The 57286-nt window shown below is 63.5% G+C and carries 52 protein-coding genes and 2 tRNA genes (2 of these 54 only partly in view); 28 read left to right on the forward strand and 26 right to left on the reverse strand.

Annotation, left to right across the window (positions count from 1 at the left end; all coding sequences use genetic code 11):
* The 12 genes from ACE3OO_RS01440 to ACE3OO_RS01495 all read left to right on the forward strand — a co-directional run.
* Positions 1-168 carry the 3' portion of a CvpA family protein gene (locus tag ACE3OO_RS01440; protein ID WP_374298987.1) on the forward strand. 513 nt of this gene lie to the left of the window's left edge, so 168 of the gene's 681 nt are visible here — the last part of the coding sequence; its start codon lies beyond the left edge, outside the window; the stop codon is at positions 166-168.
* Positions 169-223: 55 nt separating this feature from the next.
* Complete coding sequence (gene purF / locus ACE3OO_RS01445) at positions 224-1681, forward strand: amidophosphoribosyltransferase (RefSeq protein ID WP_374298989.1); 1458 nt, start codon at positions 224-226, stop codon at positions 1679-1681.
* A gap of 61 nt (positions 1682-1742) precedes the next feature.
* Entirely contained in the window at positions 1743-2873 is a 1131-nt protein-coding gene (locus tag ACE3OO_RS01450) for an alcohol dehydrogenase catalytic domain-containing protein (RefSeq protein ID WP_374298991.1), read from the forward strand.
* A 92-nt stretch (positions 2874-2965) separates the two neighbouring features.
* A complete protein-coding gene (locus ACE3OO_RS01455) occupies positions 2966-3688 on the forward strand; it encodes an SDR family NAD(P)-dependent oxidoreductase (RefSeq protein ID WP_374298993.1) in 723 nt (240 codons plus the stop codon).
* Between the two features lie 3 nt (positions 3689-3691).
* Entirely contained in the window at positions 3692-4444 is a 753-nt protein-coding gene (locus ACE3OO_RS01460; RefSeq protein WP_374298995.1) for a hypothetical protein, read from the forward strand.
* Between the two features lie 144 nt (positions 4445-4588).
* On the forward strand, positions 4589-5488 hold the full coding sequence (locus tag ACE3OO_RS01465) for a DMT family transporter (protein ID WP_374304644.1): 900 nt from the start codon (positions 4589-4591) through the stop codon (positions 5486-5488).
* Between the two features lie 98 nt (positions 5489-5586).
* Entirely contained in the window at positions 5587-5904 is a 318-nt protein-coding gene (locus ACE3OO_RS01470) for a cytochrome c (RefSeq protein ID WP_374298997.1), read from the forward strand.
* 17 nt (positions 5905-5921) lie between these two features.
* Complete coding sequence (locus ACE3OO_RS01475) at positions 5922-7199, forward strand: FCSD flavin-binding domain-containing protein (RefSeq protein WP_374298999.1); 1278 nt, start codon at positions 5922-5924, stop codon at positions 7197-7199.
* A 256-nt stretch (positions 7200-7455) separates the two neighbouring features.
* On the forward strand, positions 7456-8847 hold the full coding sequence (gene hemN, locus ACE3OO_RS01480; protein ID WP_374299001.1) for an oxygen-independent coproporphyrinogen III oxidase: 1392 nt from the start codon (positions 7456-7458) through the stop codon (positions 8845-8847).
* 118 nt (positions 8848-8965) lie between these two features.
* Positions 8966-10051, forward strand: a complete 1086-nt coding sequence (locus ACE3OO_RS01485; RefSeq protein WP_374299003.1) for an alkene reductase — start codon at positions 8966-8968, stop codon at positions 10049-10051.
* 137 nt (positions 10052-10188) lie between these two features.
* Positions 10189-11241: a type III polyketide synthase gene (locus ACE3OO_RS01490; protein WP_374299005.1), complete on the forward strand. Its 1053-nt coding sequence runs from the start codon at positions 10189-10191 to the stop codon at positions 11239-11241.
* On the forward strand, positions 11238-11741 hold the full coding sequence (locus ACE3OO_RS01495; protein WP_374299007.1) for an isoprenylcysteine carboxyl methyltransferase family protein: 504 nt from the start codon (positions 11238-11240) through the stop codon (positions 11739-11741). The genes ACE3OO_RS01490 and ACE3OO_RS01495 overlap by 4 nt, the downstream gene beginning before the upstream one ends.
* Here ACE3OO_RS01495 and ACE3OO_RS01500 read toward each other — a convergent pair whose 3' ends face one another.
* The gene (locus tag ACE3OO_RS01500) at positions 11742-13625 is read right to left on the reverse strand and encodes a potassium transporter Kup (protein WP_374299009.1); all 1884 of its coding nucleotides are present in this window, start codon (positions 13623-13625) and stop codon (positions 11742-11744) included.
* A 180-nt stretch (positions 13626-13805) separates the two neighbouring features.
* The gene (gene ggt / locus ACE3OO_RS01505) at positions 13806-15410 is read right to left on the reverse strand and encodes a gamma-glutamyltransferase (protein ID WP_374299011.1); all 1605 of its coding nucleotides are present in this window, start codon (positions 15408-15410) and stop codon (positions 13806-13808) included.
* A 335-nt stretch (positions 15411-15745) separates the two neighbouring features.
* Here ggt and ACE3OO_RS01510 point away from each other — a divergent pair, with 335 nt between their 5' ends.
* Positions 15746-16468: a Crp/Fnr family transcriptional regulator gene (locus tag ACE3OO_RS01510; protein WP_374299013.1), complete on the forward strand. Its 723-nt coding sequence runs from the start codon at positions 15746-15748 to the stop codon at positions 16466-16468.
* A gap of 159 nt (positions 16469-16627) precedes the next feature.
* Here ACE3OO_RS01510 and ACE3OO_RS01515 read toward each other — a convergent pair whose 3' ends face one another.
* The 3 genes from ACE3OO_RS01515 to ACE3OO_RS01525 all read right to left on the reverse strand — a co-directional run bounded on the left by ACE3OO_RS01515 (position 16628) and on the right by ACE3OO_RS01525 (position 19047).
* Positions 16628-17005, reverse strand: a complete 378-nt coding sequence (locus tag ACE3OO_RS01515) for a response regulator transcription factor (protein ID WP_374299015.1) — start codon at positions 17003-17005, stop codon at positions 16628-16630.
* 87 nt (positions 17006-17092) lie between these two features.
* Positions 17093-17710: a response regulator transcription factor gene (locus ACE3OO_RS01520; RefSeq protein ID WP_374299017.1), complete on the reverse strand. Its 618-nt coding sequence runs from the start codon at positions 17708-17710 to the stop codon at positions 17093-17095.
* Complete coding sequence (locus tag ACE3OO_RS01525; protein WP_374299019.1) at positions 17707-19047, reverse strand: nitrogen regulation protein NR(II); 1341 nt, start codon at positions 19045-19047, stop codon at positions 17707-17709. Before ACE3OO_RS01525 ends, ACE3OO_RS01520 begins: the two co-directional genes overlap by 4 nt.
* Before the next feature lie 313 nt (positions 19048-19360).
* On the opposite strand from ACE3OO_RS01525, the gene ACE3OO_RS01530 reads away from it, so the two are divergent.
* The 4 genes from ACE3OO_RS01530 to ACE3OO_RS01545 all read left to right on the forward strand — a co-directional run bounded on the left by ACE3OO_RS01530 (position 19361) and on the right by ACE3OO_RS01545 (position 23261).
* Positions 19361-20068, forward strand: a complete 708-nt coding sequence (locus ACE3OO_RS01530) for a flagellar hook assembly protein FlgD (protein WP_374299021.1) — start codon at positions 19361-19363, stop codon at positions 20066-20068.
* 7 nt (positions 20069-20075) lie between these two features.
* A complete protein-coding gene (locus tag ACE3OO_RS01535; protein ID WP_374299023.1) occupies positions 20076-20828 on the forward strand; it encodes a hypothetical protein in 753 nt (250 codons plus the stop codon).
* A 159-nt stretch (positions 20829-20987) separates the two neighbouring features.
* Positions 20988-21713, forward strand: a complete 726-nt coding sequence (locus ACE3OO_RS01540; RefSeq protein ID WP_374299025.1) for a response regulator — start codon at positions 20988-20990, stop codon at positions 21711-21713.
* Entirely contained in the window at positions 21714-23261 is a 1548-nt protein-coding gene (locus ACE3OO_RS01545; protein ID WP_374299026.1) for a sensor histidine kinase, read from the forward strand.
* 23 nt (positions 23262-23284) lie between these two features.
* Here ACE3OO_RS01545 and ACE3OO_RS01550 read toward each other — a convergent pair whose 3' ends face one another.
* A complete protein-coding gene (locus tag ACE3OO_RS01550; protein ID WP_374299028.1) occupies positions 23285-24142 on the reverse strand; it encodes a flagellar hook basal-body protein in 858 nt (285 codons plus the stop codon).
* A gap of 511 nt (positions 24143-24653) precedes the next feature.
* On the opposite strand from ACE3OO_RS01550, the gene flgE reads away from it, so the two are divergent.
* The 4 genes from flgE to ACE3OO_RS01570 are packed head-to-tail and all read left to right on the forward strand — an operon-like array spanning position 24654 to position 29058.
* Positions 24654-25991 (forward strand): flagellar hook protein FlgE, encoded by a 1338-nt coding sequence (flgE, locus tag ACE3OO_RS01555; protein ID WP_374299030.1) that lies wholly within the window; start codon positions 24654-24656, stop codon positions 25989-25991.
* Between the two features lie 34 nt (positions 25992-26025).
* A complete protein-coding gene (flgK, locus tag ACE3OO_RS01560; RefSeq protein ID WP_374299032.1) occupies positions 26026-27435 on the forward strand; it encodes a flagellar hook-associated protein FlgK in 1410 nt (469 codons plus the stop codon).
* Positions 27436-27437: 2 nt separating this feature from the next.
* The gene (locus tag ACE3OO_RS01565; RefSeq protein WP_374299034.1) at positions 27438-28466 is read left to right on the forward strand and encodes a flagellin; all 1029 of its coding nucleotides are present in this window, start codon (positions 27438-27440) and stop codon (positions 28464-28466) included.
* A 40-nt stretch (positions 28467-28506) separates the two neighbouring features.
* Positions 28507-29058, forward strand: coding sequence for a hypothetical protein (locus ACE3OO_RS01570; protein ID WP_374299036.1), 552 nt, complete (start codon positions 28507-28509; stop codon positions 29056-29058).
* 2 nt (positions 29059-29060) lie between these two features.
* On the opposite strand, the gene ACE3OO_RS01575 is transcribed toward ACE3OO_RS01570, so the two are convergent.
* The gene (locus ACE3OO_RS01575; protein WP_374299038.1) at positions 29061-30476 is read right to left on the reverse strand and encodes a DUF1217 domain-containing protein; all 1416 of its coding nucleotides are present in this window, start codon (positions 30474-30476) and stop codon (positions 29061-29063) included.
* Between the two features lie 140 nt (positions 30477-30616).
* Positions 30617-31336, reverse strand: coding sequence for an aspartate/glutamate racemase family protein (locus ACE3OO_RS01580; RefSeq protein ID WP_374299040.1), 720 nt, complete (start codon positions 31334-31336; stop codon positions 30617-30619).
* Between the two features lie 148 nt (positions 31337-31484).
* Between ACE3OO_RS01580 and ACE3OO_RS01585 the strand changes: the two genes are divergently transcribed.
* Positions 31485-31946 carry an Lrp/AsnC family transcriptional regulator gene (locus ACE3OO_RS01585; protein ID WP_374299042.1) on the forward strand — a complete coding sequence of 154 codons (462 nt, stop codon included), beginning with the start codon at positions 31485-31487 and terminating at the stop codon, positions 31944-31946.
* 38 nt (positions 31947-31984) lie between these two features.
* On the opposite strand, the gene ACE3OO_RS01590 is transcribed toward ACE3OO_RS01585, so the two are convergent.
* From ACE3OO_RS01590 to ACE3OO_RS01615, 6 genes are all read right to left on the reverse strand, one after another.
* Complete coding sequence (locus ACE3OO_RS01590) at positions 31985-33187, reverse strand: hypothetical protein (protein WP_374299044.1); 1203 nt, start codon at positions 33185-33187, stop codon at positions 31985-31987.
* A 111-nt stretch (positions 33188-33298) separates the two neighbouring features.
* Positions 33299-33682, reverse strand: coding sequence for a RidA family protein (locus ACE3OO_RS01595; RefSeq protein WP_374299046.1), 384 nt, complete (start codon positions 33680-33682; stop codon positions 33299-33301).
* The gene (locus ACE3OO_RS01600) at positions 33679-34674 is read right to left on the reverse strand and encodes a Bug family tripartite tricarboxylate transporter substrate binding protein (RefSeq protein WP_374299048.1); all 996 of its coding nucleotides are present in this window, start codon (positions 34672-34674) and stop codon (positions 33679-33681) included. The genes ACE3OO_RS01595 and ACE3OO_RS01600 overlap by 4 nt, the downstream gene beginning before the upstream one ends.
* Before the next feature lie 23 nt (positions 34675-34697).
* On the reverse strand, positions 34698-36290 hold the full coding sequence (locus tag ACE3OO_RS01605; protein ID WP_374304645.1) for a hydantoinase B/oxoprolinase family protein: 1593 nt from the start codon (positions 36288-36290) through the stop codon (positions 34698-34700).
* Positions 36290-38263, reverse strand: a complete 1974-nt coding sequence (locus tag ACE3OO_RS01610; protein ID WP_374299050.1) for a hydantoinase/oxoprolinase family protein — start codon at positions 38261-38263, stop codon at positions 36290-36292. Before ACE3OO_RS01610 ends, ACE3OO_RS01605 begins: the two co-directional genes overlap by 1 nt.
* A 12-nt stretch (positions 38264-38275) precedes the next feature.
* Positions 38276-39514, reverse strand: coding sequence for an NAD(P)/FAD-dependent oxidoreductase (locus ACE3OO_RS01615; protein WP_374299052.1), 1239 nt, complete (start codon positions 39512-39514; stop codon positions 38276-38278).
* A 110-nt stretch (positions 39515-39624) separates the two neighbouring features.
* Between ACE3OO_RS01615 and ACE3OO_RS01620 the strand changes: the two genes are divergently transcribed.
* Positions 39625-40509 (forward strand): LysR family transcriptional regulator, encoded by an 885-nt coding sequence (locus tag ACE3OO_RS01620; RefSeq protein WP_374299054.1) that lies wholly within the window; start codon positions 39625-39627, stop codon positions 40507-40509.
* A 48-nt stretch (positions 40510-40557) separates the two neighbouring features.
* Here ACE3OO_RS01620 and ACE3OO_RS01625 read toward each other — a convergent pair.
* The 3 genes from ACE3OO_RS01625 to lon all read right to left on the reverse strand — a co-directional run bounded on the left by ACE3OO_RS01625 (position 40558) and on the right by lon (position 43452).
* Positions 40558-40632: transfer RNA gene (locus ACE3OO_RS01625), tRNA-Val, on the reverse strand.
* A gap of 105 nt (positions 40633-40737) precedes the next feature.
* Complete coding sequence (locus ACE3OO_RS01630; RefSeq protein ID WP_300302560.1) at positions 40738-41010, reverse strand: HU family DNA-binding protein; 273 nt, start codon at positions 41008-41010, stop codon at positions 40738-40740.
* Between the two features lie 27 nt (positions 41011-41037).
* Complete coding sequence (gene lon, locus ACE3OO_RS01635) at positions 41038-43452, reverse strand: endopeptidase La (RefSeq protein ID WP_374299057.1); 2415 nt, start codon at positions 43450-43452, stop codon at positions 41038-41040.
* A gap of 130 nt (positions 43453-43582) precedes the next feature.
* On the opposite strand from lon, the gene ACE3OO_RS01640 reads away from it, so the two are divergent.
* Positions 43583-43915 carry an antibiotic biosynthesis monooxygenase gene (locus ACE3OO_RS01640; protein WP_374299058.1) on the forward strand — a complete coding sequence of 111 codons (333 nt, stop codon included), beginning with the start codon at positions 43583-43585 and terminating at the stop codon, positions 43913-43915.
* Positions 43916-43954: 39 nt separating this feature from the next.
* Here ACE3OO_RS01640 and clpX read toward each other — a convergent pair whose 3' ends face one another.
* Both clpX and clpP read right to left on the reverse strand, forming a co-directional pair.
* Positions 43955-45217: an ATP-dependent Clp protease ATP-binding subunit ClpX gene (clpX, locus tag ACE3OO_RS01645; RefSeq protein ID WP_374299060.1), complete on the reverse strand. Its 1263-nt coding sequence runs from the start codon at positions 45215-45217 to the stop codon at positions 43955-43957.
* A gap of 276 nt (positions 45218-45493) precedes the next feature.
* On the reverse strand, positions 45494-46117 hold the full coding sequence (gene clpP / locus ACE3OO_RS01650) for an ATP-dependent Clp endopeptidase proteolytic subunit ClpP (protein ID WP_374304646.1): 624 nt from the start codon (positions 46115-46117) through the stop codon (positions 45494-45496).
* Between the two features lie 139 nt (positions 46118-46256).
* Here clpP and ACE3OO_RS01655 point away from each other — a divergent pair, with 139 nt between their 5' ends.
* The gene (locus ACE3OO_RS01655; RefSeq protein ID WP_374299062.1) at positions 46257-46817 is read left to right on the forward strand and encodes a putative glycolipid-binding domain-containing protein; all 561 of its coding nucleotides are present in this window, start codon (positions 46257-46259) and stop codon (positions 46815-46817) included.
* 71 nt (positions 46818-46888) lie between these two features.
* On the opposite strand, the gene tig is transcribed toward ACE3OO_RS01655, so the two are convergent.
* The 3 genes from tig to ACE3OO_RS01670 form a co-directional block, all read right to left on the reverse strand.
* On the reverse strand, positions 46889-48211 hold the full coding sequence (gene tig / locus ACE3OO_RS01660; RefSeq protein ID WP_374299064.1) for a trigger factor: 1323 nt from the start codon (positions 48209-48211) through the stop codon (positions 46889-46891).
* A gap of 101 nt (positions 48212-48312) precedes the next feature.
* A tRNA-Leu gene (locus ACE3OO_RS01665) sits at positions 48313-48397 on the reverse strand.
* A 100-nt stretch (positions 48398-48497) separates the two neighbouring features.
* Complete coding sequence (locus ACE3OO_RS01670; protein WP_374299066.1) at positions 48498-49202, reverse strand: glycosyltransferase; 705 nt, start codon at positions 49200-49202, stop codon at positions 48498-48500.
* Positions 49203-49404: 202 nt separating this feature from the next.
* On the opposite strand from ACE3OO_RS01670, the gene ACE3OO_RS01675 reads away from it, so the two are divergent.
* Both ACE3OO_RS01675 and ACE3OO_RS01680 read left to right on the forward strand, forming a co-directional pair.
* On the forward strand, positions 49405-49671 hold the full coding sequence (locus tag ACE3OO_RS01675; protein WP_374299068.1) for a helix-turn-helix domain-containing protein: 267 nt from the start codon (positions 49405-49407) through the stop codon (positions 49669-49671).
* Between the two features lie 3 nt (positions 49672-49674).
* Positions 49675-51411, forward strand: coding sequence for a SulP family inorganic anion transporter (locus ACE3OO_RS01680; RefSeq protein ID WP_374299070.1), 1737 nt, complete (start codon positions 49675-49677; stop codon positions 51409-51411).
* On the opposite strand, the gene ACE3OO_RS01685 is transcribed toward ACE3OO_RS01680, so the two are convergent.
* Genes ACE3OO_RS01685 through ACE3OO_RS01700 form a run of 4 tightly spaced genes read right to left on the reverse strand, consistent with a single transcriptional unit; the run spans position 51371 to position 56415 of the window.
* Entirely contained in the window at positions 51371-52840 is a 1470-nt protein-coding gene (locus ACE3OO_RS01685; protein ID WP_374299071.1) for an NAD(P)H-hydrate dehydratase, read from the reverse strand. The genes ACE3OO_RS01680 and ACE3OO_RS01685 overlap by 41 nt on opposite strands.
* Positions 52840-54240 (reverse strand): amidase, encoded by a 1401-nt coding sequence (locus ACE3OO_RS01690; protein ID WP_374299073.1) that lies wholly within the window; start codon positions 54238-54240, stop codon positions 52840-52842. Before ACE3OO_RS01690 ends, ACE3OO_RS01685 begins: the two co-directional genes overlap by 1 nt.
* Positions 54241-54255: 15 nt before the next feature.
* Positions 54256-55641: a cytochrome P450 gene (locus ACE3OO_RS01695; RefSeq protein ID WP_374299075.1), complete on the reverse strand. Its 1386-nt coding sequence runs from the start codon at positions 55639-55641 to the stop codon at positions 54256-54258.
* A 9-nt stretch (positions 55642-55650) separates the two neighbouring features.
* The gene (locus ACE3OO_RS01700; protein WP_374299077.1) at positions 55651-56415 is read right to left on the reverse strand and encodes an SDR family oxidoreductase; all 765 of its coding nucleotides are present in this window, start codon (positions 56413-56415) and stop codon (positions 55651-55653) included.
* Positions 56416-56512: 97 nt separating this feature from the next.
* Here ACE3OO_RS01700 and ACE3OO_RS01705 point away from each other — a divergent pair, with 97 nt between their 5' ends.
* Positions 56513-57286, forward strand: the 5' portion of a protein-coding gene (locus ACE3OO_RS01705) for an alcohol dehydrogenase (RefSeq protein WP_374299079.1). It continues 288 nt past the right edge of the window; the window shows 774 of its 1062 coding nt (coding positions 1-774); its start codon is at positions 56513-56515; its stop codon lies off the right edge, out of view.

The raw sequence follows: 57286 nt of genomic DNA on the forward strand, positions 1-57286 counted from the left end.
CAGGTACAACCCGGCCCGACATCGACCTTGACCCCGACCCCGGTGCCGACGCACCAGACCCAGGGTGTCCAAAACCAGTCCGGCAGCGCTGACTCGCGCAGCCAAACCGGCTATAAGACCGAGGAACGCCAGGGCATCGAGAGCCTTATCCGGCAGGACAAGCCTTGAAGCCGCCGCGAGCCTGCCCCATGTCTACCGCTCGCGGGCGACGGAGCCGCTGACCATGCAGACCAATCCCTTCGACGACGACAAGCTGCGTGAGGAATGCGGCATCTTCGGTATTTTCGGCCATCCCGACTCGGCCGCCAATACCGTGCTTGGCCTGCATGCCCTGCAGCATCGTGGCCAGGAGGCGGCCGGCATCGTCGCCTTCCACGAGGGCCGCTTCAACAGCCACCGGGCGCTGGGCCATGTGGCTCCCAACTTCTCGTCGGAAAAAGTGATCCGCGACCTCCAGGGCAACAGCGCCATCGGCCATGTGCGCTATTCCACCTCGGGCGCGACGCTCCTGCGCAACGTGCAGCCGATCTATGCCGACCTGGAACTGGGCGGTATCGCGCTGGCCCATAACGGCAACCTGACCAACGCGCGCATGATCCGCGACGACCTGGTGGCCAAGGGCAGCATCTTCCAGTCCACCATGGATACGGAAGTGATCACCCATCTGGTGGCACTCAGCCGGAAAGCCAATGTGGTCGACCGTATCGTCGACGCGCTGAAGCAGATCGAGGGCGCCTATGCCCTGGTGGCGCTGACGCCGAAGAAGCTGATCGGGGTGCGCGATCCCTGGGGCGTGCGGCCGCTGGTGCTGGGCAACCTGAAAGGCGTGGCGATCCTGGCTTCCGAGACCTGCGCGCTCGATATCCTGGGCGCGGACTTCGTGCGCGACATCGAACCGGGCGAACTGGTGGTGATCGACGCCGAGGGCATCCATTCGCACCGCCCCTTCCCGCCGGTGCAACGCCGCTTCTGCATCTTCGAATACATCTATTTCGCCCGTCCGGACTCGCAGGTGGAAGGCCTGAGCGTCTATGAGGCGCGCAAACAGATCGGCGCCCAGCTCGCCCGCGAAAACCCGATCGAGGCCGATGTGGTGATCCCGGTGCCGGATTCCGGCGTGCCGGCGGCCATCGGTTATGCCGCCGAGAGCGGCATCCCCTTCGAACTGGGCATCATCCGCAATCATTATGTCGGCCGCACCTTCATCGAACCGACCGACCAGATCCGCCATCTGGGCGTGAAGCTGAAACACAACGCCAACCGCGCCTATATCGAGGGCAAGCGGGTGATCCTGGTGGACGATTCCATCGTGCGCGGCACTACCTCGACCAAGATCGTCGAGATGGTGCGCGAGGCCGGCGCCAAGGAAGTGCACATGCGCATCGCCTCGCCGCCGACGACGCATAGCTGCTTCTACGGCGTGGATACGCCGGAACGTTCCAAGCTGCTGGCGGCGACGCACAGCGTCGAGGAAATGACCAAGTTCATCAAGGCCGACAGCCTCGCCTTCCTGTCGATGGACGGGCTCTATCGCGCCATGGGCCGCCCGGCCCGTGATGCCGCCAAGCCGGCTTTCTGCGATGCCTGCTTCTCCGGCGATTATCCGATCGGCCTGGCCGACGAGGCGGATCGCAACACCCGCGGGCCGCGCCAGCTCACCCTGCTGGCTGAAACCGGCTAGGCCACGCGACTGCTGGGCTAAGGGCGGCGCCAGACCGCCCGGCCATTCCGGGGGAAGGTGCATGTCCATTCACTTCAAAGCCGCTGTGCTGCGCGAGGCCGGTCTGCCCGCGCCCTATGCGCAGTCGCGGCCGCTGCGGATCGAGGATGTCTCCATTGCGGACTCACGCGAGGGCGAAGTGCTGGTGCGCATCGCCGCCGCCAGCCTTTGTCGCTCCGATCTTTCGGTGGTGAACGGCCGGCGCGCCTGGCCGATGCCCATCGTGCCCGGCCACGAGGCCAGCGGCATCGTGGAAGAAACCGGGCCGGGCGTGCGGCGGGTGAAGCGCGGCGATGCCGTGGTGCTGGTGTTCCAGCCGCAATGCGGCGCCTGCCCGGATTGCGTGGCGGGCGATGCCCATCTGTGCGGGCCGGGCCTGCAGGCCAATCGCGCCGGCGGCCTGCTGGGCGGCGGCACGCGGCTGCGCCTGGGCGGTCAGGCCGTGCATCATCACATGGGTCTGTCTGCCTTTGCCGAATATGCGGTGGTGTCCGAAGCCTCGGTGGTGCCGGCGGCCGAAGGCATTCCACTGGATATCGCCGCCCTGTTCGGCTGCGCGGTGATGTGCGGCGCCGGCACGGTGCTGAACACCGCCAATGTGCGCCCGGGCGACAGCGTGACCATCGTTGGCCTGGGCGGCGTGGGCTCCAGCGCGTTGCTGGGCGCCAGGCTGGCGGGCGCGGCACGCATCATCGCGGTCGATACCGATCCCGCGCGACTGGACTCCGCCCGCCGGCTCGGCGCCACCGATGTCGTGCTGGACGAGAACGGCAGCGGCGCTGCCCAGGTGCTGGATCTGAGTCGCGGCGGCACCGATCACGCCTTCGAGACGGCCGGCACCCTGGGCGCCTTCCAGACTGCCTATCAATCCGTGCGGCGCGGCGGCCAGGTGGTGACGGTGGGGCTGGTCGATCCGAAAACGCCCTTCAGCCTCGATATTGCCGGCCTGGTGACCGGCGCCAAGACGGTGAAGGGCAGCTATATCGGCAGCTGCAACCCGCAGCGCGACATCCCGAAATACATGGACCTGTTCCGGCGCGGCCTGCTGCCGGTGGACCGCCTGATCAGCCACCGCCTGCCGCTGGCCGAGGTCAACACGGCGCTGGACCGCATGGCCGGCAACACGGCCCTGCGGCAAATCATCCAGCCCTGAGGCGGGCCCGGCGCTTCTCCGGGCGCGCCATTTGGGCTATTTAGCCCCCTCGATGCCAGCCGGTGCGCCGGCCCAACCACACGGGAGTATCCATGCGCCTGAAGGACCGCATCGCGCTGATCACCGGCGCCAGCCGCGGCATCGGTGCCGCCATCGCCAAACGCTATGCCGCCGAGGGCGCGCATGTGATCTGCGTGGCCCGCACCACCGGTGCGCTGGAGGAACTGGACGACGAGATCAAGGCACAGGGCGGCAGCGCAACGCTGGTGCCGCTGGATCTGGAAAAGACCGAACTGATCGACGGCCTGGCCGCGCCGCTGTATGAGCGTTTCGGCCGCATCGACATCCTGGTGGGCAATGCCGGCATCTTCGGCCGCATGACGCCGCTGCACCAGTTCCCGCCCGACCTGTGGGAGAAGGTGTTCAAGGTCAATGTGCATGCCAACCAGCGCCTGATCCGCGCCGTGCATCCGCTGCTGAATGCCTCGCCGGCCGGCCGCGCGATCTTCGTCACCTCAACCGTGGCGCGGGAAATCCGCGCTTACTGGGGTGCCTACGCCGCCTCGAAAGCCGCGCTGGAAGCCATGGTGCTGGGCTATGCCAAGGAATGCGCGCAGAGCAACATCCGCGTGAACCTGGTCAATCCCGGCGGCACGCGCACCAACATGCGCGCCGAAGCCTTCCCCGGTGAGGATCCGAAGACCCTGCCGGCGGCCGAGGACATCATGGAAGTGTTCGTCGCGCTGGCCGAGGCAAGCTGCATGCGCAACGGCGAATGCATTTCCGCTCGCGAATTCTGCGGGATCGGCAAGTAAGCGATGCATGGCAGCGCCATCGCCGGCCTGCTTGCCGCACGCGGCGGTGGACCGCTTTTCACGCCGGATTACCCGCTTGAGAGCCTGAACGATGTGTGGGCCATCCAGTCGGGCGCGATGGCCGCACTCGGTCCGGTCGGCGGCTGGAAGGTCGGCCGCTGGGATGCGGGCCAGCCGCTGATCCATGCGCCGATCCGGGCCGCCACGATCAAGCCTTCTCCCGCCCTGCTGTCGCCGGCAGACAGCCGCCTGCGCGGCCTGGAACTGGAAGTGGGTTTCCGCATCGATGCCGCCCTGCCGGCCGCCGACGATCCCGATTTTCTGCACAAGCTGGCTGCCTGCGTCACCCCCATGCCCGTCTTCGAAGTGGTCGATAGCCGGCTGGCCGATCCGCAGAATGCCTCGCCATTGTGGCGGCTGGCCGATTTCCAGCTCAATGCCGGGCTGATCTACGGCGCGCCGCTAGCTGCCGGTTGGAATCCCAGCGACTTCGATCATCCGCATGTGCATCTGACCGCCGATGGCACGGATGTCTGCAACGGCCCCGCGACACTGAATACCGGTACGCCATTCAGCATGCTGGCCGACCTGGTGCGCCAATTGAGCACCCCGGGCGGCGATCATTGCGGCGGCGTGCAGCCGGGCCAGATCGTCACCACCGGTTCCTTCACCGGCCTGCGCTTCTTCGCCAAGGGCACCAAGCTCACCGGCCGCATTGCCGGCCTGGCTCCGATCAGCGCGACATTTGCGGCATAAGAAGGTAAGACGCGCTTATAGGATAGCGTCATGGCCGGGCTTGACCCGGCCATCCACGTCCATTCATCTAGAAAACACACGTGGATGCCCGGGCCAAGAAGGTTTCCTGGGCCCGGGCATGACAAGGCTGGTGTTGGTATCGTGATGTCCCCGCCCCGCTCTCCTCTCGCCGGCATGGCGCTGGTCGCGTTCGGCGCCATCGGCTTCGGCCTGATGCCGTTGTTTGCCCGCATCGCTTATGCCGAAGGTCTGCCGCCGCTGTCGCTCTTGAGCTGGCGCTTCGGCATTGCCACGCTCTGCCTGTTGCCTTTCCTGGGCAGCATGATTGCGGCAAAGCGCGAGATGCTGGTCGCGACGCTGAGCGGCGCCGGCTATATGGGCATCAACCTGTTTTACTTCCTGGCGCTGGAGCGGCTGACCGTCGGTTTGACGGTGCTGATCCTGTTCACCTATCCGCTCTTCACCATCCTGATCGGGTGGCTCGGCTTCAAAGAGAGGCTCACCTGGCAGAATGCCCTGGCCGCCCTGCTGGTTCTGGCAGCCGCCATCCTGATTCTCTCGCCCGCCGGCTTTGGCGATGGCACGCTGGACTGGGTCGGCATCGGCATGGCCTTCGTACCGCCGGCCGCCTATGCCCTGTTCGTGCATGTCGCCGCCAAGCGACTGAGCCGCATGGCCATCCCGGTTCGTCTGGGCGGCGTATTCCTCGGCGGTCTGATCGCGATGCTGGTGCTGGGCATGATTATGGATGGCGGCATCCGCAATCCGGCTTCCATGGCCGGCTGGGGCGCCGTGGTGGCGCTCGCGCTTCTGAGCACCGTCGTGGCGCTGGGCCTGCTGCTGATCGGCGCACCGGCCGCAGGTGCCGAACGCACGGCCATTGCCGGAGCCAGCGAGCTGGTGACCGCCCTGATGGTGGGTGCAATCGCTTTTGGCGAACGTATGGATATCCGCATGATCGGTGGCACGATACTGATCCTGGTGGCGATCCTCCTTGCCGCCCAAAGTCCTGCGGCGACGCACAACCAGCCGCATGCGAATTAAAACACATAAAAACTGTTTATTAGAATTATCAACAAACCAAATTGCTAAAACCTGCAGCTGCGCCTATCCTGCCCTCACGGATTTGCAGGGAGGGAAACATGCACCGTTTTGTCTCGCCATGGCTGCTGGCTGCCGCCATCGGGCTGGCCGGCGTGGGGCCGGCTGTTGCCCAGCAGCGCAATAACGGCATCAGCGACATCACGCTGGCCGCGCAGACCTGCAATGTCTGCCATGGCAGCGCCTCATACATCTCGCCCACCATGCCGGCGATCCACGGCCACGATGCCAATGCGCTGTATACCGCGCTGGTCGAGTTCAAGACCGACAAACGCCCCTACACCATCATGGGCCGCATCGCCCGTGGCTATTCCGACGAGCAGCTCAAGGCGCTCGCCGATTACCTGGCCAAGAACTGAAGCGGGGAGACACCATCATGACCAACTTTTCTCGCCGCCATCTGCTGGCCACCGGCGCCGCAGCAGCGACTGCCTTTGGCCTGCCCTCCATCGTCCGCGCGCAGAGCGCCGGCCGCGTCGTCGTGATCGGCGGCGGTTTCGGTGGGGCCACGGCCGCGCGTTACATCAAGCTGTTCTCGCCCAACACGGAAGTGACGCTGATCGAACGCGATCCCAGTTATGTCACCTGCCCCTTCTCGAACTATGTGCTGGGCGGCATCAAGCAGATCGACGACATCACCCACCGCCGCGACCCGCTGCAGCAGCGTTATGGCGTGAAGATCGTGCGCGGCGAAGCCACTGCCGTCGACACCAACGCCAAGCGCGTGCGCCTGAAGGATGGCGCGCAGATCAACTACGACCGCCTGGTGGTGGCGCCCGGTATCGAGCTGAATTATGCCGGCGTGCCGGGCTGGAGCGAGCAGGCCGCCAATAGCGTGATGCCGCATGCCTGGAAAGCCGGCCCGCAGACCCTGCTGCTGCGCAAGCAGCTCGAAAGCATGGCCGATGGCGGCACGGTGATTATCGCCCCGCCGGCCAATCCGTTCCGCTGCCCGCCCGGCCCTTACGAGCGCGTCAGCATGATCGCCTGGTACCTGAAGACCCATAAGCCGAAATCCAAGATCCTGATCCTGGATGCCAAGGATGCCTTCTCGAAACAGGGCCTGTTCGTCTCGGGCTGGGAAAGCCAGTATCCGGGCACGATCACCTGGATCGCCGGCAAGGATGGCGGCAAGGTCGAAAGCGTCGACCCCAAGGACATGACGGTGACGGCCGGCTTCGGCAAGGAGAAAGGCGCAGTGATCAACATCATCCCGCCGCAGACCGCCGGCAGGATCGCCATCGATGCCGGCCTGGCGGAAGCCAATGGCTGGTGCGCCGTCGACCCGGCCAACTTCGCATCCAAGAAGGCGCGCGATGTGTATGTGCTGGGCGATGCCTCGATTGCCGGCGCGATGCCGAAATCGGGCACCGCCGCCAACAGCCAGGCCAAGGTGGTGGCGGCCAATGTGGTTTCCAGCCTGCGCGGCACCACGCCGCCGGCCGCAGTGTTCCACAATACCTGCTACAGCCTGGTGACGCCGGACTACGGCATCTCGGTCACCGGCACTTACCGCCCCGGCCCGCAGGGCGTGGCGGAAGTACCGAATTCCGGCGGCGTCTCGCCCATGCAGGCCAACGCGGCCCAGCGCAAGGCGGAAGCCGACCATACCGCCGGCTGGTATGCAGGCATCATTGCCGACACCTTTGGATGAGAGCCTGGCGGCTGATCTGCCCAGACAGCAAAAAACCCCCGGAGCACGAGGCTCCGGGGGCTCAGTTGGGGAACACGAGGGTCATCCCTCGACGCTGACCCGGCATTTATCCCATGACGGAGCATCTCAAGGCTGTGACCACGGTCACAGGCCATAGAGCGCCGCAAAACTGTCATTCATCAAATATTTAGCCCTGTAACCGCTCCGGTTGCGCTAGGTCAAAGCGGGCCGGCCGGCACCATGCTTCAGTGGCGCCATGACCGACTCCGCCACTCCCCTGTCCACGCCGCTGCTGGCCGCGCTTGCCGCCCAGATCGGACCGGTGCCGCGCTATACCTCCTACCCTACCGCACCGCATTTCCAGACAGTGGATAACGACCGCGCCTGGCGCGGCTGGCTGGGCGAATTGCCCGATGACAGCGCCTTCAATCTCTATGTGCATGTGCCCTTCTGCCGGCAGATGTGCTGGTATTGCGGCTGCCATACGCAGGTGGTGAAGAACGACGACACGCTGGAGCGTTTCCTGCAGCTGCTGCTGCGCGAGATCGAATTGACCCTGCCGTATCTGCCTTCGCGGCCGCGCCTGACCGGCCTGCATTTCGGCGGCGGCACGCCCAGCATCCTGGGTGGCGACGGACTGCAGCGCGTGGCCGAGAAGCTGTATCATCATTTCACACCCGAACCCGGCGCCGAGATCGCCATTGAGCTGGATCCGCGCCGCTTCGATGCCAGCCTGATCCCCGGCCTGAAGGCACTGGGCATCAACCGCACCAGCCTGGGCGTGCAGAGCCTGGACGAAAGCGTGCAGGCGGCAATCAACCGGCGCCAACCGCTCGACATGGTGGCGCGCACCGTGGGCATGCTGCGCGAGGCCGGCATCACCTCGCTGAATCTCGACCTGATCTACGGCCTGCCGCGTCAGACCGTGGAGAACGTGGTCAGCACCGTGCAGCAGAGCATGATGCTGAACCCTGACCGCGTGGCTTTGTTCGGCTATGCCCATGTGCCGTGGATGAAGGCGCACCAGGCCCGCATCGACACGGCCAGCCTGCCCGATACCGCGGCCCGCTTCGCGCAGGAAGCCGCCGCCGCGCAAACCCTGGTGGAGAACGGCTTCTGCCGCGTCGGGCTCGATCATTTCGCCCGCCCCGACGACAGGCTGGCCCAGCATGCCGTGAATGGCGAGCTGCATCGCAACTTCCAGGGCTATACCACGGCGGTCGGCGAAGTGCTGCTCGGTTTCGGCCCCTCGGCGATCAGCACTTTGCCGCAGGGCTACGCGCAGAATATCCCATCGGTCGCATCGTGGCGGCAGGCCGTGCATAACGGCGACCTGCCGGTGGCACGCATGCGCGGACTGAGCCAGGAAGACATCCTGCGCCGCGCAGTGATCGAAGAGTTGATGTGCCATCTGAAAGTCGATCTGGCCGAGATGGCGGTCCGGTATGGCACGGCACCGGGCATTTTCGATGCCGACCTGCCACGACTGGCCCTGCTGGAGCGCCATGGCGTGGTGCAGCGCGATGGTTACCGCGTGGTGATCGAGGAAGCCGGCCGTCCCCTGGTGCGTCAGGTCTGCGCCAGCTTCGACAGCTATTTGCTGAAACAGACAGCGGGTTCCGTTCAGCCGCGTCACGCCGCCGCCTGATTGCGGCGGCGTATCGTGGTGACGGCGGCCACACCGGGCAGTCTTGTTTTTTGGCCGTCGCCCCCTTTCTGTATGGGGCGGATAATTCTTCCGCTCCTCCCAGCCAACGGATTTTCACATGACCGGTCTGTTTGATTCCCATCGCATGGGCCAGCTCACGCTGGCCAACCGCATCGTCATGGCCCCGCTGACGCGCAACCGCGCCGGCGCCGGCAACGTGCCCACCGCGCTCACTGCCGAATATTATGCCCAGCGCGCGGGCGCCGGCCTGATCGTGGCCGAGGCCAGCCAGGTCTGCCCCGAAGGCCAGGGTTATCAGGATACGCCCGGCATTCACAGCGACGCTCAGGTGGCGGCGTGGAAACAGGTGACCGATGCCGTGCATGCGCGCGGCGGCAAGATCTTCCTGCAGCTCTGGCATGTCGGCCGCATCAGCCATGTCTCGCTGCAGCCCAACGGCCAGGCCCCGGTGGCGCCGTCAGCGATCCGCGCCAACTCCAAGACCTTCGTGAATGGCGGCTTCACCGATGTTTCCGAGCCACGCGCCTTGCGACTGGACGAGTTGCCCGGCATCGTCGCCGCCTATCGCAAGGGCGCGGCGAATGCGATCAGGGCCGGTTTCGACGGCGTCGAGATCCACGGCGCCAACGGTTATCTGCTTGATCAGTTCCTGCGTGACGGCAGCAACAAACGCACGGATGAATACGGCGGCAGCATCGAGAACCGCGCCCGCCTGATGCTGGAAGTGGCGGCCGCCATCGTGGCCGAGATCGGCGCCGAACGCACCGGCATCCGCCTGTCGCCCGTTACGCCGGCGAACGATGCCAGCGACAGCAATCCGCAGCCGGTGTTCAACCATGTGGTCGAACAGCTCGACAAGCTGAATCTCGTTTATATCCACGTGATCGAGGGTGCCACCGGCGGCGACCGCAATTTCGGCGCCGGCTTCGACTACGAGGCCCTGCGCAAGCGATTCCGCAATACCTGGATCGTCAATAACGGTTACACGCTGGAAACCGCGCAGCAGGTGCTGGCCGAGAAGCGCGCCGATCTCGTCGCCTTTGGCCGGCCTTTCATCAGCAACCCCGATCTGGTGGAACGCCTGCGCCGCAACGCGCCGCTCAGCCCGCTGGATCGCGCCACGCTCTATGGCGGCGGCGCCAAGGGTTATACCGATTATCCGGTACTGGAAGCCGCCGAGTAATCGTCAGGCTGACGTAAGCGAAAGCCGGCCGGAGCGATTCCGGCCGGCTTTTCATTTCACCGTGATCGAACCGGGATCGGTGGAGAAAACTGCCCGCCGTCGCGTTACGCTGGGATGATCTATCTCCGAGGTCCACGATGCTTCTGCCCCACCTGGTTGCCCTTTCCGGTGCCGTGCCGCGTTTCGACCTGGACCAGGACGAGGTGGCCAGCCGCGCCGGCGCGATCTTCGCGCCGATGGTGAGCGACTTCCAGCGGCTGGCGCCGGTCTATCGCAATGCCGAGATCGAACACAGGCATTCCTGCGTGCCGATCGACTGGTACACCGATCATCACAGTTTCGCCGAACGCAACGAACTGTTCCTTGAGCATGCCACCGCCCTGCTGGCCGAGGCCGCGCGGAAGGCCCTGGATCAGGCCGGATTGCAGCCCCGCGACATCGACATGCTGATCACGGTCTGCTCGTCCGGCATCGCCACGCCCAGCCTGGATGCCCGCGTGATGCAGCGGCTGGAATTCCGCTCCGACGTGCAGCGCCTGCCGATCTTTGGGCTGGGTTGCGCCGGCGGCGTGCTGGGGCTCTCGCGCGCCGCGGCGCTGGCCCGCGCCATGCCGGACTCGCGCGTGATGCTGCTGGCTGTCGAACTCTGCGGCCTGACCTTCCGCCAGCAGGACCGTTCAAAGAGCAACATCATCGCCACCGCCCTGTTTGGCGACGGCGCGGCGGCGGCCATCGTCAGTTGCCGGCCCGAGCATGCCGGCGGCCCAGCCATCGGTGCCGCCGCCGAGCACACCTGGCCCCACAGCCTGGGCGTGATGGGCTGGGACGTGCTGGATGACGGGCTGAAGGTGGTGTTCTCGGGCAGCATTCCCGATCTGGTGCGCAACGACCTGCGGCCGGTGGTGGACGGTTTTCTCGCGCGCCAGGGCCTGGGACCGGGCGATATCGCAGGTTATGTCTGCCATCCCGGCGGTGCCAAGGTGATCGACGCCCTGGAATACTGTTTCGACCTGCCGCCGCGCAGCATGAAGGCTGCACGCGACATTCTGCGGCGGCATGGCAACATGTCGTCGGTGACAGTGCTGTTCGTGTTGCAGGAAACCCTCGCACAGGGTGCCCATGGCCGGCATCTGCTGACCGCGCTTGGCCCCGGCTTCACCGCCGCCATGCTGCTGATGGACCTGCCATGACCGTGCTGTATTGGGTGCTGGCCTTCGTGGTGCTGCAAAGGCTGGCCGAGCTGGCCTGGGCGGCGCGCAATACCAGACGGCTGCTGGCGCGCGGCGGCCGCGAAGTAGGCGCGAGGCATTATCCATTGTTCGTGTTGCTGCATGCCTCCTGGCTGGTCGCCATCGCCCTGACCATACCGGCCGATACCGTGCCGCACTGGCCGCTGCTGGGGCTGTTTGCGCTGCTGCAGCTTGGCCGCATCTGGGTGATCGCCACGCTGGGCTCCTACTGGACGACGCGCATCATCACGCTGGATGACGCGCCGCTGGTGCGGCGCGGTCCGTTCCGTTTCCTGCGCCATCCGAATTACTGGGTGGTCGCCGGCGAGATCGCCGTGCTGCCGCTGGCCTTCGGCGCCTGGCCGGTGGCACTGATCTGGAGTCTGCTCAACGCGCTGCTGCTGCGTCACCGCATCCGCATCGAGGAGAGCACCCTGCAACCCCGCGCCGGGCTGTCCTGATCAGATCTCGATCTGGCAGCCAACCTCGACCACACGGTCGGTGGGCAGGTTGAAGAACTCCATCGCCGTGTTGGCGTTGCGCGACATCCAGGCGAACAGCACCTCGCGCCACAGCATCATGCCCGGCCGCGCGCTGGTCGGCACGATGGTTTCACGGCTGAGGAAGTACGACGTCTCGAACGGAACGAATGGCAGGCCGTGCTTCTCGCCCAGCCGGAGCGCCGCCGGCACATCGGGATGTTCCATGAAGCCGTAATGGATGAAAACACGCCAGAAACCCTGCCCAAGGTCGCGCACCTCCAGCCGTTCCTTGCGCGACACAAATGGACGATCGGCGATGGCCACGGTGAGCAGCACGTTACGGGCATGCAGCACCTTGTTGTGTTTCATGTTGTGCATCATCGCATGCGGAATGCCGTCGCTGGTGCCGGTCATGTAGACCGCCGTGCCGGGCACACGATGAGCCGATTTGGCGCCTGACTTCAGGAACAGATCAACCGGCAAGGCCTCGCTGCGCAGGCGGCCGAACAGCAGGCCACGACCGCGTTTCCAGGTGACCAGCATGGTGAAGATGAACAGCCCCACCACCAGCGGGAACCAGCCGCCATGGGGAATCTTCACGGCATTGGCCAGGAAATACACAAGGTCGACAAACAGGAATACCGCCACCAGCGCACCCATCAGCAGCCGGTTTCCCTGCCACTGCTTGAACATCAGGATGGCAAACATCAGCGTCACGATCAGCATCGTGCCGGTAACGGCGATGCCATAGGCCGAGGCCAGGTTGCTGGACGAATGGAAACCCAGCACCAGCAGGGCCACGAAAAAGGCCAGCGACCAGTTGATGAAGGGCATGTAGATCTGCCCCCGCTCATCCGATGAGGTGTGCAGCACGCGCAGGCGTGGCAGGAAACCCAACAGGATGGCCTGCTGCGTCACCGAGAAGGCGCCGGTGATCACGGCCTGCGACGCGATCACGGTGGCCAGCGTCGCCAGCACGATCAGCGGCAGCAATGCCCAGCCGGGCGCGAGGGCGAAGAAGGGATTGTCGACCGAGCCGCTTTCGAGCAGCAGCGCGCCCTGGCCGAAATAATTCAGCAGCAGAGCGGGCAGCACGAAGCCGAACCAGGCGAGCCGGATCGGCCGACGACCGAAATGCCCCATATCGGCATACAGTGCCTCGGCGCCGGTGACGGCCAGAACGACCGAACCGAGAGCGAGGAAAGCCGTCCAGCCATCCAGCAGGAAGAACTGCAACGCATAATAGGGATTGAGCGCGAGCAGCACGGTGGGCTGACGTGCGATCCCCATGATGCCCATGGCGGCCAATGACAGGAACCACAGGACCATGATCGGACCGAACAGCATGCCGACGCGGGCGGTACCGCGGCGCTGGAACATGAACAGGGCCAGCAGAATAGCCAGTGTGATCGGTTCCACCGCGTGAGAGAGATGGGGTGTTGCCAGCTCCAGGCCCTCCACCGCACTGAGCACGGAAATCGCCGGCGTGATCATGCTGTCGCCATAGAACAAGGCAGCGGCAAAGATGCCCAGGATGGCGACCACGCCCGACAGGCGCGTCCCCTGGGTGACACGATCGACCAGCGCCAGCAGTGCCAGGCTGCCACCCTCCCCCTTGTTGTCAGCCCGCAGGATAAAGATCACGTACTTGATCGAGACGACCAGCATCACCGACCAGAAAACCAGCGAGAGGATGCCGAAGACATGCGCCTGATCGGTGGCCAGCGGATGCGGCCCAAAGAAGCTTTCCTTCATGGCGTAAAGCGGACTGGTGCCGATATCGCCGTAAACCACGCCGATGGCACCAAGCGTGAGCCTGGCCAGCGACGAACCCGCAGGGGTGCCGGTGGAAGATGGTGTCATGATGGGATCGGTGTCTGTCTGTCAGCGCCCGGCGTTACGCTTGGCAACGCGCTTTCGGCGACTCCTGTGTCAAAGACGCCGGCAGGCTGGTACGATTTCGGCAAAAGCGCAAGTGACAATTGCCCTGCATCAGCCACATTACTGGCATGCCGGATAGGAATTATATGGCATTTTAATACGTTAACGACCGATAGCGACTCCTTCCCGTCGCGGATCGGCACCCCCGACCAGCTTGTCGGGCCATACTTCGATACCCTGCAAACCGCTGCCCAGCTCGCCGACGCTCACCTTGTGGCCAAGCTGGCGCATCGTGTCGGCCATGGTCGCCAGCGGCGTATCTGCTTCCAGTTCCAGGCCGGCATTGCGATCGATGAAATGCGGCTGGGCAACGGCCTGCTGGATATCCATCTGCCAGTCCAGCACGCCGATCACGGTCTGCATCACATAGCCGATGATGCGGCTGCCGCCCGGCGAGCCGACCACCAGTCGCAACGAACCATCGCCATTGAAAGCCACCACCGGCGCCATCGAACTGCGCGGCCGCTTGCCGGGTTCAATGCGGTTGGCGACCGGCTGACCATTGCTGGCCGCATCGGCGGAGAAATCGGTGAGCTGGTTGTTGAGCAGGAAACCACGCACCATCTGGCGTGAGCCGAACACATTTTCGATGGTGACGGTCATCGACACGGCGTTGCGCTGGCTGTCGACGATCGAGACATGGCTGGTGGACGGCAGTTCAATCGCGGTGTCACGGCCGTAGAGCAGGCCCTGCTTCTGCGGCGGCTCGCCGGCCGCTGCCGGTTGCGGCGAAATCTGGCCCGGTCGGATCAGTGCAGCGCGGTCACGCAGATAGCCCTTGTCGAGCAGGCCCGCCAGCGGCAGGCGTACATGATCGGGATCGCCGATATAGAAATCGCGGTCCGCATAAGCCAGGCGGCTGGCCTGGGCGATGATATCGATAGCCTCGGCCCCATCGGGCTGCAACCTGGCCAGATCGAACTGCGCCAGCATGCCCAGCATCTGCAACATCGCGATGCTGGAGGATGGCGGCGGCATGGTGCAAACGTGATACACACGATAAGCGATGCAGGAAGGGTCGCGTTCGACAGCGCGATAAGTGGCAAGGTCGGCCATACTGATGGCACCAGGATTGGACGCGTTGCGCACAGCCGCCACGATATCGGCCGCAATCTCGCCTGCATAAAAAGCCAACGTGCCTTCTCTCGCAACGCGGCGCAGCGTATCGGCCAATGGCTGGTTCACCAGCAAGCTGCCGACCGGCTTCGGGCTGCCATCGGCCTGATAGAACAATTCGCGCGCGGCGGCATTTTCACGCAGGCGACGGTCCTGCGCCAGCAAGGCATGCAGTCGTGGCGAAATGGGGAACCCGCGTTCGGCCATGCGGATGGCGGGATCGAACAGTCGCGCCCAGGGCAGGCGGCCGTATTCCCCATGCACCAGCTCAAACATGCGCAGCAAGCCCGGCACGCCGACCGACGCACCGCCGACCACCGCATCAAGGAACGGCTTCTTCTTCCCGGCGGCATCATAGAACAGGTTGCGGTCGACTCCGGCCGGCGCCGTCTCGCGGCCATCGAAGGCGCGCAACCGTTTCGCAGCGGCATCCCAGACCAGCATGAAACCGCCGCCGCCGATCCCCGAGGATTGCGGCTCGACCAGGTTCAGCACCAGCGACGTGGCGATGGCCGCATCCACGGCCGAGCCTCCCTCCGCCATGATCTGCGCACCAGCCTGGGCTGCCAACGGATTGGCCGCCGCAGCCATGTAGTGGCTGGTTTGGTTTGCGGATTTCTCGACCCGGCCGGTCTGCGCCTCGGGTGCAATATTTTCGTATGCAGGGGGCGCGGCAGGCTGCGGCTGAGCTGCTGTGCGCTGCACAAAAACAGGGAGCAGAATTGCTGCGGTCAGGACCGCGATTCCGTGCTTTAATATTTTCCGCGTACCCATTCCGCTCACCCGGCCGATAACAATTCCGTAATGATAGAGCCATCCCGGCATCAGGAATAGGTAGTTCCCCTTAGGTAGAAGACCGGGATTATCCGAAGGCCGCGATTCCGGTAGGTCTCTTGCGTCAACGCAAACAGGCGGGGGATATCACGATGGCCATAGCACACGCAGTCCAGCAGCACAGCGACCTGCCTCGTGTCCGGCCGGCCATGCCGCTGCCACGCAAGGCCGACACAGGTGTCGTCCCTCTCCTGCCCGGCATCGCCACCGAGCTGCACCGGATCGGCACCCCTGTGGCTGCGACACGCGGCGAAGAGGTCTGTGCCGCCGGCTCGCCAGCCGATTATGTTTACAAAGTGGTGGATGGCACGCTGCGGGTTTCGCGGCTGCTGCCCGATGGCCGCCGCCATATCGCCAGTTTCCTGATGAAGGGCGACTTCTTCGGTTTTGCCGATTTGGGCGATTACAGCTATTCCCTTGAAGCCCTGAGCGACTGCGCCCTGATCCGCTACCCGCGCCGCCGTTTCGATGCGGTGCTGGAAGCCGACCCCCAGGCCGGTCGGCAGATGTTCCGCCTGCTCTGCCGGCAGTTCAATGCCGCCAACGAACTGCTGATGACGCTCAGCCGCAAGACCGCCGCCGAGCGCCTGGCCACCTTCCTGCTCACCATGATCGGCCGCCAGGGCGGGACCGACAGCCGCCACGTAATGCTGGCCATGCCGCGCGTCGACATTGCCGACCACCTGGGCCTGACCATTGAAACGGTCAGCCGCGTGGTGACCCAGCTGCGGCGGCAGCGCCTGATCGACCTGCGCGGCAGCAATGAAGTGGCGATCCTGAATCCCGATGGCCTGGAAGACCTGGCGGGCGACTGATCCCCCTCCCCAGTCCCCGCTTCCATCCAGGTTCCTGCGGCAGCGCCCGGCGCTGCCGCATTTTTTTGTACCCAGGTCTTTGTGGCCGGCCCGGCCGGGCGACAAAAAAGGCCGCGACCGGATCGGGCGCAGCCTTGAAGAAAACGGCCAACCGGTCGGTTAATGCGGAGCGAGGGCCTGTTCGATTGTCTGGAACAGCGTGGCATGGGACAGCGGCTTGTCGAGCAGCGCCAAAGCCCCCAACTCGGAGGCCTGATTCTGCAGGGCGGCGTCGCGCTTGCCCGTGATCAGGATCGTGGCCGCTTCCTTGCCGCGCTCGCGCATGGCCTGCATCAACTGGATCCCGGTCATGTTGGGCATGTGGACATCCAGGATCAGGCAGCAGCGCGACAAATCGGGATCGGCAGCCAGGAACTGCTCGCCAGACCCGAAATCCCGCACGGCATAGCGTCGCACCTGCAACAACGCCTTCAGCGAGTCGCGGACGACGTCGTCATCGTCGATGACATAGATGAGGGTTTCGGGCTGGTTTGCCATGATGATCAGAAGATACCGGCCCGCCTCAGCATTACAATTAAGGAACTCTACCTAAGGCGCTCAGGATGCATTCCCCGCACCGCCGCCCTAGTCCGTGCCGGAAAAGCCGGCTGCCAAAGCCATCCGGATCAGATGCGACAGACTGTCGGCATTCATTTTCTTCATCAGATTGGCACGGTGGATTTCTACCGTACGCGGACTGATGCTCAACTGAAAGGCGATCACCTTGTTGGGGTTGCCGATGATCAACTGCTGCAGGATATCGCGCTCACGGCCCGTGAGGCTGGCGATACGGCTGCGGGCATCGGCCACATCCATATCGGGCAGCATCCCCGCCGGGGCGGCCTGAAGCGTTTTGGCCACCGCGTCCAGGATGGCCGTGTTGGTATAGGGTTTCTCGATGAAATCGGCAGCGCCGGCCTTCATCGCACGCACTGCCAACGGCACATCGCCATGGCCGGTCACCACGATCACCGGCAGGGTGATATTGCGGTTCCGCAGGTGCTCCAGCAGGGTCAGGCCGTCCATGCCGGGCATGCGCATGTCGATAATGGCGCAGCCGCTGGCCACCGGACGGTAGCCCAACAGGAAAGCTTCGGCTGAGGCAAAGGGCACCGCTTCCATGCCCTTTGCAAGCAGTAGAGCGGCCAGGGAATCGCGGACGAACTCGTCGTCGTCGACAATGAAAACCGTAGGCTGCGTCATGACGTCGGGGCCTCGGGCGTCACCGGCAGACGGAAGCGAAAGATCGTGCCGCCTTCGGGATTGGCCTCGGTCCAGAGCCGGCCGCCATGCGAATCGATGATCGACTGACAGATCGACAGGCCAATGCCCATGCCATCCTTCTTGCTGGTGACGAAAGGCTTGAAGAGTTTCGCGGCTATCACGGGATCGATGCCGGGACCGCTATCGACAACCTCGACCTCCTGGTAATCCCCATCATCGCGCGTGCGGATCGTCAGGTCGCGGCGTTCGGCATCGCGCAGCGCCTCGACGGCATTGCGCACCAGGTTCACCACCACCTGCTGGATCTGGATCTTATCGATCCGCACCGGCCCGAGATCATCATCGAGATCGAACCGCACCTGGATGGCGTCGATCCGGGCGCCGATGGTAGCCAGATTGCTGGCTTCGATAACCAGACGGTTCAAATCTTCCGGATTGCGCTCGACCGGGCCTTTTTCGACGAAACTGCGCAGGCGGCGGATGATCTGTCCGGCGCGTTCGGCCTGGCCTACAGCCTTGGCGATGAATTCGGGCACCTGCGGCGGCACGTCGCTGCCGGCGGTTTCCATCATCTGCCGTGCGGCCTCGGCATAGTTCATGATCGCGGTGAGCGGCTGATTGAGTTCGTGCGCCAGTGACGATGAAAGCTGGCCCATCGCGCTGAGCCGCGAGATATGCACCAGTTCGGCCGTCAAGTCGCGCACCCGTCTCTCCGTCTGCTGCCGCTCGGTAATATCGCGGATTACCCCGATGAAACCGCTGCTGCCATTCGGACCGCGCATCTCGCCGATCGACAGGTCGATGGGAAATACCGTGCCGTTCTTGTGCTGGGCCTGCACTTCGCGACCGGTGCCGATGATCTTGGCCTTGCCGGTGGAGCGATAATTGTTCAGATAACCATCGTGTTCGCGGCGATAGGGCTGCGGCATCAGGATATTGACGTTCTGCCCGGTCACCTCGACGGCGCGATAGCCGAAAATGCGTTCCGCCGCACGGTTGAACACTTCGATACGGCCTTCCGGCGTGATGGCGATGATGGCGTCATGGGCGCTGTCGATCAGGGCGCGGAAGCGTTCCGCGGCCTGCTGTTCACCTGCTTCCGGCTGTTTGCGTCCGGCGATCTCGCTGCCCGGTTCACGGCTTGGCGCAGCCGCATTCTGCCGGGCGACCATCGTCATCTGGCGCTGCAACCAGGCAAAGGCAGCGAGCAGCATGACGGTAAGGCCAAGGCCCAGCATCGGCCAGCGCCAGTTCCCACTCGTCTCCCGATAGGCGACGTAAGACAGGATCAGGCCGGTGACCGCAATAGCGGCCATAATCAGGGGGATCTGCAAACGGGGCATACTGAAATGGCTGGCTTTTCGAATCTGCGGGTCCGGTGATCGATTTGCGGTCTGCATTTTGCGTTTGTATTCACTCGATATCAACCGGCAAGGCCATTGATCCACCGGCTTTTTCCAGCTTCGGACCCGCCACCGGCCCGGCGCGCACCGTAAGCCCTGCAACAATCGCGCACTTTGTTGCGTGCGAATACTTTGTTACGCGCTGTTGCGCCGGCGTTGTTAACCTTTAATGCCCGGCCCGTGACATGAGAGCGAAAGGCGGACGATCCAGACAGGAGACTTCGCCATGGTCACATCGGTCAGTTCCACCACCGGCACGACAACCACGACCAGCAGCAGCGCATCGACCGCGCTGGCCAGCGATTTCGACACGTTCCTCACCCTGCTCACCACGCAGTTGCAGAACCAGGATCCGACCGATCCGATGGATGCCAACGAATTCACCGAGCAACTGGTGCAGTTCAGCCAGGTCGAGCAGCAGATCAACATGAACAGCAACCTGGAAACCATCATCGCCCTGCTGCAAACCCAGCAGACCAGCACCAACCTGGGCTATATCGGCAAGGTGGTGGACGTGAACAGCACCGAAGCCGAGCTGGCCGAGGGCGGCACGGTGTTCTGGTCCTACGAATTGCCCGAGGGCACGACCAGCGCGCAGTACAGCATCCTGGATGAAGACGGCAACGTGGTGCGCACTGTCAGCGCCGCCTCAGGCGATGACGGCTTCGTCACCGGCAGCCGGATCGAGATTTCCTGGGACGGCACCGATGCCAGCGGCAATGCCCTGGAGGCTGGTACCTATACTCTGCAGGTGACGGCGAAGGATTCGAGCGGTGCGGTGCTTGAAGGCACCAAGGTCTATGCCCGCGGCTATGTCGAGGCGCTTGAAACCATCGATGGCGAGCAATTCCTGATCGTTTCCGGCATGCAGGTGTCGCCCAGCGATGTGGTGGCGGTTTTCGCCACTTCTGACACCAGCAGCAGCGAAAGCTGATCCTCACATGGCACGGCCTCTGATCTTCATCGCCACCCCCTGCTATGGCGGGCAGGTGCATCAATTCTACATGCAGTCGGTGATTCAATTGATGCAGCATGCGCGCGGCAGCATGTTCGATACCACGCTGGCCTTGCTGGGCAACGACTCGCTGATCACCCGTAGCCGCAATACCCTGGTATCGGCGTTCCTGGAAATGCCGCAGGCCAGCCACCTGATGTTCATCGACGCCGACATCTCCTTCGAGCCGGCGCAGGTGGAGCGCATGCTGAAGCTGGGCGAGGATGTGGTGGCCGGCATCTACCCGTTGAAGGTGCTGGACTGGCAGAATGCCCTGCCCCTGCCCGGCCGCGCGATCATCCATGAAGAAATGGCGCTACGGTATTGCGGCGAAGCCTGCCGCGGCGAAGACGCCGAGCGGCGCGGCGAGTTCATCAGCGGCACCTATGCGGGCACCGGCTTCATGCTGATCGCCCGCGCCGCGCTGGAACGGATGATCGCAGCCTATCCTGAATTGCGTTATGGCGGCGTACATGTCTATCCGCCGACCCGGTCGAACCGGCCGCAATATGCCCTGTTCGACTGCATGATCGATCCGGATAGCGGCACGTATTTAAGCGAGGACTATGCCTTCTGTCGGCGCTGGCGCCAGATCGGCGGCAAAATCTGGCTCGACACCAAAGGCCGCCTCACTCATTCGGGCATGCACGATTTTCACGGCAACCCGGCGCCACGTTTTGCCACACCGGCGATGGCGTGATCGCCATCACCAATCCTGCACCGCGAATACCGATACAAAATTGTGGTAAATGAAATTTAACTACGGATTGCAACACAGCGTTACAAAACCGCACTTTCGCCCGGTTGCATCGGCTGGCATCATGCAGCCATAAACGGCAGCAAACGATTCCTTCCTCAGATGTCGCGTATTCCTCATATCCTCATCGTTGATGACGACCGCGAGATCCGCAATCTGCTGATGCGGTTCCTCACCGAGCATGGCTTTCGCGTCACACCGGCAGCCGATGGTCGCGGCATGCAGTCGGCGCTCAAGAATGGTCGTTTCGACCTGATCGTGCTCGATCTGATGCTGCCGGGCGAAGACGGGTTGCAGCTTTGCCGCAAGATTCGGCAGGATATGTCGATTCCCATCCTGATGCTGACCGCGCTCTCGGGCGAAGCAGACCGCATCCTGGGCCTGGAGATTGGCGCCGACGACTACCTGACCAAGCCGTTCAGCCCGCGCGAACTGGTTGCCCGCATCAAGGCGATCCTGCGTCGTGCGGCCAGTGCGAGCGATCAGGATAGCGACCGGCCACAAGCCTACAGTTTCGGCGGCTGGATTCTGGAGATCGGCAAACGGCATCTGCGTTCGCCCGATGGCGCGCTGCTGCCGCTCACTTCGGGTGAATTCGACCTGCTGATCGCCTTTGCCGAGCATCCGCAACGGGTGCTGAGCCGCGACCAATTGCTCGACCTGACCCGAGGACGCTCCACGGTCCTCTTCGACCGCAGTATCGACGTGCAGGTCAGCCGCCTGCGCAAAAAGATCGAGCTTGATCCGAATATGCCCGATCTGATCAAGACAGTGCGCAGCGGAGGCTATATCTTTACGCCAGAGGTCAAGGCCCTGCAGGCGGCATAAATGCGTCCATTCCGGCAAGCGCTGCGGCGGATCGGCAGCGATCGCATTATCTGGCGAATAGCCGGTACGATACTGCTTGCCATCCTCTGCACCCAGATCGCCACCGTGCTGCTGCTGCGCAGTACGCGACCAGGCGAAATGCCGGTCTATGCCATCACGACATTGATGGCCGAGATGCAGCGCCATATCGCCGGCCTGCCGCCCACCGAAGCCGATATCCTGCACCGCCTGTCCGATCCGGGCCTGCCGCCCGAAACCGACACGCCGTTACTGTTCCCGTTCCGTGACGTGGAGTACCGGCTGCGGCAATCCCTCGCCAGGCCACAGATTGCCGAGATCCGTATCGGCGTCGACTTCCCGCGCCGCCCTGGCGGCCGCCTGCTGTTCTGGCCCCTGCCGGTTCCGCGCATTGCCGTAGAACCGCCCGAACCCGGCCCTCCCCCACTGGCTCAATCTCCATTGGGTCCGCCACCACACGGTCCACAGCCCCCCGGTCCGCAACCGCATGGCTGGCCTCCGGGGCCGCCACCGCCGGGGGGGCCTTATGGTCCGCCGCACCCGGCATTGGGCACCGAGGATTTCCAGGTGCCCGGCATCTTCACCATCTGGGTACGCCAGGCACCGGAGGGCGAATGGCAGGCATGGCGCCCCAAGCAGAGCTTCGAGCCGATCGAACCATGGCTGTTCACCCTGCTATGGTTCGTTGTGATCGCGGCCATCATCGCCGCCCTCACCTTCTGGTCGACCTGGCGGCTGCTGCGCCCGTTGAAAGCGCTGGTGGCCACGGCCCAGGACTGGCGCGCCGGCCAGGAGCCGACGCCGCTGCCTGCCCGCGGCCCGCTGGAATTCCGCGCGATTGCCACCGCCTTCAACGACATGCAGGGCGAAATCAGCCGCTTCGTGCGCGACCGTTCGGAACTGGTGGTCGCCCTGTCGCACGATCTGCGCACGCCGCTGACACGGCTGCAACTGCGCGCCGAATATGTCGATGATGCGGAACAGCGCCAGCGCATGCTGGACGAATTGCATTTCATGGAGATGCTGACTGACCAGTTGCTCAGCTTCGCCTCCTTCAATCCGCGCAACGAGGCGATGCAGCGCGTCGATATTGCCGTGCTGTTGACCACGCTGTGTGATGATCGCAGCGATGCCGGCGCCGTGGTGGAATATGCCGGTCCAGCCCATCTGGTGGTCGAGTGCAGGCCGACCGCGATTCTGCGGGCCATGATGAACCTGGTCGAGAATGCCATCAAATACAGTGATTTCGCCTATGTCTCGCTGCAATCCGAGCCCGACGGCGTGCGCATCTTCATCCGCGACAGCGGCCCCGGCATTCCGGAAGACGAGCTGGAACGGGTATTCCAACCCTTCTACCGCGTCGATGCCTCGCGCAACCGCGAGACCGGCGGCCTGGGCATGGGCCTGAGCGTGGCCCGCGCCATCGTGCTGGAACATCGCGGCAGCATCACTCTGCGCAACCGCCAACCCCATGGGCTGGAGGTTGAAATCCATCTGCCGGCGACGCAGCACAGGCCGCTCCTCGCCTGATTTGCCCATTTGATCTGCGGGGCCTAGCCCTTCATGTCCATAGCCTTGCTCAGCATCTCGTCGGCCGCCTGAATCACTTGCGAATTCATGGAATAGGCCTGCTGGGCCACGATCAGTTTGGTCATCTGGTCAGCCGTATCGACGGTGGATAGTTCCAGCGCGCTGCCGGCGACCGTGCCAACTCCATTGGAACGCGACAGGGGATGGCCGTAAACCGCATTGCCGGAGTCTTCCGTGGCGCGGAAAGCCGTGCCATCGATGCGGTCCAGCTTGTCGGGTTCGGCAAAATTGGCCAGCAGAATCTGTCCCTGCACTGCCGTCGTGCCGTCATCGTAGCTCGCCGTGATGCTGCCGCCATCGGTGATGCTGACGCTGGTGTAACTGGCGCCGGCGGCGTTGTCGTCGGTATCCACGGTGAAGATGCGGGGCGTGCCGTTGCCGCTGGCGGGAGCCGCCATCAGGTAATAACCAGCCGCATTGACCAGCCGGCCGCTGCTGTCCACATGGAAGTCGCCCTGGCGCGTGTAATACACCGTGTTTTCAAAGCCCGTGGGCTCACCGGTTTCAGGATCGAAGCCTGTGGGCTTGGCCACGGGGAAGAACCCGTTCCCGCTGATCGCCGCCGATGTGGTGCTGGAATCGGATACCACCTGGCCCTGGGCGCGATTGAGGAAATCGGCGGAGGCCGTCACGCCCATCTGCTTCGTGCCATTCAGCACCGGACTGCCAGTGCCATAACTGCCCTGGACCATGTCGAGGAACTGGGTCGACACGGCCTTGTAGCCTGCTGTGCTGCTGTTGGCGACGTTGTCCGATATATTGCCGATCGCCATCGCCTGCGCGTTGATCGCCAATATCGCCGTGCTCATCACGCTGTTCATCGCATCTTGCTCCTGTTGGCCTGAGCCTGCGGCTCTCCAGGGCTCATAGAGCAAGGGCCGTGCCTGACGCATCGCGACATCAAACCGGCGCGCCGCAGCGCCAATCCCGCAGAAATCAAACTGCAATGCCATGCCGCCCGTGCAGGCCGCTCCAACACGCTGCAGCCGAGATCGATCCTGCTAAGTTCCTGCTGGCGCTCGCAAATTGTTCCCGTAATATTCTTTCTGATTATGATTAACGCGGCTTCATGACTTCGTCTTGTTATTAACTTTTGTAACATGAAACAGACGGGAAATAATGCGACGAAATTCGGTAAACTGAAATAAAACAAGTACTTTTTTCCCAGCAGGCAAAACCTGCCGATCTGGCGGAATGACGTCAAAGGTTAACGCCCATTCATCCTTTGGCAAGAAATCCAGCAGAATGAAGGATGTAGGATCAGAGTCATAAACCGGCACGCTCCTTGCTCGACAGTAATCCAGTCACGGCAACCGACCACAGGAGCACACCATGTCGATCACCGGCGCCATGCAGACCGCCATCTCGGGCCTGAACGGCCAGTCGACCTCGATCAGCTACATTTCCGACAACGTCGCGAATGCAAGCACCATCGGCTACAAGAAGGTGGAATCGCGCTTCCAGACCCTGATCACGCAGTCGAGCGCGCAATCGAATACGCATTCATCCGGCGGCGTGCTGAACCAGCCCTATTTCGCCAACAATGTGCAGGGCTCGATCACTCAGGTTTCGTCTACCACCTCGGTTGCCATTTCCGGCAATGGCTTCATTCCGGTGTCGAAAAGCACAGGCGTCGATTCCGCGACCGGCCTGCCCACCTTCGAGACGACCAACTACTACACCCGCGTCGGCGACTTCACGCAGAACTCGCAGGGCTATCTGGTCAACTCCTCGGGTTATTACCTGCAGGGCTGGGTGGTTGATCCAGTCACCGGTGTTGTGGATACCTCCAGCACGACGGAAGTGCGGGTTTCCAACCTGCTTGATGCGCCGGTCGCCACCAGCACGGTCGACTACTATGCCAACCTGCCCTCCAACGTAGAGGATAGCAGCGGCAACCTGCCGGCGACGCTGCCGGTCAGTTCGATCCAGGTTTTCGATGCCCTGGGCAACGCCCGCACTCTGAATCTGACCTGGACGCGCATCGCCGACAATCAATGGACCCTGCAGGTCAATGCCCCCGACAGCACGCCCGCCACCTTTGGTCCGGCGACAGTGGATTTCGGCGGCACGATTGCCGGCGCCACGGTGGCGGCAGGCACGATTTCGGGGCTGACGTCGACCGGCGGCCTCACCGGCAGCGCGGCAGGTGCCACGGGCGATGATGCCTCGTTCAGCCTCAATCTCGACTTCGGTTCCGGTGCCCAGGCGATCACGCTGGATCTGGGGTCCTACGGCAACAATTCCGGCACAACGCAATATGCCGGTGATACGCTGACCCTGAACGACTTCAAGCAAAACGGCGTGCCGCAGGGCACGTTCAAAAGTCTGGCCATCGACGAGCAGGGCTTCGTATCGGTCACGTTCGATAACGGCAACGTCAAGACCTATTATCAGATCCCGATCGCGCGCTTTAACGATCCGACCGAACTGGATCGCGTGAACGGCAATGCTTTCGTGGCCACGCCCAGATCCGGCTCGGCCATCCTGGCCCAGCCCGGCGACAGCGGCGTGGGCACCTTCGTCTCGGCCGCGATCGAAGGCTCCAACGTCGATATCGCCGAGGAGTTCTCCAAACTGATCGTGGCGCAACGGGCCTATTCGGCCAATGCCCGCATCATGACGGCGGCCGACGAATTGCTGCAGGAAACCATCAACATCCGGCGCTGATGGCGCATCGCTAACCTGAACAGGAGGAGCGGCCATGTCGCTATCGGCAGCGCTCAACACATCCGTCACCGGTCTGGCCACCATCCAGACCCAGCTCAGCGTGATTTCGGGCAACGTCGCCAACGCACAGAATGCAAACTACACCCGCAAGACCGTCACCCTGACCACGCCCACCGCCGGCGGCCAACCCCAGGCCGCCCTGGTATCCAGCGTGATCCGGGCGACGGCGCCATATCTACAGGCGGATTACTATGCCGCCACCGCCAACTATCAACAACTCATCACGGCATCCGACAATGCCCGCACCCTGGCCGAGGCCCTGGATGCCACCAGCACCACGGGGAAACAATCCACCCTCGAAGGCCTGATGACGGATTACGAAGACGCGCTGAAACAACTGGAGGCCACACCGGAAGACACCGCGCTAAAGGCCCTGGTCGTGCAGCGTGGCCAGAGCCTGGCCACAGAGGTCAACCGGCTGGCTGGCTTGCGCAGCCAACTGGAAAGCCAGGCCCAGCAGGATATCCAGAGCAGCCTGTCGACCCTGAACGAGGCCAGCGCCAACATCGCCAAGCTGAATACCCAGATCGTCAGCCAGAAGGCCGCCGGCAACCCGACGGGCGATCTGGAAGACCTGCGCGATGCCGAGGTGGCAAAAATCGCGGAACTGGTCGGCGTGCGCACCGTGGTCAGCGATACCGGCGTGATGACCGTCTACACCGATACCGGCACCATGCTGGCCGGCAGCACGGCGCAGAAATTCAGCTACGATTCCACGACCGGCAGCATCTCCAACGCAAATGGCGTGGCCGTGACCGACGGTTTCCGCACCGGGTCGATCCGCGCCGAACTCGATTACCTCGACAGCAGCGCGCAGGCCCTGGCCAGCAATGACGGCAATGTCGGCACCCTGGCGAAATTTTTCAACCAGCTCGACTCCCTGGCACGGAATATCGCCGATGTGGTGAACGCCGCCTATGACGATCCGGCAACGGCAGCGGTGGAGCAGTTCTTCACCTATAACGCCGCAGATCCGGCCGGCAGCCTGGAGGTGAATGCTGCCCTGGTCGCCACCCCCACCAATGTCAATGCCGGCCGCGCCGCCGCCGTGCAGCAGGCCATGCGCAGCACCACCCTGACAGCGGCGCAGGTCAATCCCGCCGGCGATCCGAACGGCCTGCAGATATCCAGCGTGACCATCTTCGGCCTGGCCAGCGGCATCCTCGCCTATAACGCCAAGCTGACCAGCGAGAACGAGACCAACCGCGATACCGCCGAAAGCCTGCAATACACGCTGGACCAGAAGATCCGCAATCTCACTGGCGTCGACATGGATACCGAGCTGGCGCAACTGCAGACCCTGCAGACCAACTATGCCGCGCTGGCGCAGATCATGAACGCCATCACCGAAATGTTTGACCAGATGATCGCCATCGGGAGCTGACCATGACCGCCATTACCGGAACGTCGCAACTGGCACGGCAGATGAGCCTGACCCGCAATATCAGCCTGCTCAACACCATGCTGAACCAGCAGAACCAGCAGCTTGGCACCGGCATCAAGCTGGACGGCCTGCTCAGCACGCCCAACCAGGCCCTGGAGCTGGGCCAGCTCAAATCCAAGCTGGGCAGCGTGGAAAATTATGCCTCGGCCACCCAGACGGCGATGAACCGCGTGGAATTATATGCCGTCTCGCTGGAACAGATCATCGATATCGCCATCGAGGCGAAGGACACGATGATCAAGAATCGCGATACGTCTTTCGCCTCCACTTCGGCCCCGGCGGTGCAGGCCAATTCGCTGCTCGACCAGATCGGCGGCATTCTGCAGCTCAAGGATGGCACCCGGTATCTGTTCGCTGGCACCAACTATACCGACAATCCGCTGAACGGTTCCCTGTCGGGTATCCCGACCACCTATGCCGCCGGCGCCATACCGGGCGTGACGCCGGGCTATGACGATCCGCTGACTGTCGTGCCCGATGGCACCACGGTGCCGCAGCCATCCTACTTGAACACCACGCCGGCCGATCTGCAGAATTTCTACGACTATTCCGACGTGCAGCTTTACGTCGACGATGCCGAACAGGTTTCCTATGGCGTCTCGGCCGTGGAGCCGGGCATCCAGCGGGCGATCGACGCCATTGTGCGGTTTCGCGATGCCACCGCCGATATCAGCACCGATCCCACGAATTACCAGACCCGCGTCGACGATGCGCTCAAACAACTGGAGACGGCAATCGGCGAGCTGCAGACCATGGCCTCGCGCAACGGCTACAAGCAGCAGCAACTGACCGAAATCCAGGACCGGCAGGCGCGCGCCAAGGACCTGCTGACCATCCGGATCGGTGAAATCCAGAATGCCGATACCGCCGAGGTTTCGACCGCGATTGCCAACCTGCAAACGGCCCTGGAAGCCAGCTACGTGATCACCAACCAGACCCTGTCGCTCTCTCTGGTCAATTACCTGAAATAACCCTACAGATAAGCTGCTCGGTCACAGGGAAAGGGCAGCAATGCGGGGCGTATATCTGGCGATTCTGCTGGCGGTTCTGGCCAGCGGCTGTACCCGGCAACAGCCGGGACACCCGGTGCAGCTGGCTGTGGTCAGCCCGAACGGCGAACCGCTCGGCCGCGCCGGCGATGCAACCGCCTGTGAGGAACTGCTCGGCAACTGGTTCAGCCGCGCCGACCGCGACCACGACGGCCGGTTGTCGGAAGCCGAATGGCTGGCCGATTCCGATACCTGGTTCGGCCGGGCGGACGCTGATCACGATGGTTTCGTCACGGTCAGCGAACTGACGCTGCTGCGGCGCAGCCTGGAGCCGGCTGGCTCTGGCCAGCCTCAAGGCAATTCACCGGGCAATCCACCGGGCAATCCCCGCGACAGCCGCAGCCGTACGGTGATCGACCGCAGCCCCGATCCGGTAATGGCCGCCGACACCAATCTGGATTTCCGGGTGAGCGCGGCCGAGGCCCGCCTGCTCAGCGAGCGCCGCTATGCCCTGAAGGCGCGCGATGGTGCTGTGGAGCGTGGCGCCGTGCTGTCCGATTGCCGGCGCTATTGAAATCAGGCGAACAGGTTCAGCAGGTAACTGTCCTTGCCGCCGCTGCTGGCCTCGCTGTCCTTGATGCTCAGGTAACGCTGCACCATTTTCTCGACCAGGTCCGGGTCGCTTTTCAATTCGTCGATATCGACCTTCTTTTCCACCGTGGCGATCTGTGCCTCGGTCTCCTGGTAGGCCATCTCGGCGGGGATGTAATTCGCCACCGTGATCACCTCGCGCAGCACCGAATCGCCCAGTAGCTGTACCGTGGTGCTGACATCCTCCAGCCGGCGCTTGAATTCGATGGCAACGCGCACGCCGGGAGCCTGTTCGTCCAGGTATTTTTCGTATTCGGTCTGCTGGAATCTCTCCACCACATCATCGACGGTGGGAGAGCTGGTCAATTGCGTCGTGCCGAAGATGTAAAAGCTGAAATCCTCGGTCATCTCCTGATAACGCGGGTCCTGAAAGCGGTTGGCCAGCGAGTCGCTGTCGGTCAGGTCGCTTTCCAGAATCTTGCGGATCTTGCCGGGATACTGGGCCTCGCTTTCCATATCGTAGGCTTTGAGGATGAAGTTCAGCAGACGCTGGTTGGCGAACAGATCGTCCACGCTCTCCACCGTGCCGATATTCTCCCGATAATACTCCACCTCGCTCTGGATATCGGTGCGGGTCTTGAACCGCTCGAATTCCTCACCCTCATAGGCATAGGATTCTTCGGCCTCGGTCGCGGTCAATTCGCTGAGCAGGGTCTTGCCCAGGGCCGCGTTATAGGCACTGGCGTCGCCGGACACCACGTCGGTACCGGCGACCAGAGCGCCATCGCTGTCGAGCATGGCCTGCCCGCTGACATCCAGCGTCAATCCTCTCAGTTTCGCCAGACCGGCCGGCAGGTCGGTCACGCCGCTGCCGTCATTCACCAGATTGCCATCGGCGTCGACGCCGACCGTATTGCCGCTGGTATCGACCAGTGTGCCGCTGGCGCCAAAGCTGTATTTGCGCGCCAGCTCCTGCTCGGCCCATGTTCCCTGCCGGGCCACGGAGCTGGGGTCGCTCATATCGCTGGTCAGGATATCGCGCAGATGCTGCCGGTCGGAATCATAGAGATCTTCCATGCCATTGGCATAGGCGATCACCTTCAGGAACCGGTCGTCATTGATCAGTTCGTCCACCGTGGTGGCGCTGGCCGCCCGGTTCTGGAAATAGGCAACATCATTGGCAATCTGGGCGTTGATCTGCTTGTATTGCGCATTGCGCACGCGGATCGCCGCATTCTCCATCTCGCGGATCTGCGTCTTTATCTTCTCGGCTTCGGCCTGCTCGGCCTGCTCGTCGGCATTCTCGTCGGCCTGCCGTTCGAGTTTCTTGTACATCGCCAGCGCCGACATCGTGCCGGTGCTGCTGGTATTGCTATAGAGGATGCTGAGATCGATGCTCATCGCCTGCCGCCTTCTGCCGCCATGGCACCGGCCCGCGATGACGGGCCTGGCGCGATGGAGCCAGTCTAGGCGGCAGAGCGACAGCCTTAAGCAGGATCAGCGTTGCGACACACAGCGTAACAATCTTTCAGGGATTAACCTTAAGCAGCCTGCATGGCCGGCGAGAGCAGGCCATCGGCGAAATCCACCGCCGCTTCCGCATGCAGCAAGGTGGAATCGAATACCGGCAGATCGGTATGGCTTGGACCGATCAGCAGGCCGATTTCGGTGCAGCCGAGGATCACCGCATCGGCACCAGCCGCGCGGCCGCGTTCGATCACGTCGAGATACCCCTGCCGCGATTGCGACCTGACGATGCCGCAGCACAATTCCTCGAAGATCACATCATGCACCAGGCCGCGATCCGCCGCCTCGGGCACCATAGCCTCAATGCCAAAGCGATCGGCCAGACGGGTACGATAGAAATCCTGCTCCATCGTGTATCGCGTGGCGAGCAGCAGCGGGCGTTTCGCGCCGGCATCCGCCAGGGCGCGCCCCACCACATCGACGATATGGATCAGCGGCACACCGGCCTTCTCTGCCACGGCATCAGCCACCTTGTGCATGGTGTTGGTGCAGATCAGCACGCAATCGGCGCCGGCACCGGCCAACTGATTGCCGATCCGGGCCAGCGCATCGGCAGCCTGATCCCAGCGGCCGGCCTGCTGCAAGGCCACGATGCGGCTGAAATCCACCGACCGCAGCAGGATTTCGGCCGAGGCCAGGCCGCCATGCCGGCGGCGTACCGCCTCGTTGATCTGACGGTAATAAACCGCCGTGCTTTCCCAGCTCATGCCGCCGATCAGACCAATGGTTTTCATGGAAGCCCCCAGAATCGAAATCGGCCTCAGAGTAGCGGCCCGGAAGCGATAAATGCGTGCAAAGTCAGGCGTATATAAACTGGAAACCGACAAATAATTTCGGTTATATAGAAAATATCGAATTTATTTTCGACAATACGGCGAAACCATGCTCGATCCGCGCGACCGCAAAATTCTTGATGTTTTACAAGAGGATGCCGCCATCCCCATCGCCGATCTGGCCGAACGGACGGCCCTCTCGGTTTCGGCCTGCTGGCGCCGCATCCGCCGGCTGGAAGAGGACGGGCTGATCGCCAAACGCGTCGCCCTGCTGGACCGGCGCAAGGCGAAGGTGCCGACCACGGTATTCGTCAGCGTGCGCACTTCGCGACATTCGATGGAATGGCTGGAGAAATTCCGCCAGGCCATCGCCGATATCCCGGAGATCGTCGAGGCCTATCGCCTGACGGGCGAGATCGATTACCTGCTGCGCATCACCGTGCCCGACGTGGAAACCTATGACGCGGTCTACAAGCAGCTCATCTCGCGGCTCGACTTCACCGACATCTCTTCCTTCATCAGCATGGAAGAACTGAAATTCACCACCGCGATCCCGACGAAATACGCCTGACCGATACTCATCAGGCTGGCAGTCCGGGTTTGCGGAGATCAGCGCTCGGGAACCTTGAATCCCAGATAGATGCCCCCGCTGATCCCCATCAGGGCGAGAAGATTGGCGCCGAATTGCGGCATCTGCAAATCCCAGTAGACGCGGAAGATGTAGATCATGCCGAGGATGGCGGTCCACGCCAGCATCTGGAACCGATGAACCGTGGCGCCAGCCGCGTCATTGATCAAATCGCGGATGAATCCTTTGGAACGATATGGTTCGGTCAGATCCAGATAGCGGCGATGCAGCTCGGATAGCGTATTAACCGGCATCTCTGTCTGCTCGTCGCCGGCCGCTGGTGGAATGTCGAAATGCCGGCCGACCTCATGGCCGCCCTTGCCGCCTCTGACCAGCGCTTTCAGCCGGGCGGCATCATGGGCATCGCGAATGCCCATCGCACTCAGCCGCGCCTCCACATCGGCAGCCGACGATTGCTTGCTTTGATCCACCATCACGGCGGCAAGCGATGTGCCGGCCGAAATGCCAAGCAGAATGAAAGTCTCCGGATTGAGGGATTTCAACTGGCCGGTCACGGCCCAGATGAACACGAAGGCGGCGAAGATCAGGCAGAACCAGACCGACATCTGCAGCTTGCCCAGGCAAAACGGCAGATCGGAGGCAGCAACCTGTGAAACCGCAGACCGATTGCGCAGGGCGGAGCTGCGCAGCCCGATATAAAGAACGCAGGCAATGACCGCCAACGCGGCGCCGAAACCAAACAGCATCCATTCGTCTTCATAGCGCAGCAGGCGGAAGCTTGGCGGCAACGGTTCCTCCTCCGTGCCAGCCATGATGCTGCGGCCGGCATACTCAACATCGAAGGGCACGTTGATGACCTGCGTGGTGGCAAAAGGCGAGCCGAGCAGGCGAGACCACATTTCCCGATTGACGTCGCGGGCGTCATCGTGGCTGCCGACACCGAAGAGGAGCGGAAATACCACCAGCCGCGAGCTTTCGATGATGCGTGGCACCATATCGACAGGTGCGCCGTCGATCTTCAGTTTCAGCTTGGTTTCATCCAGGTTCTCAGCCCCGTTCAGAGTGAAGCAGAGATTGCCTTCCAGCGCCGGCGGATAGACACAGTTCCAATTATCGGAAAAGAGGCTGAGCCGGGTAGGCTTTTCGCTTTCCGCCGTCAGGCCTTGCGCCGGAAACATGAAAACAGCAAGAAGCAGAGCCGTATATGTCATCAAGCGTCGCATCGCGCCATTCTCCTGCTGAGAATGGCGCGACGCTAACACAGGGCATCCCGAGCAAAAGATGCCATAAGCTATGATCGCGGGCCAGGTTATGCGTGAGCGGCGCGGCCAGACTTAACGCCGTGCCGCCGCGATAACCTCCATTTCAATCCGCACAGGCGCAATCAGATCGGCTACGACGGTCGAACGCGTTGGCGGCCGCTCGGTGCCGAAGACCTGTGCATAGGTTGCGTTGAAGGCCGGATAATCTGCCTTGTCGGTGAGCCAGACCGTGACCTTGACGATATCGCCCAGCTCGCAACCCGCCTTTTTCAATTCGGCCTCGATCATGCCGATCACGTATCGCGTCTGCCCGGCAATATCAGGGGCAGCGGGCTGGCCGTTCAGCATCGGCACCTGTCCGGCGACAAAGACCAGGGCTCCGTCGACGCGGATGACCGGGGTGATGGGTTGGGCCTGTCCTCCGCGAAGGACAGGCCCGCCAATATGCTCGATCATTCCGGCTTGATCCCGGCTGCCTGCACCACGGCCTTCCATTTGGCAACCTCGGCGGCAACATAAGCCTTCGACTCATCGGGCTTGCGTGCCTCCACCATGAAGCCGCGCTCGGTGAAGAAGGTTTTCAGGTCATCCGCAGCCAGCGCCTTGGATACTTCCTGGTACAGGCGCGTCCGGATGGGCTCCGGAATTCCAGCGGGTGCGAAGACACCCTGCCAGGAAGTCGCCTCGTATTTCGGCAAGGCGGCCTCGGCCACGGTCGGTGTATCGGGCAGCATGGGATGACGGGTCAGGGACGTCACGCCCAGCGCGCGCAGCCGGCCCGATTTCACATGCTCGAGAACGACCAGAAGATCGCCGAACATGCTGTCGATCTGGCCGCCAAGCAGGTCCTGCAGGGCAGCCGCGCTGCCCTTGTATGGCACATGCTCCAGCTTGACCTTGGCCTCCAGTCCGAACAATTCGCCGGCCATATGCATCGAGGTTCCGATGCCGGGCGAACCATGGGTGAAGGTACTCGGTTTCGCCTTGGCGTAGTCGATCACATCCTTCACGGATTTGAAGTTGCTGTTGGCATTCACCACGAGCACCAGCGGCGAACTGACCACCAGGCTGATCGGCGCGAAATCCTTCACGGGATCGTAGGGCAGATCGGATCGCAATGCGGCGCTGATCGCATTCGAACCAGACACGCCCATCAGCAGGGTATAGCCATCGGGCGCGGCTTTCGCCACCAGATTCGCGCCCAGGGCACCGCCGGCACCGCCACGGTTTTCGACAATGACCGGCTGACCCAGCGGGCCAGAGATCTTGGCGCCGATCTGACGCGCCAGCAAATCGGTCGAGCCACCCGCCGCGAACGGCACGATCATGGTCACCGGCTTGGACGGATAGGCCTGCGCAATCGCGGCCGTCGCAGCCAGCACAACACCGGCGGCAACCATCAGGCTCGCCGCCCCCCTCATTACATTGCGATAAAACACCCCTGTCATCTCTCTCTCCTATTCTGTCGCAGTCAGTGTTGATACTCGGACTGTCCCCACCCTCCCGCACCCGCGGTTTCCACATGCAGCCGGTCTCCGGCTTGCCATTCAAACTGTGCCTTGGCGTCCAGGATCTCGACGCGGCCGTCATTGCGCTCGATCCATGCGCGCGACAATGAACCGGACGCACCACCCGCCGCGCCGCGCGCCGCATGGCGGTGTCGTTCGCCACGATAGGATACGGTGCCGCTGCCCTCAGCGAGGGCATAGATCCGCCGCAGGCCATCGCCGCCATGATGCCGCCCAGCACCGCCCGAACCATGGGCGAAACCGTATTGTTCGATGCGGATCGGGGTGCGTGCCTCCACGATCTCGACAGGCGTATTCCGCGCGTTGCTGATATCGGTGGATATCCCGGAGGTTCCTTCGCCGCCGGCATGGCCGCCGGCACCGCTCGCCACCACTTCGGTCAGCGCGTAATCCTGCCCATTCGCCCGCTTGCCCGCGAAGGCGATCACCGCCGCGACGCCGGCATTCGCGGCGGCGGCCGTCCCGCTGGCGATGCCGCTCCAGGCACCGATGATGGCGTTGCAGGCCAGTTTCACGGTGCCGGTGCGCGCATTGACGGCGGCCGGCCAGCGCGGGTTCACCACGCTGCCTTCGGGCAAGACAAGATCCAGCGGCTGCAGGCAGCCGGCATTGTTCGGCGCATCCGGCGCCAGGCTGCGCATGAAATACAGCGCCGCCGACAGAACGGCCGCCGGCGCGGCATTGACCGGGCCGCGCGTCTGCGGCGACGAACCGGTGAAGTCTATCCGCAGGCGGTTGCCGCGTTTTTCCAGTGTCACCCTGATCCGGACCGGACCATCGTCGATACCGTCGTTATCCAGCATGTCTTCCCAGTCGGAGACTCCATCCGGGCAGGACAGCAGCGCCTGACGGGTCAGGGTTTCGGTCTGCTCGATCAATGCATTGCACAAAGCCGTGTAATGCCCACCTTCCCGCAGCGCCAATTGCCCAAGCTCCCGCCCGCCGCCCGAGATGGCCGACCATTGCGAGGACAGATCGCCCAGCAGAAGTTCCGGCGTGCGGCTGTTGGCCGCCAGCACGCTCTTCAAGGCCGGATCGAGTTTGCCATCGCGATGCGACTGCACGGGCGGCAGCCGCAAGCCTTCCTGGAATATCGAGGTGGCGTGCGGCGGGATCGACCCGGGCGTGATGCCCCCGACATCCTGATGATGCAGACTGGCGGCGGCAAAACCGATCAGTATCTCATTCAGAAAGATCGGCCGCACCAATGTCAGATCCGGCAAATGCGTGCCACCGGCAAAAGGATCGTTCAGCAGGTAGCCATCGCCATCCCGCATGGTCGCGCGCGGAAACACTTTCAGAACCGCCTCCAGCGCGGGGATCAGCGAGCCCAGCAGCAGCGGCAGCGACCGCGCCTGCACCAGCAGCCGCCCATCGGGCATGAACAAGGCCGCCGCGCCATCGCCGGCTTCGCGGGCAATGGCGGAATAGGCACCGCCTATCAGGCTGTCCTGCATCCGGTCGGCCATGGCCTGAAGCGTCAGGCGCACCGGTTCGAGCCGGGGGATAAGGGCTGGCGGCAGGCTTTGCTTCATCACGCCGCCCCCTTCAGAAGGTTTGGCCGTGTCCCGGTCCGCGATACGCGCTGCATCTGGAAACCGCCATCGGCTGTCATCCGGCATTGCCAGCCAGCGGGAACCCAAAGGCTGGACGTCTCGGTGAAGATGGTGGCGGGACCCGCCTGCAAGACATCATCCGTTGCCGTCACAGACTTGGCTGGAATGGCGGCCTGCAGAATCGCCGGTCGCGTCACCCATTGGCCACGCAGACGCAGCAGGCGCATCTCGCGCTGAAAGGCATGGCCGCGCACGCGGGCATGCACCTGGTCAAACCGCTGCGCGATACTCGCCGGATCGTCGCCATCCGGGTGGAACACGAATTCCAGGGCGCCCGGTTGGCCTTGATATACGGCCTCCAGCGACCAGGCGATTTCGGTCCTGCCCTCAGTCTTGTCTGCAATAACCTGCACCGCGGCCCGCAAAGCAGGCCAACATGCCTCGTTCAGCGGCAGGTCGAGAGCAACCTCCGCTGCCGCCATTTGCGGCGCAGCCAGACAGCCCAAAGCGGAAATCACGCCGGCATCGGCAGGTACCAGCACATGATCGCAGCCCAGCAGCTCTGCCACCTCGGCGGCGTGCTGCGCCCCGCCCCCGCCACCCGCGATCAGCCGCGCCCCGGTTGGATCAATGCCATGGCGGTAGGCATGTGCCTTGACACCTTCGGCGATCGCCGCCGCAGCAGCCGCAACCACGGCATTGGCCGCCGCCTCCACGTCGCATCCCAAAGCAGCGGCAATACCGGCCATCACCTGATCGGCTGCGGCCGCATCCAGCACAAGGCCGCCGGCTAATGTTGTCGGCAACCGCTTCAGCACGACCAGCGCATCGGTCAAGGTCGGCAGCCGGCCACCCCGCCCATAGGCGGCGGGGCCCGGTATGCTGCCTGTGGATTGCGGCCCCAGGCGCAAGGCACCGGCCTGGTTGATCTGCACGATACTCCCGCCGCCAACCGGAACGGACAGGATATCCGTGGCGCGCAGGCTGATCGTCAGGCCATCGATTTCGATTTTCCGGCCGCAAACGATGGCGCCCTTCTCGATCAGTCCGATATCGGTGGTGGTGCCGCCCGTTTCCACCGAGATGCACGCCGCCGCATCATTCGCATCCTGCGCACCATGAAGACTGAAACCGCTCATAGCTGCTGCCGGACCAGCCAAGGCTAGGCTGAGCGGTTTTGCGGCGACCTCGGCCAGGGGACGCAGGCCGGCATCGGAATTCATGATCACCGGTTCAGGCAGGCCGCGCTGACGCAGCCCATCGCCGAACGCAGTCAGATAATCCTGCGTCGACCGCTTCACATAGGCATCAAGCGCCGTAGCCAGAAACCGCTCGAATTCGCCCGGCGCCACATCGACAACATGAGACAGAGAAATGGCAAGGTCCGGCCTTGTCGACGCCAATGCCCGTGCAACGGCCAACTCGTGGACCGGATTACGGGTGGCATGCAGCAGGCAGATCGCCACCCCGGCGACACCGCTATCGGCAATGGCATTGGCGAGGGAAACCAATTCGGTATGGTCCAGCGGCTGGATTTCCTCGCCGCCAGCGTCGCAGCGGCCGCCAATCTCAAAGCGTAGCCGATCCGGAAATAACGTCCTGGGTGTTTGCGGCGTCGCGACCGGAGCATACAGATCAACCCGGCTCTGGCGGCCGATCAGCAGGATATCGGCAAACCCCCGGTTCGTGACCACTGCAATCGGCGGCGCTTTGCGCTCGAGCAGCATGTTGGTGACCAGCGTCGATCCATGCGCAAGCTGCCTGACCACCTGCGGCGCAATCTCCATCGATTGCAGGGCATCATCGAGAGCGGCGAGGACGGAAAGAGCGGGGTCTTTATCGATGCGGGGGATTTTCTGGCGCAGATAGCGGCCGGCATGATCGACGGCGGCAACATCGACATAGGTGCCACCGACATCAATGCCGATCGACCATGCTTCAGTTGCGCTCACCCCATACCCTCCCTAGCTGAAACGATCAGGCCGGAATGGCGATAGGTCGATTTCCGGCGCGCGGCCCGCGACCAGATTGGCAACCTCGCGACCGGTCGTGGCGCCACCACACATCCCGACATGGCCATGGCCGAACGCCAGCCAGGCATTCTCGGCCCGCGGCGCGCGGCCGATCACCGGCATGCTGTCGGGCAGGCAGGGACGATGCCCCATCCAGAGACTGGTCTTGCTGGTATCCAGGTGAGGGAAAAGCTCTTTCCCCTTCTTCAGCAGGGCGTCGGCGCGCGCATAGCGCGGCGGCACATCCAGGCCGGCAAGTTCGACGGTGCCCGCCAGGCGCAACCCCATCGCCATCGGATTGACCATCATGTTGTATTCGGTGGCCATCACCGTGCGGCCCAGTTGCAGGTTCGAACTTGCAACGGTGACGTGATAGCCGCGCTGCGATTCCAGCGGCACGCGGGCGCCCACCTGACGCGCCAGTTTGGCCGACCAGGCACCGGCCGCGATCACCACGCCATCGACATCGATACCCGAGCCGTCATCGAACCGCAGCGCCTTGACCGCGCCGTTCGCCGTCTCGAATCCGGCAACGGTTTTCTTGAGATGCGCCGCGCCGTCGCAGATCGCCTGAGCGTAAATCGCCTTCACCAGCGCGGAAGGATCCGCCGCCGATCCGTTGTCGGGCGCGTAATGACCAAAGCGGAAGCGCCCTTTCAGGTCGGGCTCCATATCCGCCAGTTCGTCGCTGTCCACATCGCGCAGCTCGACACCCAGGCTGCGGCGCAGGTCCATGCCCCATTTCCACTGGTTGGCTGCCTCGCGCGAGGAATAGACGTAGAGGCAGCCCGTGCGGCGCACCAGACCGGTGGCTCCGGCACGCTGCAGCAGCGGCTCGTAGGCTTCGAATACCGGCTTCAGCAGGCCGCGCATGGCCGCTGCGATGCGCGAGACTTCCTCACGGCTGGAGGCGCGCAGGAAACGGATCAGCCAGGGCAGAATGACCGGCAGATGGGCCGGACGGATGGTCAGCGGCCCCTCGGGATCGAGCAGCCATTTCGGCACCTTTTTCCACATGCCCGGCATCCCCACCGGCAGGCAGGCACTGGGCGACAGCGACCCCGCGTTGCCGAAAGAGCAGGCCTCGCCGGCTTCACGCGGATCGATGAACGTCACTGTATGGCCATCACGCTGCAACCAGGCTGCCGAGCACACCCCGACAATGCCGGTGCCGATTACCGCAATATGCATGCCAATCCCCCAAAGAGTGTCGTTCGGACACGACACCGTTCCGCCGGATTGTCATACCGCCTTAATCATCATACAAATGAATTATATTGCTACTTTCATAAGGTATTCTTATGAACATAACGCTGAAGCAGCTCCGCGCCTTCTGCGACGTGGCCCAGACCAGCAGTTTCACCCTGGCTGGCCGCCGCATGAACCTGACCCAGTCGGCCGTCAGCATGCTGGTGCGACAGCTGGAGGACGATATCGGCCTGGCGTTGTTCGACCGGGTGAAACGCAAGGTGCAGCTGACCGAAACGGGGCGACAGCTGCTGCCGATTGCCGAACGCATTCTCGGCGACCTGCGCGAGGTGATCGATGGCGCCGCCGATCTGCGAGCCCTGCGCCGCGGCATCCTGCGCCTGGCCGTGCCCCAGATGCTCGCCTGCTCGTGGCTGCCGCCGGTACTGGCGCGCTACCGCGTCCTCTATCCCGATGTGGCGCTGAAGATGATCGACACGACGGCGGATCGCGTGATCGAAACCGTGCGTCAGGGCGAGGCGGAAATCGGCATCGGGCCGGAACGGCCAACGCCCGAGGATGTGCAGGCCGACCTGCTATGGCAGGAGAAGATGCAATGCGCCTGCGCCGCCGGCAGCCCGCTGGCCCAACGCGGCCGGATCGACTGGGCGGATGTCGCCGACGCCGAATGGATCCTGTATTCCGATGCCTTCAGCGGCCATCTCGAACGCACGGTCTGGTCGGGCATGTCGGTGCAGCTCCGCCGCACGACGCAGGTACGCTATCTTCCAACCGCGCTGGCGCTGGTTGGACAAGGAATGGGCGTGACGGCGGCGCCGGCCTATGCCGAGCCATTCGGCCGGCTGTTTGGCGCCGTCTTCATCGACATCGCCAATCCCGTCGTGGAGCGCCGCTTTTTGTTTTACACCAAGAAAGGCTACGAGCTTTCACCGGCCGCGCAGGCCTTCCGGCTGCTCGCCGGCCAGAAAAATCCGTGACCGCAAACCGATCCGCCGCGTCGTAGGAAAGCAGGATACCGGAGAAAATGGTGGGCGGTGAGAGGGTCGAACTCCCGACATCCTCGGTGTAAACGAGGCGCTCTACCACTGAGCTAACCGCCCGCCGGGTCGGCCAAAACGGCCGAAGACGGGGCTCTATAGCAGATCGGGCCCGGTATCGCTACCGGGCCCGTTGCATTTCGATGGGCCGATCCCGGCCAGCCGGCGTCAGCCGACGGCTTCCTTCAGCGTCTTGCCGGCGCGGAATTTCGGCTGCCGCGTGGGCGGCAGATCGATGCGCTCGCCCGTGCGCGGGTTGCGGCCCGGACTGGCCGCTCGGGTGCCGACAAAGAAGCTGCCGAAGCCGACAATCCGAACCTCCTCGCCGCGCCGCATGGCCTCGGTGATGAGTTCGAACACCGCCTCGACGGCGCGTTCGGCCTGTTCCTTGCTGAGACCCGCGGTATCGCGCACCTGGGCCATCAGATCCTGTTTATTCACGCTGCCGTCCTCCGGAACACGATGCGGTCAGTGCTTGACCATGCCTTCGCGATCGCCCTCCGCTTCGGGTTCGACCACAGCCGGCTTGTTGAGATCGTCAACGTCATTCCACTCGATTGGTTTCAACTCGGCGATCAGCGCATGCTTCAGCACCTCTTCGCAGGTGGAAACCGGCACGATCTCGAGGCCCTTTTTGACATTGTCCGGGATCTCGACCAGATCCTTCTCGTTGTCCTTGGGAATCAGCACCTTTTTGATGCCGCCGCGATGCGCGGCCAGCAGCTTCTCCTTCAGGCCACCGATCGGCAGCACGCGACCGCGCAGGGTGACCTCGCCGGTCATCGCCACGTCCTTGCGAACCGGGATGCCGGTCAGCACCGAAACGATGGAGGTGACCATCGCCACGCCGGCCGAAGGACCGTCCTTGGGCGTGGCGCCTTCGGGCACGTGGATATGGATATCGCGCTTGTCGAAGATCGGCGGTTTCACGCCGAAGGCGACTGCACGCGAACGCACGTAGGACCGCGCCGCCTGCACCGATTCCTGCATCACTTCGCCCAGCTTGCCGGTGATGGTCATGCGGCCCTTGCCGGGCAGCATCACAGCTTCGATGGACAGCAACTCGCCGCCCACTTCGGTCCAGGCCAGGCCAGTCGTGGTGCCGACAAGGTCTTCCAGCTCGGCCTCGCCATAGTGGAAACGCCGCACGCCGGCATACTTGTCGAGGTTCTTGGGCGTGACCTTGATCGACTTCACGCCCTTGGACAGGATTTCCTTCACCGCCTTGCGGGTCAGGTTGGCCAGCTCTCGCTCCAGCGAACGCACACCGGCCTCACGGGTGTAATAACGGACCAGATCGCGCAACGCGTCGTCGGTGATCGACCACTCGCCCTTCTTCAGGCCGGCCGCCTTTATCTGCTTGTCCAGCAGGTGACGTTTGCAGATCTCGATCTTCTCGTCCTCGGTGTAGCCGGGGATGCGGATGATCTCCATGCGGTCAAGCAGCGGCTGCGGCATGCGCAGGCTGTTGGCCGTGCAGATGAACATCACGTCAGAGAGATCGTAATCGACTTCAAGGTAATGGTCGCTGAAGGTGCTGTTCTGCTCGGGGTCGAGCACTTCCAGCAGCGCCGAAGACGGATCGCCGCGGAAGTCCTGGCCCATCTTGTCGATCTCGTCGAGCAGGAAGAGCGGATTGTTGGTCTTCGCCTTCTTCATCGACTGCACGACCTTGCCGGGCATCGAGCCGATATAGGTGCGGCGATGGCCACGGATCTCGGCTTCGTCGCGCACGCCGCCCAGCGACACACGCACGAAGTTGCGGCCGGTGGAGCGCGCGATCGACTTGCCGAGCGAGGTCTTGCCGACGCCAGGCGGGCCGACCAGGCAGAGGATCGGGCCTTTCAGCTTGCCCGAGCGTTGCTGCACGGCGAGGTATTCAAGGATGCGCTCCTTGACCTTCTCCAGACCATAATGGTCGTCGTTCAGCACCTTCTCGGCGTTCTTGATGTCTTTCTTGACCTTGCTGCGCTTGCCCCACGGGATCGACAGCATCCAGTCGAGATAATTGCGGATGACGGTGGCCTCGGCCGACATCGGGCTCATCGAGCGCAGCTTCTTGACCTCGGCCAGGGCCTTTTCGCGGGCTTCCTTGCTCAGGCGGGTCTTCTTGATGCGCAGCTCGATCTCGGCCACTTCGTCGCGGCCGTCCTCGCCCTCGCCCAGTTCCTTCTGGATCGCCTTGAGCTGTTCGTTCAGGTAATACTCGCGCTGGGTCTTCTCCATCTGGCGCTTCACGCGCGAGCGGATCTTCTTCTCCACCTGCAGCACGCCGATCTCGCCTTCCATCATGGCGTAAACGCGCTCAAGGCGTTCGACCACGTTGGAGATCTCCAGCAGCTCCTGCTTGTCGCTGATCTTGATGGTGAGATGCGAGGCGACGGTATCGGCCAGTTTGGAGGCATCGTCGATCTGGTTCAGCGACACCAGCACTTCGGGCGGAATCTTCCGGTTCAGCTTCACATACTGCTCGAACTGGTTGATCACCGAACGCGACAGCGCCTCGGTCTCGCGGCCTTCACCGGAATCGTCGGTGATCACCTCGGCCTGGACCTGGAAGAAATCCGGGTTCTCGTTGAACTTGACGATCTTGGCGCGCTGGCTGCCTTCGACCAGCACCTTCACGGTGCCGTCGGGCAGGCGCAGCAATTGCAGCACCGAAGCGATGGTGCCGACGCTGTGAATGTCTTCGGGATTGGGATTATCCTGACCGGCATTCTTCTGGGCGACCAGCAGGATCTGCTTGTCGTCCTTCATGACATCCTCGAGCGCCCGCACCGACTTTTCGCGGCCGACGAAGAGCGGCACGATCATATGCGGGAATACGACGATGTCCCGCAACGGCAGGACCGGAAATACTTGGGCGCGAGGCGATGTAAACATGCGGCTTTCATCCTGAGGGGCGACGCCGGACAGCCCGGTTTTGGGCATCCCTTTGCCGCCTGACAGAGGTTAACATGGGAATTCCCACAAGGTCCGTCAAGGCACGGTGGCAACACACAGGAACACCAGAATGACACATCCCGAGTCGCATGCCACCAACATCATGGAGGGGGGCATTCTGGAGGTCGCCATGCTCGATGTCCGACAAGGCCAGGAAAAGGCTTTTGAAACAGCGCTGCAGCAGGCCCTGCCCCTGATCAGACGCCAACCCGGCTGCCGCCGGGCAGAGTTGCGGCCCTGCCTGGAAAATCCCGGGCGATACCTGCTGCTGGTGTATTGGGCGACATTGGCCGACCACGAACAGGGGTTTCGCGGCTCGGAGGATTACCGCCGCTGGCGTGCCCTATTGCACGGATTCTATGAGCCTTTTCCGACCGTAAAGCATTACGGGCCGCCCCTGTGAGGGGCGGCCCGCATAACGGCGAAACCAGGTGACGCGCGATCAGGCGCTGACGTCTTCCTGCTTGCGATCGGCATAAATCAGCAGCGGCTTGGCCCGGCCTTCCACCACGTCGGGGGAGATCACCACCTCCTCGACGCCGTTCATGTTCGGCAGGTCGAACATCGGGTCGAGCAGGATGGCCTCCAGGATCGAACGCAGGCCGCGCGCACCGGTCTTGCGGGCGATGGCCTTGCGGGCGACGGCGGCCACCGCCTCGTCCGAGAAGGTCAGCTTGACGTCTTCCATCTCGAACAGGCGCTGATACTGCTTGATCAGGGCGTTCTTCGGCTTGCTGAGGATATCCACCAGCGCCGCCTCGTCCAGGTCGTGCAGCGTGGCGATGACCGGCAGGCGGCCGATGAATTCCGGGATCAGGCCGAACTTGAGCAGATCATCGGGCTCGACTTCCGCCAGGATCTCGCCCGAGCGGCGCTCGTCCGGACCGCGCACTTCGGCGCCGAAACCGATCGAGGTGCCCTTGCCGCGGCCGGCGATGATCTTCTCCAGGCCGGCGAAGGCACCACCGCAGATGAAAAGGATGTTGGTGGTGTCCACCTGCAGGAATTCCTGCTGGGGATGCTTGCGGCCGCCCTGCGGGGGAACCGATGCAACGGTGCCTTCCATGATCTTCAGCAGGGCCTGCTGCACGCCCTCGCCCGATACATCGCGGGTGATCGACGGGTTATCGGACTTGCGGCTGATCTTGTCGACCTCGTCGATATAAACGATGCCGCGCTGCGCCCGCTCAACATTGTAGTCGGCCGACTGCAGCAGCTTGAGGATGATGTTCTCGACATCCTCGCCCACATAGCCGGCCTCGGTCAGCGTGGTGGCATCCGCCATGGTGAACGGCACTTCGAGGATGCGGGCCAGCGTCTGGGCCAGCAGCGTCTTGCCGCAGCCGGTAGGGCCGATCAGCAGGATGTTCGACTTGGCCAGTTCCACATCGTTGTTCTTGCCACTGTGGCCGATGCGCTTGTAGTGGTTGTGAACGGCGACCGAGAGTACCTTCTTGGCGTGGTTCTGGCCGATCACGTAATCATCCAGCACCCGGCAGATTTCCTGCGGGGACGGCACGCCGTCGCGGGTCTTCACCAGAGCCGACTTATGCTCTTCACGGATGATATCCATGCAGAGCTCCACGCACTCGTCGCAGATGAACACCGTCGGACCGGCGATCAGCTTGCGCACCTCGTGCTGGCTCTTGCCGCAGAACGAGCAGTACAGAGTGTTTTTGGAGTCACCGCCGCTCAATTTGGTCATACCTGCTCCACTGAGCGGGCCGGCGCCGGGCGACGCAGGCCCTATTCCATCGAATCGTCATCATAAGGAACCGAAGCCTTGGGCACAACGGACATGGGGCCCGGAGGGGGGCTTCGGCGGGCGGCGCACCGTCACATTATCGGTATTTAACGCGCTCCGGCGGCCCGGCAAGAACCTGGCAGGAACCCGCCCTGGCTGGCTGGCCTCCCCCAACCGCACCACGACCGGAGGTTGGTGGCGGACGGAAGGGGCCGGGAGGACCGAGGCGGCCGGCCGTCAGGACTTCTTGGTCGCCGTTTCGGGGCGGCGGTCGACCACCTCGTCGACCAGACCGAATTCCTTGGCCTCGGCCGGGGTCATGAAACGGTCGCGCTCCATGGCCTCTTCGATCACGGCGATATCCTTGCCGGTATGGCGGGCATAGATGCCGTTCAGGCGCGCCCGCATGTCCAGGATTTCCCTGGCATGGATCTCGATATCGGCGGCCTGGCCCTGGAAGCCGCCGGAGGGCTGATGGATCATCACCCGGGCGTTGGGCAGGGCGTAACGCATGCCCTTCTCTCCCGCGGCCAGCAGCAGCGACCCCATCGAGGCCGCCTGGCCGATGCACAGGGTGGCGATCTTGGGCCGGATATACTGCATGGTGTCGTAGATCGCCATGCCGGAGGTGACCAGCCCCCCCGGGCTGTTGATATAGAACGAGATTTCCTTGTTCGGGTTCTCGGCTTCCAGGAACAGCAGCTGGGCGGTGACCAGGGCGGCGACGGCGTCGTTGACCGGGCCGACCAGAAAGATGATCCGCTCCTTCAGCAGCCGGGAGTAGATGTCATAGGCGCGCTCGCCCCGATTGGTCTGCTCGACCACCATCGGAACCAGCATGTTCATGTAAGTATCGACCATCTTTTCCATGACGCGCCCTGAAATACGAGGAATGTTGCTGCCATAATGTGGCGCAGACCCCCGCCACCTTCAATGGCCGGAGCCCCAGAACCTGCGCACCTGCCGTCAGGGCCCGATTCCCCCGAACACGGAGATTGCCATGGAAGCCGTCTCACCCAAGCTCGCCTTCTGGGAATGCCTGTATACACCGGGTCATGATGCGGCCTGCCTGACCCGCCAAGGCGCGGATGGCTGGCTATTGCACGGCACGACCGTCTTTCGCCACCCGGCCGGACCGGCACGCCTGGACTATGCCGTGGAAATCGATGCCGCATGGCAGAGCCGGCGCGGCGTCATCCGGGGTTATCTGGCCGGGCACCGGGTGGAGCATCTGATCGAGCGGCATCATGACGGCTGGTATCTGGATGGCCGACCGCAGGGGCTGTCCACCCTGGTCGATCTGGATTTCGGTTTCACGCCAGCCACGAATCTGCAGCAGCTGCGTCGCGCCGCGTTACAGCCCGGCCAGGCCATCGGCATGGCGGTGGCCTGGTTCGACCTGCAGGCTGCCGGCCTGACCGCGTTGCCGCAGCATTACGAATGCCTCGATGCCACCCGCTATCATTACACCTCGCCAGACACGCCTTACGAAGCCGTGCTGGAACTGGCCCCGAACGGTTTCGCGCGCATGTATCCCGGTCTCTGGCGGATGGTGGAGTAAGGCAAAAAAAGAAAAGCGCCGGGCGGCAAGCCCGGCGCTCTCCATGCATTGTGTCTTGAAGCAACGGCGGGTCAGGCGACCTGCTCGGCTTCCTTCTGCAGCTCTTCCTTCGAGACCGGCTTGTCGGTCACGGTAGCCATCTCGATGATGAAATCGACCACCTTGTCCTCAAAGATCGGCGCGCGCAGGCTCTGTGCGGCTTCCGGGTTCTTCTGGAAATATTCCATCACCTGGCGTTCCTGGCCGGGGAAGCGGCGGGCCTGCTCGATCATCGCGCGGGTGATCTCGTCGGGCTTGACCTCGATGTTGTTGACGCGGCCGACTTCCGACAGCAGCAGGCCGAGGCGGATGCGGCGCTCGGCGATCTTGCGGTATTCGGCCTTCAGCTCGTCTTCCGTCTTCTTCTCTTCCGCCAGCTCGGCCTCGAAGCGGGCCTTGTCGGCCGTCACTTCACTCCAGATCTGGTTGAATTCCAGATCCACCATGCCCTGCGGCACCTCGAAGGTGTGCTGTTCGGAAAGCTGGTCCAGCAGGCCACGCTTCAGCTTCATGCGCGACAGGCTCTTATATTCCTGGCCCAGGTCGCGCTTGATGTTGTCCTTCAGCTCCTGCAGCGAGGCAAGGCCAAAACGCTTGGCGAATTCGTCGTCCAGCGTCACCGCCTGGCCGCCGCGCACTTCCTTCACCGTGCAGGCGAATTCCGCCGGCTTGCCCGCCAGCTCGGCATTGCCGTAAGCCTCGGGGAAGGTCACGGTCACGGTCTTCTGGTCGCCGGCCTTCAGGCCGGTCAGTTGATCTTCGAAACCGGGAATGAAGGTGTTGGAGCCCAGCACCAGCGGATAATCGTTGGCGGCGCCGCCCTCGAACTTCTCGCCGTTCACGCTGCCGACGAAATCGATCACGACCTGATCGCCCTTCTCGGCGGCACGCTCGACCTTCTCGTAGGTCTTCTGCTGTTCCGACAGGCGGGTCAGGAATTCGTCAACCTCGGCATCGGCCGGCTCGACCACCAGGCGCTCCAGCTTGATCACCTTGAAGTCGCCGGTTTCGATCTCGGGCAGCACCTCGATGGCGATGGTGCATTCGAAATCCTTGCCCTCTTCGAAATTCTGGATGTCGACCTTGGGCTGCAGGGCCGGACGCAGCTTGTTTTCGTCCAGGGTCTTCTGCAGGGCGGAATTCACGCTCTCTTCCATCGCCTCGCCCAGCAGGGCGCGGCCATACTGCTTCTTGATGAGGGCGGCCGGCGCCTTGCCCGGGCGGAAGCCCGGCATGTTGACCTGGCCGCGGATGGTCTCCAGCTTCTGGTTGACCGTGCTTTCCAGCGCGGCAGCGTTGATTACCACCTTGTATTCGCGCTTCAGGCCCGAGGCGCTGATTTCCGTGATCTGCATGACCGAAATACCTGTCTCTCGCTAAATTCCGTTGCGCCGCCCGCCCGTCTCGCGGATTTGGCGTCTCGCGGTCTGGCCGGCGGCGGGGGCGCTAGGGGGCTTGGTGCGGGCGGAGGGACTTGAACCCACACGCCTTGCGGCACAGGAACCTAAATCCTGCGTGTCTACCAGTTCCACCACGCCCGCTTCCCGCACCGGCGGCCGGCGCGAAGGCGCAGTCTATAGCATGTGAAAACCGGCGATGCGAGGCTTTTGGGCGGTTTTCCCGCACCCCGCAGTCAGCCCCTTAACTTGCTGCTTTGGCTGGCTTTTTTGCCCCTGCCTGATCGCAGTGGTTCATCAGCGCGCGCTCGTCCAGCCATTCCTTGGCATAGGAGCAATCACGGAAATCGTCATAGTAGGGTCCACCAATCGTATAGTGCACGATGGAGACGTCCTTTTCGAAGGGGTCGTAATCGGCCAGATGATTCCAGCGATGCGGGATTTCGCCGATCAGGTCGTCGTTTCCCAGCCATTTGAACTGGTGCAGTTCCAGGCCGGTGGCGGAATTGACGTAATCGGGCGTCAGCGCGGTGCATTTGGCGCAGTTGAACAGCATGACGCTGGACCAGTTCTTTTTCTCGTACTTGGTCTGCGCCTTGCCGAGGAATTTCACGTCTTCCTTGGGCACGTGATGGTGCTTGACCACCTGCACGGCATAGCGGTCATCGCGCAGCTCCCAGAGCTTGGCGATGTCATCCAGCACCAGCATGTCGTCGTCCATGAAGATCGCCCAGTCCTGGAAACCGGCCAGGTAAGGCGTCAGGAAGCGCGAGAAGGAGAAGTCGGTCGACTGCAGCTCATGGCGCGGCCGGGTGTAGATGCCTTCCAGCTGGTTGAGCGCCAGATGGGTGATCGCCACCGGCTTGGAGGCGCGGCGGTTGATGCTGAGGGCTGCGACGCTGGAAACCACGGGGGCCGCGCGGCTGTAACCGATGAAGACACGGATCATCTGGATTCTCTCGATTGCCTGAACATGCACTACAGCACCTTCTCCTACCGGAGCGTTAAGGGATCGGCGTTGATCCCGCGCAAAGCTGGGGCATATATCCAGGTGTGATTTATTTTATATCAATATTGATATAATTTACATTATATTGACTATTTATTATAGCTTTATCATTATATCAAGTATCCAAAAGGACATCTGAAACATGATCACCGGCGCACAGATGCGGGCCGCCCGCGCCCTGATTGGTATCGACCAGCGCAAGCTGGCCGAATTATGCGGCCTGTCCCTGCCCACCATCCAGCGCATGGAAGCCAGCGATGGCGTTGTGCGCGGGAATGTCGATTCCCTGATGAAACTGGTCACGGCCTTGGAAGCCGCCGGCATCGAGTTGATCGGCGACAATGTGCCCAGCACAACCGGCGGGCGCGGCGTGCGCCTGCGTCCTGTCCCCAGCACAGCAACGGGGTGACCCATGACCAGCCCGGAAAAACCCTCCACTACCCTGCACCAGCCCAGTTTCGCCGAATTGTTCACGCCAAAGCTGGTGACCATTCTGCGCGAAGGCTATCGGCTGGGCGACCTGCGCGCCGACGCGGTGGCTGGACTGACGGTCGCCATTGTCGCCATTCCGCTTTCGATGGCGATTGCCATCGCCTCGGGCGTCACCCCCGACCGCGGCCTTTATACCGCGATCATCGGCGGCTTCCTGATTTCAGCCCTGGGCGGCAGCCGTTTCCAGATCGGCGGACCGGCCGGCGCCTTCATCGTGCTGGTGGCCGCCACGGTGGAACGCCATGGCGTGGATGGCCTGGTGCTCGCCACCATGATGTCAGGCGCCATGCTGCTGGTCGGCGGTTTCCTGCGGCTGGGGACCTACGTCAAATTCATTCCCTATCCGGTGACGGTGGGCTTCACCGCCGGTATCGCCGTGATCATCTTCGCCAGCCAGATCCGCGACCTGCTGGGCCTGACCTTCGCCGGCAAGGAACCGGGCGAATTGCTGCCAAAACTGGCTGCCATCGGTGATGCACTGCCCACCTTCACGCCGGCAGCTTTTGCCCTTGCGCTGCTGACCATCGGCGTGATCGCGGGATTGAAGCGCCTGCGGCCGCACTGGCCCGGCATGCTGATCGCCGTCAGCCTCGCGGCCGCGATCACCGGCATCTTCGGCCTGCCCGTTGAAACCATCGGCAGCAAGTTCGGCGGCATTCCGCGCAGCCTGCCCCTGCCCTCCCTGCCCGTCTTCTCGTTCGATCTCGCCAAGGCCGTGTTGCCCGATGCCATCGCCTTCGCATTGCTCGGCGCCATCGAATCCCTGCTCTCGGCCATCGTCGCCGACGGCATGACCGGCCGGCGTCATCGCTCCAATTGCGAGCTTGTGGCCCAGGGCGCGGGCAATATCGGCTCGGCCCTGTTCGGCGGCATCTGCGTCACCGGCACGATCGCGCGCACCGCCACCAATGTACGCGCCGGCGCGCGCGGCCCGGTGGCCGGCATGCTGCACGCCCTGTTCGTGCTGCTGTTCATGCTGATCGCAGCACCGCTGGCAAGCTACATCCCGCTGGCCGCCCTGGCCGGCGTGCTGGCCGTGGTGGCCTGGAACATGGCCGAGAAACACGCCTTCATGACACTGCTGCGCTCGTCGTCGGGCGATGCGGCGGTGCTGCTGTCCACCTTCCTGCTCACCATCTTCCGCGACCTGACCGAAGGCATCCTGGTCGGCTTCGGGCTCGGCACGCTGCTGTTTCTCAATCGCATGGCGCAGGCCACCACGGTCGACAACCACGTGCCCTACGTGCCGCAGGACAAGGCGGATCACTACGACGGTGAACGCACGCGCTATGACGCGGCGCTGGCGACCGATCCCAACCTGCTGGTCTATCGCATTTCAGGCGCCTTCTTCTTCGGCGCGGCCTCCACCGTGGGCGCGGTGCTGGATCGCATCGCCGACCGGCCGAAAACCTTCATCCTCGACTTCTCGGCCGTGCCGTTCCTGGACTCGACGGCGGCCAACACCATCGAGGGCGTGGCGCGCAAGGCGCAGCGAAACGGCGTGACCCTGATCCTGACCGGCGTGCCCAAACATGTGCGCCACGTGCTGTGGGCCCATGGCGTGCATCCGCCACTGGTGCGCTACAAACGCTCGGTCGATGCGGCACTGGAAGAGATCAAGCACCCTGTCGGCGCAGCTGCGCCAGCGGAAGCCTGACAGCCAGGGGCAGATCGTCGGCGATCAGCCCCGCCCCCGCCACGTTTGCCGCCGCGCCGTGCAACCACACGGCGGCACAGGCGGCTTCGAAAACCGGCATCACCTGCGCCAGCAGTCCGGCGCAAAATCCCGCCAGCACATCGCCGGTGCCGGCCGTGGCCAGATCCGGCGGCGCGTTGGCGTTGATTGCCAATCGGCCATCGGGCGATGCGATCACCGTATCGGGCCCTTTCAGTACGATCACCGCGCGGCTGCGCTGGGCGGCCTTGCGCGCCCGCTCCGGCTTGGGCAGCACGGCAAGGTCGGGGAACAGGCGGACGAACTCGCCGTCATGCGGCGTCAGGATGCAGGGCCCGGCCACCGCCCGGAACAGGACCTTCGGGTTTTCGGCAAAGGCATTCAGGGCATCGGCATCCAGCACCGTGGCGCGGCGCGTGCCCAGCGCATCCAGCACCGCCTGCTTTGTCGCCGCACCGCCGCCATTGCCCGGCCCAAGCAGCAAGGCATTGCGCCGCGGATCGACAACGGCGTGCCGCCAGTCGGGAATGCCTTCGCAGGGCTGGCGCATCAGGGCATCGGGACCGCCACCCTGCATCAGAGCTTCGCGGGGCTGCGCCAACGTCACCAGTCCGGCACCGATGCGCAGGGCGGCATGGCCCGCCAACCGCGTCGCACCGGCCAGCGCACCGCCGCGCACCAGCACATGGCCATGCGCGTATTTATGACCATCCATATGCCGGCGCGGCAAAGCGGCCCGCCACAAAGCCGGATCGTTGCGCCACTGGCGCGGTTCGATGGCGATCAGCACGTCGTCGGGAATGCCGATATCGGCCACATGCAGATGCCCGCAGAGATGCCGTCCGGGCAGCAGCAGATGGCCGGGCTTGGGCCGGAAGAACGTGACCGTGCGCGTGGCGTGGATGGCCGCACCGCGCGGCTGGCCATCATCGCCATGCAGGCCACTGGGCAGATCAACGGCAACGATGGGTTTGCCGGATTCATTCGCCGCCCGCACCAGCGCCAGCGCCTCGCCACTCAACGGCTTGCTCAGGCCCGCGCCAAACAGCGCGTCGACGATCACGTCATGACCGGCGACCAGCGCCGGATCGGGCACAGCGATCAGTCCGGTCCACTGCTTCGCCATCGCTGCGGCATCGCCGCGCAGGGCCGACGCGTCGCCCAGCAGCATCACCGCCACGCTGCGCCCTGCCTGCGCCAGCAGCCGCGCGGCCACGAAACCATCGCCGCCATTGTTGCCCGGACCACAGAGCACCAGCACGCTGCCATGGGGATGGTGTCGCTGCACCATGCGCGCCACGGCCGCACCGGCCGCTTCCATGAGATGCAGCCCCGCGACGCCGCCGGCGATGGCGCGGCGGTCGGCCTCGGCCATTTCGGCGACGGTCAGCAGGACGGCATTGTCGCTCATCAGAATACCGGCCGCTTCTTGTGCCAATCGGTGGCTGCCTCATACGCTGCAGCGGCGCGCAGCACCAGATCGTCGCGATGCATCGGACCAACCAGTTGCAAACCGATGGGCAAACCGGATTTCGAGAACCCGCACGGCACCGAGATCGCTGGCTGCTGCGTCAGGTTGAAGGGATAGCTGAACGGCGTCCACGCGGTCCAGTAAGCATCGCCCATGGCTTCCGGTGCCAGCCGTCCGGCCTTGAAGGCCAGCACGGCCAGGCTGGGGGTCAGCAGCAGATCGTATATCGCATGAAACTGCTTCATCTGCACGCCGAGCCTGCCGCGTGCATTCGATGCTTCCAGATACTGTTTCATGGTGATCGCGGCACCGCCTTCATAGGTCTTGACGAGACCGGGATCGAGCAGGGCGAACTTCTCTTTCGGCAGGGTGAGCAGCGCGTTGTAGGCGCCGGCGAACCAGTGGGTGTGGAAAATATCCACCGGGTCGGCGAGACCGGGATCGACCTGCTCGACGATGGCGCCCAGTGCCGCCATCTGTTTGGCTGCCGCATCCACGGCGGCGGCAATTTCAGGGTCGACCTTCGCATAGCCCAGTGCCGGGCTGTAAGCGATCTTCAGGCCCTTCACGCCGCCAACCAGCGCCGCCGCGTAATCCACGTTGTCGTAAGGCAGCGAAAACCAGTCGCGCGCATCGGGTCTGGCCATCTCGCGCAGCATCAGCGCGGCATCGCGCACCGTGCGGGTCATCGGCCCCAGATGCGCCACCGTGCCAAACGGGCTGAGCGGCCAGGCGGGCACACGGCCGAAACTGGGTTTCAGGCCGACGATGCCGGCAAAACCGGCCGGGATGCGGATCGAGCCGCCGCCATCGGTGCCCACGGCGAGCGGGCCCAGATCGGCCGCCACCTGGGCCGAGGCACCGCCGGAAGATCCACCCGGCGTGGTGTCGAGATTCCAGGGATTGCGCGTGATGCCGGTGAGTGGCGAGTCGGTCACGCCTTTCCAGCCGAATTCCGGCGAGGTGGTCTTGCCGACGATCACGCAACCGGCCTCGCGCAGGCGCGCCGTCACCGGTGCATCTTCATTCCAGGGCTGGTTCGGATCGACCGTTTTTGAGCCGCGCAGGGTCGGCCAGCCTTTGGTGAGGATGATGTCCTTGATCGAGGTCGGTACGCCGTCGATGGGACTGAGGGGTTTGCCGGCTTTCCAGCGCGCTTCCGATGCCTGCGCGTCGCGCAGCGCGCTGTCGGGGTCGACCAGATTATAGGCATTGATCTTGGGATTGATCGCCGCGATCCGCGTCAGCAAAGCCCGCGTCGCCTCCACCGGCGAGAAGGAACCGGCGCGGTAACCATCAGCCAGTTCAGTGGCGGAGAGCAGGCACAGATCGTCACGCATCATGAAATCCTTGGTTCAACGCGGCAGGATGGTCATCGGCAGATCGGGCGATGGCCGCAGGGTGATTTTCGCCACCGGCGCCACCCTGGCACCCGGCGCCAGACGGGCACGCAATTTCTGCGCCAGCGTCGCCAGGATAATAACGGCCTCGATCATGGCAAAGCCCTGGCCGATGCAGATGCGTGGCCCGGCGCCGAAAGGCAGATAGGTATAACGCCGCCGTGCGGCGGTTTTCTCGGGGGCGAAATTCTCCGGATCGAAAACATCCGGATTCTGCCAATACAACCGGTGACGATGCATGATCCAGGGCGAAATGATGATCATGGTGCCGGCCGGAATCTCGATCCGCTCGAACCGGTCGTCGGCAATGGCCTGCCGCGCCGTGGTATGGGCAGGCGGATACAGCCGCATCGCCTCTTCCACCACCATGCGCGTATAGACCAGCTTGTCATAATCGGCATAGGTGGCCGGACGACCGCCCAGCACGGCATCCAGTTCGGCATGCAGCTTCGCTTCCGCTGCCGGGGCATGGGCCAGCAGATACCAGGTCCAGGCCAAGGCCGTGGCGGTGGTTTCATGGCCGGCGAGGAAGAAGGTCGCCATCTGGTCGCGCACTTCGTGGTCATCCAGCATGCTGCCGGTTTCATCGTCGCGCGCTGCCAGCAGCAGGCCGAGCAGGTCGCCGCCCATCTCGCCGCCTTGTGCCGCGCGGTCGCGCCGGCGCTGGATCAGGGTGTTGATGATGGCATCCATCTCGGCCAGGGCGCGCTGGCCTTCGGCTGCATCGGGTCGCGGCACCCAGCGCGGCAGGCCGAGCAGATCGGGGATATTGGGCCGCACCGTCACCTGATAGCGGTCCATCGCCGTGCCCACCGCCGAAACATCCGTGCTGGCATCGGCGCCGAACATGGTGCGGGCAATGATGTCGAGAGTCAGCAGCATCATCTGCTCGGCCATGTCGACACTGGCGCCGGCCGGCATTTGCACCAGCTTTGCCGCCAGTGCGGCGGCATATTCCGTCATGATCTCGGCGAAACCGGCCAGGCGGCGCGGCTGGAAGATCGGCGCCATCATGCGGCGCTGGCGTTTCCACAACGCGCCTTCACTGGTCAGCAGGCCCTTGCCCAGGCCGGGCTCCAGCATGCGCTTGCCGACCGGGTCGCGTTCGTAATTGGCGGCATTGTCGAGCATGACATGGCGGATCAGCTCCGGGTGATTGGCCATGATCATCGGCTTGAACAGCAGCCGGTAGATGATGATGTCGCGCTCGAACGTATCCTTCGTGTAGGTGCCGATGGCGTTCTCGCGCAGGGTGCGCACCAGTTGCAGCAACGGCAAGCGCGTCTCATGACGCGTCGGATAGGCCGGAACGAATCCCATGGTCTCGCTGGCGACAGACATGGCGGAGCCTCAGAAGGTGGTGGTCATGCCGCCATCGACGGCGAGCAGATGGCCGTTCACATAAGATGCCGCCGGCGAGGCCAGGAACAGCGCCGCGCCGGCCAGTTCCTCCACCTTGCCCCAGCGGCGCAATGGCGTGCGGTCGTTGACGAATTTCACGAATTCCGGCCGCGCCATCAGTTCCTTGTTGATCTCGGTCTCGAAATAACCCGGCGCGATGGCGTTGCAGGTGACGCCCGACGGCCCCAGTTCGGCGGCGAAGGATTTGGTCAGGCCCAGCAGGCCATGCTTGGCCGCCGTGTAAGCCGGAATGCTGGCGCGCCCCTTGATCGACAGTACCGAGCCGATATTGATGATGCGGCCATGGCCACGCTTGGCCATGCCCAAAGCCGCGACGCGCGACAGCGCGAAAATGGCGGTGAGGTCCACGTCCAGCACGGCGCGCCAGTCGTCCAGCGTGAAATCCTGCAGCGGCTTGCGGATATTGATGCCGGCATTGTTGACCAGGATATCCAGCCTGCCATGGGTCTTTTCGATGGCGGCGATGGCGGACTCGCCGGCCTGGATATCGGCCACGTCGAAAGCGGCGGTCTCCACCAATCCATGCTTGCGCACCACATCGGCGGCAGTGGACAGGGTTTCGGGATGGCGGCCGTTGATCACCACCAGCGCCCCGGCCTCGGCAAACAGTTTGGCGAATTCCAGGCCGAAGCCGCGCGAGGCGCCGGTGATCAGCGCCACCTGGCCGGTAAGGTCGAACAAACGCTGCAGCATATTCCACTCCCTGTATCGTTACGCCCGAGTTTAGCGGTTTGGCGGCTGGACTCCAGCCCGCCAGCCTTTCTACCATCGAGTGAACAGGAGGAAGCCCATGTCCATGCTGCGCTGCTATCAGGTGGCCGAATTCGGCAAGCCGCTTGCCCTTGCGGAAAAGCCCCTGCCCCAGCCTGCCGGCCGTCAGGTCCTGGTGAAGGTGGAGCGCTGCGGGGTCTGCCACAGCGACCTGCATATCTGGGACGGCTATTTCGACCTGGGTGGCGGCAAGAAGGTGGTGGCCGCCAATAATGGCACGCTGCTGCCGCTGACGCCGGGCCACGAGATCGTCGGCACGGTTGCCGCGGCCGGCCCCGAAGCCAGTCAGGCGAGACCCGGCCAGCGCCGGCTGATCTTCCCCTGGATCGGCTGCGGTATCTGCCCGCCCTGCCGCGATGGCAACGAGCATATCTGCGCCGGCGCCCAGCAGGCCATAGGCATCTTCACCGATGGCGGCTATGCCAGCCATGTGCTGGTGCCCGACGAAAAATACCTGCTCGATATCGGCAGCCTCGATCCCGCGCTGGCTGCCACCTATGCCTGTTCGGGCCTCACCGCCTATTCAGCTTTGAAGAAGATCGGCCGGCTGCGGCCCGATCACGACCTGCTGATCGTCGGCGCCGGCGGCGTCGGCCTGAATGCCGTGGCACTGGCAAAAGTGATGACCGGCGTGGCGCCGATCGTGGCCGATCTTGATCCCGCGAAACGCGCTGCCGCCATGCAGCTTGGCGCCAAGGCGGCCATCGATCCGCGCGAGGCCGATGCCGGCAAGGCCTTGTTCAAAAGCACCGGCGGCGTGATGGCGGCGTTGGATTTCGCCGGTTCGGATGCC

This window comes from Ferrovibrio sp., assembly GCF_041906005.1.
Taxonomy (GTDB): Bacteria; Pseudomonadota; Alphaproteobacteria; order Ferrovibrionales; family Ferrovibrionaceae; genus Ferrovibrio.

Coding starts and splice junctions, on each gene's coding strand:
- ACE3OO_RS01500 (WP_374299009.1), bottom strand. CDS start 13,625: ATGACACCATCTTCCACCGGCACCCCTGCGGGTTCGTCGCTGGCCAGG.
- ACE3OO_RS01685 (WP_374299071.1), bottom strand. CDS start 52,840: ATGAGCGACAATGCCGTCCTGCTGACCGTCGCCGAAATGGCCGAGGCC.
- ACE3OO_RS01565 (WP_374299034.1), top strand. CDS start 27,438: ATGACCGCCATTACCGGAACGTCGCAACTGGCACGGCAGATGAGCCTG.
- ACE3OO_RS01515 (WP_374299015.1), bottom strand. CDS start 17,005: ATGGCAAACCAGCCCGAAACCCTCATCTATGTCATCGACGATGACGAC.
- ACE3OO_RS01495 (WP_374299007.1), top strand. CDS start 11,238: ATGACCGTGCTGTATTGGGTGCTGGCCTTCGTGGTGCTGCAAAGGCTG.
- hemN (WP_374299001.1), top strand. CDS start 7,456: ATGACCGACTCCGCCACTCCCCTGTCCACGCCGCTGCTGGCCGCGCTT.
- ACE3OO_RS01455 (WP_374298993.1), top strand. CDS start 2,966: ATGCGCCTGAAGGACCGCATCGCGCTGATCACCGGCGCCAGCCGCGGC.
- ACE3OO_RS01580 (WP_374299040.1), bottom strand. CDS start 31,336: ATGAAAACCATTGGTCTGATCGGCGGCATGAGCTGGGAAAGCACGGCG.
- ACE3OO_RS01525 (WP_374299019.1), bottom strand. CDS start 19,047: ATGGCCGCTATTGCGGTCACCGGCCTGATCCTGTCTTACGTCGCCTAT.
- ACE3OO_RS01600 (WP_374299048.1), bottom strand. CDS start 34,674: ATGACAGGGGTGTTTTATCGCAATGTAATGAGGGGGGCGGCGAGCCTG.
- flgK (WP_374299032.1), top strand. CDS start 26,026: ATGTCGCTATCGGCAGCGCTCAACACATCCGTCACCGGTCTGGCCACC.
- ACE3OO_RS01490 (WP_374299005.1), top strand. CDS start 10,189: ATGCTTCTGCCCCACCTGGTTGCCCTTTCCGGTGCCGTGCCGCGTTTC.
- ACE3OO_RS01615 (WP_374299052.1), bottom strand. CDS start 39,514: ATGCATATTGCGGTAATCGGCACCGGCATTGTCGGGGTGTGCTCGGCA.
- ACE3OO_RS01670 (WP_374299066.1), bottom strand. CDS start 49,202: ATGATCCGTGTCTTCATCGGTTACAGCCGCGCGGCCCCCGTGGTTTCC.
- ACE3OO_RS01570 (WP_374299036.1), top strand. CDS start 28,507: ATGCGGGGCGTATATCTGGCGATTCTGCTGGCGGTTCTGGCCAGCGGC.
- ACE3OO_RS01550 (WP_374299028.1), bottom strand. CDS start 24,142: ATGAACAGCGTGATGAGCACGGCGATATTGGCGATCAACGCGCAGGCG.
- clpP (WP_374304646.1), bottom strand. CDS start 46,117: ATGGTCGATACTTACATGAACATGCTGGTTCCGATGGTGGTCGAGCAG.
- ACE3OO_RS01620 (WP_374299054.1), top strand. CDS start 39,625: ATGAACATAACGCTGAAGCAGCTCCGCGCCTTCTGCGACGTGGCCCAG.
- ACE3OO_RS01640 (WP_374299058.1), top strand. CDS start 43,583: ATGACACATCCCGAGTCGCATGCCACCAACATCATGGAGGGGGGCATT.
- ACE3OO_RS01465 (WP_374304644.1), top strand. CDS start 4,589: ATGTCCCCGCCCCGCTCTCCTCTCGCCGGCATGGCGCTGGTCGCGTTC.
- ACE3OO_RS01530 (WP_374299021.1), top strand. CDS start 19,361: ATGGTCACATCGGTCAGTTCCACCACCGGCACGACAACCACGACCAGC.
- tig (WP_374299064.1), bottom strand. CDS start 48,211: ATGCAGATCACGGAAATCAGCGCCTCGGGCCTGAAGCGCGAATACAAG.
- ACE3OO_RS01590 (WP_374299044.1), bottom strand. CDS start 33,187: ATGCGACGCTTGATGACATATACGGCTCTGCTTCTTGCTGTTTTCATG.
- ggt (WP_374299011.1), bottom strand. CDS start 15,410: ATGGCTGCGGCGGCCAATCCGTTGGCAGCCCAGGCTGGTGCGCAGATC.
- ACE3OO_RS01475 (WP_374298999.1), top strand. CDS start 5,922: ATGACCAACTTTTCTCGCCGCCATCTGCTGGCCACCGGCGCCGCAGCA.
- ACE3OO_RS01680 (WP_374299070.1), top strand. CDS start 49,675: ATGACCAGCCCGGAAAAACCCTCCACTACCCTGCACCAGCCCAGTTTC.
- purF (WP_374298989.1), top strand. CDS start 224: ATGCAGACCAATCCCTTCGACGACGACAAGCTGCGTGAGGAATGCGGC.
- ACE3OO_RS01585 (WP_374299042.1), top strand. CDS start 31,485: ATGCTCGATCCGCGCGACCGCAAAATTCTTGATGTTTTACAAGAGGAT.
- clpX (WP_374299060.1), bottom strand. CDS start 45,217: ATGACCAAATTGAGCGGCGGTGACTCCAAAAACACTCTGTACTGCTCG.
- flgE (WP_374299030.1), top strand. CDS start 24,654: ATGTCGATCACCGGCGCCATGCAGACCGCCATCTCGGGCCTGAACGGC.
- ACE3OO_RS01605 (WP_374304645.1), bottom strand. CDS start 36,290: ATGAAGCAAAGCCTGCCGCCAGCCCTTATCCCCCGGCTCGAACCGGTG.
- ACE3OO_RS01595 (WP_374299046.1), bottom strand. CDS start 33,682: ATGATCGAGCATATTGGCGGGCCTGTCCTTCGCGGAGGACAGGCCCAA.
- lon (WP_374299057.1), bottom strand. CDS start 43,452: ATGTTTACATCGCCTCGCGCCCAAGTATTTCCGGTCCTGCCGTTGCGG.
- ACE3OO_RS01700 (WP_374299077.1), bottom strand. CDS start 56,415: ATGCTGCAGCGTTTGTTCGACCTTACCGGCCAGGTGGCGCTGATCACC.
- ACE3OO_RS01485 (WP_374299003.1), top strand. CDS start 8,966: ATGACCGGTCTGTTTGATTCCCATCGCATGGGCCAGCTCACGCTGGCC.
- ACE3OO_RS01695 (WP_374299075.1), bottom strand. CDS start 55,641: ATGTCTGTCGCCAGCGAGACCATGGGATTCGTTCCGGCCTATCCGACG.
- ACE3OO_RS01545 (WP_374299026.1), top strand. CDS start 21,714: ATGCGTCCATTCCGGCAAGCGCTGCGGCGGATCGGCAGCGATCGCATT.
- ACE3OO_RS01575 (WP_374299038.1), bottom strand. CDS start 30,476: ATGAGCATCGATCTCAGCATCCTCTATAGCAATACCAGCAGCACCGGC.
- ACE3OO_RS01450 (WP_374298991.1), top strand. CDS start 1,743: ATGTCCATTCACTTCAAAGCCGCTGTGCTGCGCGAGGCCGGTCTGCCC.
- ACE3OO_RS01510 (WP_374299013.1), top strand. CDS start 15,746: ATGGCCATAGCACACGCAGTCCAGCAGCACAGCGACCTGCCTCGTGTC.
- ACE3OO_RS01675 (WP_374299068.1), top strand. CDS start 49,405: ATGATCACCGGCGCACAGATGCGGGCCGCCCGCGCCCTGATTGGTATC.
- ACE3OO_RS01690 (WP_374299073.1), bottom strand. CDS start 54,240: ATGCGTGACGATCTGTGCCTGCTCTCCGCCACTGAACTGGCTGATGGT.
- ACE3OO_RS01655 (WP_374299062.1), top strand. CDS start 46,257: ATGGAAGCCGTCTCACCCAAGCTCGCCTTCTGGGAATGCCTGTATACA.
- ACE3OO_RS01540 (WP_374299025.1), top strand. CDS start 20,988: ATGTCGCGTATTCCTCATATCCTCATCGTTGATGACGACCGCGAGATC.
- ACE3OO_RS01470 (WP_374298997.1), top strand. CDS start 5,587: ATGCACCGTTTTGTCTCGCCATGGCTGCTGGCTGCCGCCATCGGGCTG.
- ACE3OO_RS01460 (WP_374298995.1), top strand. CDS start 3,692: ATGCATGGCAGCGCCATCGCCGGCCTGCTTGCCGCACGCGGCGGTGGA.
- ACE3OO_RS01520 (WP_374299017.1), bottom strand. CDS start 17,710: ATGACGCAGCCTACGGTTTTCATTGTCGACGACGACGAGTTCGTCCGC.
- ACE3OO_RS01535 (WP_374299023.1), top strand. CDS start 20,076: ATGGCACGGCCTCTGATCTTCATCGCCACCCCCTGCTATGGCGGGCAG.